The sequence below is a fragment of the Exilibacterium tricleocarpae genome (assembly GCF_007004655.1).
In the GTDB taxonomy this organism is placed as follows: domain Bacteria; phylum Pseudomonadota; class Gammaproteobacteria; order Pseudomonadales; family Cellvibrionaceae; genus Exilibacterium; species Exilibacterium tricleocarpae.
The window spans coordinates 230,546-288,216 of sequence record NZ_ML660092.1 but is presented as its reverse complement, the minus strand read 5'-3'; the positions used below and the strand labels follow the sequence as shown (position 1 = coordinate 288,216).

Below are 57,671 nucleotides of genomic sequence, written 5' to 3'. Positions count from 1 at the left end.
GCTGTAATCGGGCCAGCAGTCGATTGAATTATCGGGCTATAATTGGGATCGAGATAAATTGTATCTGCTCCCGGACTAGTGTAAGCATTATTCTTTATAGTCAAGTCGATATTAAAATCCTTCTTGAAAAACCAAAGAAAACGACGGGATTCAAGCTGAGTTAACATTTGCTTTCCTCTAGGAGTACCAAATATATCCCCCAGATCTGACTGGACTCTGGCCCTGTCCGCTGCCGTACCACCTATGGCAACAAAGTTTTTATCGCCAATAGTGAATTCAGATCGTCCGACAGCAGGTGCCGAACCACTCGAACAACCTGCCAAGAAACACTGCAGCCCCTTTCGCGCAGCAGCCCTGTTCTCAATCTCACTATTACCATTAAATATTTGCCCAAAGGCCGCCGTTATTGCACCATTGGCAAACTTGCCGCCTGTGGCATCCGAAAGGGTGCCCCCAACAATAGCCGCGCCGACAGCCCTTACCGTATCGGCATAAGTTGTCGCATCATTTGGCATCACATTATTTATATTCGCCAGCTTGGATAAGCCCGCACTTAAAAACCCATAACTAAACTTACTGCCTTGCAGGTCGTTCAGCACGCCCCCCGTTATCGCATGGGCTAACGCTTTACCGCCGATGTCCATATAGGAACTGCCAATTGCGCCGAATATACCATTGGCCAAACCACCGTACAAGGCAGCATCAAACCCCGCCCTAAGTGATTCGGACCCGCCCGCCCCGCTAAAAACAGCGGAGGAAACACCCGCGACAAATCCGGCCGCGGCACCACCAATAGCACCCGCTATCAACGTCGATGCAGTCATGGAGCAGCCTATGGAAGTTCCCGCAAGCGCGCCCGCCGCCCAGGTTGAAGCGGCACCATAGGTGACTACGGAGATAACAACTGCGGAAAATATCTTAAATGCGCTTTTAAAACTAAAGTAACCACTGGGATCGGTATATACCAAAGGACCGTTCAATACATAGCTATAACGGTTGTAACTCTGGGTGCTATCGGGAAACTGGACAAACGGGTCCGCCTGTAGAAAACGCCCCAACCTGGCATCGTAGACCCGGCCATTCATATGAATTAACCCGACTTCATCCAGCATTTCATGGCCGGTAAATCCCCGGGTCGTAATGCTGTGATCAAAACTCAGCAGACCGGCGATATCCAGGGACTGCCAGTTAACGACATCACGGCGCTGGCCCCAGGCATCGAAGGACATCTCTTGCTCTACCACACCCGCGGCATCAGTAATCACATCAATTGAACCGAGATGATCCTTGTACAGATATTGAGTTTTTGCGCCCGTTTCGTTGCTTTGACTATCCAATTCGAGGGTAATCAAAACACCACCTTGTAAATAGCGCTTAACCTGTTGTGTGCCGTTGGGTAGGGTGATTTTTTCTACATTGCCAATATAGCGCGTGGTCTTGACGCGGTTGTCCCTATCTGTATCGATGCGTACATAGCGGGCACGATCGGGACCGTATTGAAATTCGGTCTTATGGTCCCCTTTGGTAATCTCATAGGGCTTATCAAAGGTGGTGTATTTCAACACCCGCCCGCCAATGTCACCCACAGCGGTATCACTAACCATATTGCCATTGGCATCATAGCTGTAGTGGACGCCATCGCTGGTGGCAGTCACCGCATGCGGCCCCGCACCACTGGAGGAGCCGTCGCCGTAGGTGTAGTCGCCCACGCCGGTCTTGGACATGATATTGCCCAGACTGTTATAAACAACCGTTTGTGTCTCTCCACCCACCACCTTGGATTCAATCAGGCGGTCCAGGGCATCGTAGCTAAAGTCCTCCACCAGGTTCTTATTGCCACTACGATTTTCGCGGCGGGTGAGGTTACCAATATCATCCCAGACATAGTGGTGGTCCTGTACGCGATCAACACCGGCCATCAGCGCGCTGCGCACATCCTTTAGCCGCCCGGTATCAGGCGTGTAATAGCGCTCCGTAGTAACGCCATTGCCACGTTGAGAGCGTGTCACATTGCCGCGCAAATCCATGGCCTGCACTTGATAATAGACATCACTGCCAAACGCATCGACTACTGCCCGCAGGTAACCGTGGTCGTTGTACTGGTGCTCTATGGCATGGCCGGTCCAACTGCCATCGCCGGCGGCGTCGAAGAGCTTGCCGGTGCGTCCCAAACTATCATAGCTTACACGCTCGTAATGTACGCCCAATGTGCCCGGCAATTGAGTGCTGATGGTGCTGCGGCGGCCGATGGCGTCGTAGGAGTAAGCGCGAATATAACCCGATACAGTGTCTTCAACACTAACCAACTGCCCGACACTGTTAGCCGCGGTGTCATAATTCCACACCACATTGCTTTCGACAGTGCCATCCGCTCGCTGATCGATGCGCGTTTTCATTCTACCCAATTTGTCATAGGTCATTAGGCGTGTTTGACCCTTGGCATCGGTTTGCCGGATTAGCTCGCCAAAGACATTGTATCCATAGGTCCACACGCCCTTATCGGGATCATTCACCTCTATCTTGCGTCCCAGGTAATCGTTTTTTATCGCCACCACGACATGTTGCGGGTCCGACCTGGTGCCATGCTGCGTAGTACCGATCAAATTGCCATACATATCGTAGTCATAGGTGATACGGCTGCCGTTGTAATCGACTACCTCGACCAAATCACCCAGCGCATTTTCCCGCTCACTCTTAAAGTAGCCACGTTGATTCCTGGTGATAGCCGCCAACCCCGAATAATTGATACGAACCGGCTCGGCGACACCCGGCAATCGGACGACGACCTGCCGGCCAAGGACATCGTATTCATACTCAGTCCAGTGTTGTGCGCTGCCTGCGTGGGGCTCCGACGTGCGTTTTACTCTACTTAAGCTATCGTATTCGGTATCGACATGGATGGCCGTACCATCAAACCCGACACCGCTGTTGCGGATCTCCCGATTCAGCATGTCCATATAAGTGGCGCGCCAACCACCACCAGACAGTGTTTCCCTGATACGTATTTTCCCACCAACAGGACAGTTCACTGTGGCACAGGAACTGTATTCCTTTCGCACCCAGGCGCCGGTGTTATCACCGCGGTAGACTTCCCGGCCCAGCACGTCGTACTCTCTGGTAGCAACCGCCCCATTCAAGCCCTTGATCGTTAAGGGCGCGCCCAAGGCGTTGCGCTCAACAACGTCCTCAATTTTGTGCTCCAGGCTGTTAAAGGTTTGATTGATATAACGCCCCAGGCTATCGTACTCATAGCGGGTATATCTTGATTCAACATCCCTGCCACTTTGGGTGACACGAGTTTTATTGCCGAGGGCATCATACTGGTAGGTCGTCGTCAGCTTGTACTCGGGGCGCAACTGGTCGGAGACGCTTGTATGTAACAAACCTTTTAACGGACCGTGCTGATAGTAGGTATACTCTGAGGAACGCGCTTGACCCACACCGTTTCGAACAGTCAGCACGCTACTTAGCGATAAACGCCCCTTTTCTCTTTCCCAGAGACTGGTACCGTAGGCATTGCCGGTGGTTTTTATTTCAACGACAGTGCCATCGCCATTTTGGGTTTGCACTTCGCTGCCGGTCAGGTTGCCAAAGCTATCATAGGTATTGTTTGTCACGACACGCTGTATCAACGACGAACCAATCCCAAAACCATAGGTGTCTTTGCTGTTCGTGGCTAAGTACGGCCGATAGGGTGCAACCGGGCTGCCATCATTCCAGTTTTCCATCTTCCAGATATTACGTGAATCGCTTAGTACAACCCCATTGTTTGTGCGCACCACACTGCGCAGTAAACGGCCGGTAAAAGGGAAGTCCTGGCGGTAGTGATTACTGCTTTCAACACCGGTTCGCCCATCAACGGAGCTGATAGTGCGGAACCCCAGCATTCCCCTTCCACCAGCTTGTACTAAGGCCTCGCCATAGTGATAGGTGACAGTGCTTTTAGCAAGCTGGTCAGTATTGCCAGCTACCGCGCCCGCGCTTGGTGTGGAGGTACTGAACTCACCCACCACAAAAATGGGTGCCAGCAATTCTTTAACCGGACTGGTTTTGCCCAAAGTATGACTGTCGCCGGGCAAATCCCAGGGGCCATTAAGCCGTTGATAAATTGTCGGCGCAGAGATCTGCGTGTAATAATCGGTATCGGTCAAAGGTTTGTAGCTAATGGTCGTTTCAGCGCCTAAACCCCTGGTTATTGTTTGAATGGCATTGCGTGGCGTTTTACTCGCGTTGATACCCGGGTAAATATGCAGTCTGTCGTTCTCAAACATGAGGTGATCCAGGGTACCATCGCCATCGATATCCAAGAACTGCCGCGAGGCGTACAGACCACCGTCGACATTGCCCAGTGTGACTGCTTCGGCAAAATCACTACCGGTGCCCAGCTTGACATACATAAAGTTCGGACGGCCGGCAAATTGCGATGTATCGATAATATCCAGCAGGCCGTCCCCATTGTAGTCAACCACGCTTGGGCTGGTGTGCCACGTTGACCGTGTTGGCGGGTTGAACTCAATACCATTGCTGATGTAAAGACTGGCATCGGTCAACCTCGGGCCCGGCAGCGTATTACCCGTTGTTACACCCGCACGCTGAAACGCATCCGACAGGCCGTCGCCATTGAAGTCCGCCACGATAATATCGCTGCCCGTAAGACCGTAATTTACACTCTGGTCGATGGCGCCCAGAAAGGAAAAACTGGCGAAACCGTTATCGGTGCTGACCAGGGCCCAGTAGTGGCGCTCGGTCCAGCTCTCACTTTTGTTGTCGATACGCTGGAACCGCTCCACGGTGCGGTAGGCGACCAGGTCAACGCGACCATCACCATTAAAGTCAGGCGTGCCCGCCCCCTGGAAAAGATGCGCCTCTTTATACACTGTACGATTGAAATAATTCACCCGATCGGGTGGCTTGGGCACCGAGCTTTCCAGGGAGTAACTTAGCTGCTGATTATAGCCGTAGGCTCTATTGGAACTGTCCGGTACACCGGGCCTTCTCTGTAGCAACAAGATGCGGTCGCCGGTCACCGCATCCGCCAGGCCATCGCCGTTAATATCGGCAAAATAAACCTCTTTCTCCCCGAGCGAAGTACTGTAAGCGTTGCGTGACAGTGCCCAGGCCCCGTCAATAAACTGCGAGACAAAAACCCGCCATTGACCATCGTAATAGATAGCCAAGTCGGCACGACCATCCGCGTTATGATCAATCATATGCCAGGGAAACGGCTCGCTGCCATTCTGGCCGTTGCTGTATACCAGCCGCGGCGTCCCATAATTGCCTCGCCTGTCCCCCAAGGCATAATACCAATGCTGGTCCTGAAATTGCGTTTCACCGATATCCCAGTCCGGCTCCAGCCAGACAATATCTTGCACGCCGTCACCATTGATATCCGCGGGAATATATTTGGCCGTGGTCCTGTCTTTTTGCCGGCTCAAGCGTACGGAACTGCCCGCGCTGGCAAAACCCGTTTCATCATTGGTCCAGCTAAAACGGGTTTCCGCCAGGCAAGCTGTGTCTACACATTCCTGAATATACGCGAGCTTACTGATAGTGTTCTGGAGCGCCGCGCCGTCAACGGGTAGGTAGCCGATATTGTAGCGGCGAACTTCATGGCCATCGTTAACGACGGTAATATGACTCAACCGTTTGTTGAGTATAAAGGGATGGCCGCCAATATAGGCAGTGCGGGCATCGGGCCGAATGCCCGCCTGATAATAAAAATTAATTACAGCGTTAGTAAAGTCACCGCTGCCGTAGGCGTAATTTATCGACGTGATACGGTGGCCACCCGCTATGTCATAGTCAAAAGTCATTTTATTGCCGACACTATCGGCAAACTGGCTGGTCGACCACGCGAAAACATGACCGCTATAGCCCGGGACCTTTGATGCCGCTGTACTGCCATAATGACTGACGGAGCCGTCCTTGCGCTCAACTGTAAAGTAAGCGGGATGTCCAGCTGTGCCGCCGACGGCAGTTACGGTGACATAGCTGTCGATCTCTGTTTTATAACGTGAACCGGGACTGCCATAGCTGCCCGATATCAGCGTCAAGCGCTGGCCGTCCAGGCAGAAACGATCATCGTTGTTCCAACCAATAGCCCTAGCCCGCCCGTCCTGTACACGAGTTTGGCGACAGCGCGTGATGGTCGATAAGCCACCAATAGACCAACCTTGCCCCAACAGGCCATTGCCCTGTTGGCTGGAATAATTCAGGGATATCTGCGGCGTGACCCCCGCCGTCCCCACCGGTGCAGCAACAGCCATGCTATAAGTGGCCGCACCCGATTCGTCAACACGAAACTGTCCAGCGGTAGTGGCACCTACCAGATCAGCAGGTGCAGAAGTAGTGGCAGCGGCTGTTAAAGCGTCTATTTCTTCAGCTTTTACTGTGCCAGAAACCACAGCACCTACTGCAAGAAAAACTTGGCTAACAAGCATCCCCAAAACCAAACGTTGGACTTTCATATATCCCTCCCCAAGGATATTGGTGAGATCAGAAATCAGCTAAATATTTTATCGTGCTCGTACAACTGCAACAGGATTTTCTAATCCATGTTTTCTATCGACAGAAAAGAGAATCTTAAACCCACTGAAATTATCTATTTTCCGTATGTAATTTTCACTGATCCACTGAATAAAATAGGTATCGCCAATTACTATTTTATTTAGCTTAGCCAGGGCCTTTCACACGAAGGATTCTACATCACGGATAATTTATGTGAAATAAAAAATCTATTATTGGAAATAATATATTCGATATTTTCAAAATAATAATTTTTTTGATCAATACCTTTTTAAATAAAAAGAAAGAAAAAGTAATACTCGGGCATTAAACCGTAACGACGATTACAAGCCTAACAAGACCTGATTCGATTGATAATTTTCAAATAACAACTGTAATAACGATTACAATTTTAGTGGTGGTAAGAGTTACAACAGGGAATCTCCATTTCCCCTCAAGATACAGAAAAACATATCATAGAAATTAGGCTTCGTCTTATTGAAAACGCAAAAAAATAACGGCTTTCCCGTCTTCATTACACAACTTTTATGCTTTGCCGACCTTTCGCACTCAAGCAGGTTATATCCGTCATCACCCGCTGTCGTACCTCGGGATATTCTGGAGCCTTTAGAAGCGAATACCTACTCAAAGCCCTACGGCGGCCAGGAAGACCTGGACATCTCCGATACCGTGGATCGATTGAGACAGGAACCTATTTCGCTGTCTGGGCGGTTGCACGAAATCGAACCAGCCTGGAAGGCATATCTCTCAGCGCAAGCAGACTACGCCCAACTACCGGAAAACAACGGCAATGAGCGGATGGCGACAATTACCCAAAGAGTCCAAGACTGCTCAAACACCATAGACAAGCTCAAGCAAACCCAACGTACCTGGTCTAAGTATCGCGCCGATGAACCCTTGGGATATGCCTTATTCGTCTGGCTTTCGCCCGTTCGGCGCAAGCGCGAGCGTCTTGCGCTCCTGTTTACTCATGCTAGCCGTTTGCCTTAGCAGAGCCACCATCTGAAAAAAGCTGTCAACCGCGATCCTTACGGAAAGTTCAGCACCGGCCGCCTACCCGATCACTCCTGTGCCCAAAAACTGTTCTACACGCCTCGAAATCCTGCATTACGCACCTGCAACCGTTTGCAGCAGGCACTGTAAACTGGCATGAATCCCCGCGTCTTATCATTATGTGCCGATAGCCATCGGCTTGACAGAGTGTCGAGGGGCCGGCGCATCCCTCGCCCTAGTCCAATCGGCAACCGCCCAAAACAAGTGATCTTGACGGAACTTAAAGTAAGAACTTACCACCTGTCTAAGATATCCCTCTTTTTAACACCCCACAATTACTTTAGAGATATAACAAAATGCAAAGAAGTGCACAGAAATTAGAATTAAAAAGTCTGGAGAAATTGAAAAGATCGCTGTTAGCTTTGTCCATAGCGGCTCTTAGTACGCCATCTATGGCACAAAGTACTGACGCCGAGACCGATATGATAGATGAGATTGTGGTCTACGGCGTGAAAAAGAGCCTGCAGCGTGCGCAGGACATTAAGCGCTACGCCGACACGGTAAAAGATGTTATCACCGCATCCGACATCGGTGCGCTACCGGATAAAAGTGTCACTGAAGCCCTACAGCGAGTACCCGGGGTTACCATCGAACGCTTTGCGTCCTCGACCGACCCCAATCACTTCGCCGCTGAGGGGCGCGGTGTCGTAGTGCGAGGTCTCGATAAAGTCCGTAGTGAGTTTAATGGCAGGGAGACTTTCAGTGCCAACACCAGTGGCGGACTGAACTATGAAGATGTTTCACCAGAGCTTTTGGGCTCCGTTGAAGTGATAAAAAACCAGACAGCAGATATGATTGCCGGCGGTGTCTCCGGAACGATTAACCTCATTACGTTAAAACCTTTTGATAATAATGAAAGGGTAATGGCATTCACCGGCCGCGGTAGCTATGGTGATATGGTCAAGGAAGTAACCCCTTCGTTTTCGGGGCTGTTCAGCGATCGCTTTGAAACGGATATAGGTGAATTCGGTGTCTTGTTCAGCGCCGCGGACAAGCGTTTTACGGCACATGGTGACGGTGTCAACATCGAAAATTTTTACGAGCGCAGTGCAACACAGACAGAGATGCCCGGCGGTTCTACCGCACTAACCGCAGATTTTTATGCCGATGGTGTAACGCCCTTTGATTCTACAGCCACCTACCATACACCGCTCGGTGGCGGGATTTCATCGGGCAGCTCCGAAAGAGACCGAACAGGCTTGACGACCTCACTGCAGTGGCAAAACCCGGAAGAGAATATGGTTGCCACACTAGAGTATATCCGTTCGGACTCATCTGAGACGCTACGCGAGCACGTACTAGCTCCCGGCTTTCAAGGTTTTAACGCCGATGTTAACTCGGTAACCTTGCTCGATATCGATCCAAGTACGCCGGAAATCGAAACGGATGCTGTATTCGATGCAAACGGCCGTTTTCAAAGTGGCAGTTTACACTTTGACTTGCCCTATTATGCGTCGGTGCGCAGCCATCAGGTTGATAATACCATTGAAGACTTAAGCCTCGGTTTGGAGTTTTCTCCGACTGATAGGCTGCATATTGAGTTGTATGCGCAAAACCTCGACGCCACAGCAAAGGTCCGCAACAATACTATTGCCAATGGCTTTGCCAACAGCAATATGCATCTGGATGTAACCGGAAGCACACCATCGATCCGCTACTTGCAAGATACAAGGGCATTGGATGCTGACAATCCGCAAACTTACTACCAAGCGTTTATCTTAGACACCCATGTTGATGCCGAGGGTGATTTGCAATCCTATTCTGCCGATGTGGAGTTCGATATCGACTCCGGATGGATGAGATCTGTTTCAAGCGGGCTCTATTTCTCTGAAAGAGAGCAGCGTATACAGGATGATGACTACGCAAACTGGGGCGGCGTTTCTGCAACTTGGGCAAGCGATGGTCTCAAATCCGCACTTGTCGACCACCCTGAGCTTTACAATGCATTCACTTACGGATCAGACTTTTTCGGACGTAACTTACTATCCGGTGAAAACCGCACGTTTTTGTTCCCACATATGTCGAACACCTTTAATGTCCCTGCCTATGATGCTTATCTGGAAGCCGCAGGTATCAGCAATGTTCAGCGTGTAAACCGCTATCTACGTGATATCGATGGCGATGGTATCCCGGATACGAATGCTTTAGGCTACCTGCCTTACGAATCCAGTGTCACTAAGGAGGCACGGACTGAAGCGTATATACGAGTAGACCTCGAATCGGATACGACTATTCCCATTTCTGCCAATCTCGGGTTGCGCTATGTCAATTATGACGTGGAATCCACAGGCTCTTCCCGCTTTATCGAAATTATCCCGCCTACTAACACAGGGTTTTATCCTTTTTACGAGGCTGATTATCCAGAGCTTGTTGAATTCCTTGACGGTACCGGCACTATTGCGCGAACCGTCGATGCAGACTCCTTCGATACCTTTTTGCCGAGTGTTAACATAAATTTTGGTGTTAGAGATGACGTGGTGGTGCGCGTGGCAGCTTCGAAAGCGCTGTTTTTTCCAGACCTGCGGAGGTTGCGCAACACGGGCGCATACCGCGGTTCTTACACTGAGCACTGGCTGTATGACGACCTGGAGCCAGCTACCTGGAGCTGCGATTGGACTGTGACGCCACCACGTTGCAACGAACCTTCCGGTATTTCAGACGTTGGGATTGCCGGTTTCCGCGAAAATCCCGAACTCGAACCGGAGAAGGCAGTACAGTTTGACGTGACTACCGAATGGTATTTTGCTGAAGTCGGTTCTTTGACTTTTGCCCTGTTCCATAAGAAAATCAAAGACCTTATTCGCCAGAAAAATGTCACCGAGACTGTCGAAAACCCCGGTTCGGGCACCGAGATGACGATGAGTGTGCGGTTGCCTGTCAATGAGGGTGAAGGTACTATCAAGGGTTTCGAAATTGCCTACCAGCAGTTCTACACTTTTCTACCCGGGGCCTGGTCAGGTTTAGGTCTACAGTTAAACTATACTTACATTGACCAGAACGACCTGAACGATAGCCGCGGCGATCTGGGAGCACCGAATGATCTATCGGCCTATGGTGATAGCCGGAATACTTTTCGCAATTTCACAAATTTAGGGCTTCCCGGTTTATCTGAGGACACCTTCAATACCGCACTAATGTATGAATACAATGGTATTTCAGCGAGGATTGCCTACAATTGGCGCTCTGATTACCTCTTGGCCCGCCGGGATGCCAATTCGTACTCTGCCATTCATGCCGACAGCTATGGCACTATGGATGCCTCTCTCTGGTATACCATTAATGACTCCTTGAAGGTAGGGCTGGAAGGTGTAAATCTGACGGCGGACCCCGTAAAAACAAGCACGCAGTTAAACCAGGAAGGCAGCCTTACACCGAAGTCACGATTTGTAACTGACAAAAGGTATGCTGTTTCCCTGCGAGCGAGATTCTAACGCTCACTGGAAATGGAGAATAAGAAAAAGTCGACCCGGCCCAATGTCGGGTCGACTCTTCTGCGATCAGCATTCTGGTATAGAGCATTGATCCGGTAATATAGTCGTCAGCGCGCAAGGCCGAGGTTATTCGCGACTGAATTCCATCATATGTTCGGTTGCAGTAACCACAGTGTTGCCCCCTTGTGCGATAGCCGTATTAAGCGCTTTGGTCGCACGCGCGATAAAGCTTGAAGGTAATTCATCGAGTCTTTCGGCGACACCAAAGCTGACTGTTGTCTGCAGGTTTTCCGGCCATTCGATTTCTTGGATCAATACGTGCAGCCTTTCGGCCACTTGCGAAGCGTATACTAATTCGGTGTAAGGGCAAATCAGGACGAAGTCCCTCTCACCCCAACGCGCCACTATATCAGAACTGCGGATACTTTTGGCTAAGACTTGTGAGACGGTGATCAGTACTTCATCGGTTACCTTGCCATCATGCCGTTTTTGCAAGGCGGTAAAGTTATCTATGCTGATAAACATCAAAGAGAGTTGACCGGGAATCTCCGAGCGCTCTGTACTTTTAAACCAATCGAGAATGCTTTCTTTATCCAAAGCGCCAGTCTCCGGATTTCGCGATAAAGTGTGGCGTAACTCTTCAGTCTTTTCATCTAACAGTTTACTTAGTGCTTCAAACTCTTTTTCTTGTCCGTCTTTTTGACTTTTTATGGAAAAAAGGATGCTGAGCAAATAAAGTAGACCCACCGAACCCCAGATCAACAGTAGGACAAAGTAGAGGTTTTGCGCACTGATGAGTTCACCGGCGATTTCTATGCGCTCGACGATAAAGGTGCGATCTCCAGGACCCACCACATAACCTGTTCCCACCACCAGTGAAAGCACATTGCTGAAATCGGCAGCGCCATCTTCATGGGATAATTCCGCCCACACCAGCCACCAGGTCGGTACCTGAAACTGTCTGAATGGGACAACCAGGGGATAACTGGAGGATTTTTCGTAGAATTCGATCGTATTGTATTTTAGAGACTCATCAACGTCTAAGCTGGAATAGGCGGGATCGAAGTGACGTGCGTTGAATCGAATAGAAGAGCCTTGCGGGGTTTCGTATTTGATCCAGAGCTTGAAATAGGCGTAACTCGACAGGTCCAGGCCATTTACACCTTCGCCCAGACGAAATGCGAGATTACAAAAAGGCCATTCATAACTGGATTGCACAATTTCACAGTGTACTATAAATTTATTGTCGCTAATCTCTAAGGTTGCAACAGATTTGCCTCCCAATGTCCGGTCATCCAATACCGTGAAAGACAAATCAGTACTGGGGTCAATGACAATACGCTTTTCAATCCCAATTGCCTGAAATATCACGGCCAGTGTGGTCATTAAAACCAGAATCCCCACAATTCCGGCTTTTTTGTGGCTTTCTTGCAACGGCATCAGCTTCATTTAGCACACCAAATATTTGTCACAATACCAACATCGTTATAAAGTAGCTGTATGTTGCTTAAATAAAGTGCTTACTCCCTGGAGCCGCCAAGATGATAGACTGAAGGTTTGTCTTCGCGCTTTGGGCTCTTTTTTTTGTCGAGATTTTCTTTGGTCGGCACACGAATTAAAATCTTTGTTCCACGCGTTGCCGATGTATGCACAGAGAATTCCGCACCAATGAAATCCGCCCGCTCCTGCATGCCCATCAGTCCAAAACTTGTGTTGTGTAAAAGACTTATGTCGTCCGGCACATCAAAACCTTTTCCATTGTCGTTAACACTCAGATCGACAGTTTCAGCCATAAAGTCTATTTTGAGCTCTATCCTGTCTCCACCGGAATGGCGGATAGCATTGGAGACTGAGGATTGCGCAATGCGGTAAAGTGCCAACTCTACTTGGTTGTCGAGACGTAGCGGTTCACCACTGCTTTCAAACAGGATTTGAATGCCGGCGTCTGAATTTTTATCCGATTGCACGACCAGTTCTCTTAGCGCGGAGACTAAACCGAGCTTCTCCAGATACGTTGGCCGCAGTTGTTTGATAAACGAGCGGATACTCTGAATAGATTCGTTAACTAGGTTTTCAATATTAGTCAACTCTTCATTTTCTCCATCTATGTTTAGGTCCATGCTCACCAATTGAACGCTTTGTCCGATGATAATAAGGCGCTGTATCGTATCATCATGCAGCTCCTGTGCCAGCCGCTTCTTTTCCTGTTCCTGGCCCTTAATGATGGCTTCGGCAAAGTGTTTGTAACGGATGGACTGCTCTTTATGGTGGGTCAGGTCTTGCGTTAATATGTGCTTATCACGTAATAATTGCGTCTTAGAGTGCAAAGGGAAGCGATAGATAAACAAGGTAACCACAGTAGCTACCGCAAGTGGCGCCAGAACAACTATTACTTTCTGGTTGAGAAGACTGCCTATACTAATACCGATCAAGGTTGAACCGAAGCACATGTAAAAAATTGCATCAATCGATAGCTGTTGCCTTTTAAACTCCATCTGAGCTTTCCAGGTCTAAAAGCTTAAGCGACGCGGCTTTGGTCACCGCTTCTGTGCGAGTATTAACTTCAAGTTTACTGAAGGCTTTGCTCAAATGCCCTTGCACGGTTCGACTGCTGATATGCAGTTTTTTGCCGATATCATTATTTGTATATCCTTTCGCCACCAAAGCTAGAATTTCCAATTCTCGCTTCGACGGTAACTGCTCAGGTGAATTTCCCGGTTTGTTTGGGCTTGTAAGCAAATGAACAATTTTTTCTGTGATATCCGGGTCGAATGAGGAGTGATCGGCAACCACTTCTTCTATCGTGTGTATGATCTGTTTCGGTGTCGAGTTCTTGAGCAGATATCCATTCGCGCCTGCACGCAAAGTGGCGCGAATATACGCATCATCATCATAAGATGACAAAATAATAATCTTGATGTGCGGATGATTTTGGTGTAGCCAGACAGAAAAATCGATACCTCCCATAACCGGCATTTCAATATCCACCAGTACTACATCCGGTTTTAAGTCTATTACGACAGGTATCGCGTCATAACCATTGTCGCTTTCGCCCACCACCTTGATATGCTCGGCTCGTTCTATGATATTGCGGATGCCGGCCCTTATTAAAGGGTGATCGTCGATTAATACGACCCGGATAATGGAGCCCGACTGACTATTGGAATCTGATGACTTTTCTACCATCGTATAAACCTATGTGATTGGCAATTTGTAAACGCCATTGGTGGCGCCTGCCTGATTCAGAAAATGGTTCTGTAAAAACAGTCGTATTATGGAAAAAGCGGGGTTAAGCCTTTAATTTACTACGTTTTAAACAGCGATTTGGCTAGGTGTATCATCAAGCCGGACATCCAAAAACTTCCCTTTTTATCTATCAAACGATAAAAATAGTACTAACAGTTATCAGCTTTTATATAGCTTGACTCAGCATGGCAAAGAGGTGCGGTTATCATAAACTCTTTTGTGGTTGTGTTCGACAATACTATCTGGAAATCGGTGCAGGCCCAAATCACAGGCTTTCGGTATCCGCAGCAGCTTTCAAGAATTTTAGGTTTAAAATTAATTTTAATATTTGCTTGGACTTTTTTATTTGTATCTGTTCACAATATTTGCGCGGCATTGGTAACTTCAACTTCTATTAAAACTTAGCTTGGACGATTTTGAGTGCAAAGGTAGTAATTTTGATGCCATATGTTTTGCTGTTTTTACAAGTGAGTATTGACAATTCTGTAATTTCTGTCTTCAAGGTTAGCACTGTCCGCGTCCACTTTTATTTATGTATGGGGCTAAATAAGCGATAAGACGGATATGAGCAGGGTGCAAGGCGTTCAAAAAGAATTCAGGACAAAGGTCAATATCCAACTATATTGATGATGTCGAATTTGAACGCTCAGCCCTTCCGTGTCGTGACCGGACTACTTTGGATTCGATGTAATAACAAGGATTAATATCTCATTTTCCTCAATCTTGAAAAACAAACAGGTGACAGCCATTGGGATAAAATAGCAAAAATCATATAGGATTTAGACGATCATCGACTCTCTCTTTTGTAATGCGAATTAATGAAAACCGCACCGGCTAACCATCAATGAGTAGCGCCGGCCCGGGTTGATGTAATGGAGAATGTAGAACTTAGCTAAAAAATCCATTTGTGTTGGTGGGGCCGATGACAGGCTGTTGTCGCTCTCTATGCTCCGATCTACGGCGATCATACAGCGGTTTCTGCCCAACAACATAGCCGAGGAGCCTTAGACAGGGGCAGACACAGTTATGCTGTCGTCAATGAGTAAAGTGGCCAGTGCCTTACCTCCATGCATAAACGCCCAGGTACCCATTCCGTCGGGACCCTCCTCAGAGCGTACCCAGTCACCGTTTTGAGCAAAACTATATTTGCGCAGTTCCACGGAGTCACCCCTTGAGCCATGTATGCTAAGGGTATCGCCACTGCTATCACTTAGGTTGAACACATCGCTCAGGTTGAAGATTAGATGGCTATTTCCACCGTCAGCGCGTAAGTCGATTTTTTCCACGCCGGTGATCCAATTGTCGCTGAACCTGGTGAAATTCAGCCTGAGCGGGGTGTCAAAGCGCAGGGTATCGATACCGTTGCCGCCGTCCAGACTCCTAAACAAGAGATCATGGATGGCAATTATGTCGTCACCGGCACCACCGCGTAGCACATCGCCGCCGCCGTTACCCATCAGGATATCGTTGCCTTGTCCGGCGATAATCTGATCGGCATGGCTACTGCCTTCCAGAACGTCATCGTCTGACGTACCGACTAAGGCATGGGTACTGACGTTCTGGCCACCATAGATCACATAGGTCAAGCCAGGGGTGGGGGTGGGGGTGGGGGTGGGGTTGGCATCCCCAGGATCGAGTGGAGAAGAGCCAATAACCAGATCATCAAAACCATCGCCATTGACATCACCGGCATGACTTACGTCAATGGCATGTCCCCCAACAGCATTGGGGGCCCTGATGACAAAGCCGCCGATACCCTGTGCAATATCAGCGAGTTCAACGGCATCTGTATCAGTCTTGCCATAAACCACATAATGATCTACAGACTTGGCTTCTTGGCTACTGCCGAATTCGCTGTTGGCTATAACCAAGTCTCCCAGACCGTCGCCGTTAATGTCACCGACACTTCTGATATTCTTGCCACTGCGATCGTCCTCACTGGCGCCATAGATGGCAAATCCGCCGCTACCCCTTTCAACCTCATCGATCTCAATGTCCGAGAGATTGTTTTCGCTGGCACCAAAGATCACATAGGCTATGCCACTTTTGTCACCGTTATGAGTGTTGGCCTGCCCCTCGGAAATGAACAGATCATCATAGCCATCACCGTTGACATCACCGGCGGAGTCAAGTCGTGCGCTCTCTAAACCTTTGATTACAAAGCCGCCGTTGCCGGCAGCGATCTCAGAGAGCTTGACGTCGGAGAGATTTTTACCACCAAAGACCACATGCATGTCTTGGACTAACTTGCCTTCAACTACCTCACGTTCAGAAATAGCCATATCATCAATGCCGTCACCATTGAGATCGCCGACAAAAAAGGCAACCCTACCATTGATAAAGGCGCTGATGTCTGTAACGGTAAACTCCTCCCCTTGGATCGGGTGGTCTTCAACGGTATACACCCCTTGGATCGCAATGCCATTAGCGCCATTGCTTTCGATAGCAGAGGCCCTAGTGTTGACAAGATTGCTCCCACCATAGAGCACATAGCTCACAGGACTATGCGAGCCACCGATATATAAGTCGTCAAAGCCATCGCCATTGATATCCCCTCCCCCATTAATCTTAGAGCCAGCCCATTCGAGGTAGTCTCTGCTGTCCCCCGCAACCACGAAGCCCAAATCACTCTGGACTTTAGGGTCGCCAAAGTTGTCAAAGTTGCCAACGTTGGCAAAGTCGCCCTGGATCTCGGAGAGATCGATGTCCGAGAGCTCGCTACCGCCATAGACCACATAAGCTACAGCAGGAACATGCGGTCCTGGAGTCGTTGAGCCAATAATGATGTCATCATAACCATCGCCATTGACATCGCCGGCACTGCTGACGTTAAGGATATTGAACTGACGAGTCTCGTCATTACTGATCACAAAACCAAGATCAGTGTTATCCCATTGAACTTCGGAGAGCACTATCATCTCATGCGCGTCGGCCACACCAATGGTGACGTCCTGGCTTGTACTAAGTTCATTGCTGTCTGTAGCGGTGATGGTTATGTCATAGACATTATTACCATCTGTATCACCCGGGTTTTCATAATCGGGTCCGTTCCTAAAAGACACCACACCCGTGTTTTCGTCAATGTTAAATAATGATGCGTCAATGCCGCTCAGACTGTAGGTTAACGCGGCACCACCATGATCCGCGACCTCAGCGGTGTAGGCGGCCGTCTGGTTTTCGTTGACCGTCACCTCGCTGCCCGAAGTGAAGACCGGCCCCCCGTTCACATTGCTCACGCTAATGGTGACGTCCTGGCTTGCGCTAAGGCCATCGCTATCCTCGGCGGTGATGATTATGTTATAGGGATGGTTACTCCCGATACAGTTATAGGGCAGATACAGTTATGCTGTCGTCAATGAGTAAAGTGGCCAGTACCTCGTTTCCAGACATAAACACCCAGGTTTCGTGACTTTCCTTTGACCAGTCACCACTTCTTTGAGCAAAACCATAATTGCGCAGCTCCACGGAGTCACCACTTGAGCCATGTATGCTAAGGGTATCGCGACTGTTATCACCTAGGTTGAACACATTAGCCAGGTTCAGGATTAGATGGCTATTTCCACCGTCAGCGCGTAAGTCGATTTTTTCCACACCGGTGATCTGATTGTTGCTGAGCCCGGCGAAATTCAGTTTGAGCGCGGTGTCAAAGCGCAGGGTATCGATACCGTTGCCGCCGTCCAGACTTGCAAAAGCGGTATCACGGATGGCAAGTATGTCGTCACCGGCACCGCCGCGTAGCACATCGGCGCCGCCGTTACCAATCAGGGTATCGTTGCCTTGTCCGGCGATAATCTGATCGTCATGGCTACTGCCTTCCAGAATTTCATCGGCTGAAGTCCCGACTAAGGCATTGGCACTGACGTTCTGGCCACCATAGATCACATAGGTGATGCCGGGGATGGGGGTGGGGTTGGCATCCCCAGGATCGAGAGGAGTAGAGCCAATAACCAGATCATCAAAACCATCGCCATTGACATCACCGGCATGACTTACGTCCATGCCATGTCCCCCACCAAAATTGGGGGCATTGATCACAAAGCCGCCGACACCCTGTGCAATATCAGTGAGTTCAACGGTATCGGTATCGGTCTTGCCATAAATCACATAATGATCTATAGACTTAGCTGGTTTGCTACTGCCGTGTTCGCTGTTGGCTAAAATCAGGTCTCCCAGACCGTCGCCATTAATGTCACCGATACTTCTGACTTGTCTGCCACTGCGATCGTTCTCACCGGCGCCATAGATGGCAAATCCGCCGATACCCCGTTCAATATGATCGAGATCCATGTTCGAGAGATTGCGGCCACCAAAGACCACATAGCTTACGCCACTTTGGTAACCGTTAGGCGTATTGGCTCTTTCCTCGGAAATGATCAGATCATCAAAGCCATCACCGTTGACATCGCCGGCAGCGTCAAATCTTGCGGAGCGTAAATGGTTGATTGCAAAGCCTTGTTTGTTCTCGGTGGTTCGATGAGGGATCTCAGAGAGATCGATGTCGGAGAGATTTTTGTGACCATAGACCACATGGATGTCTCGGATGAGCTTGCCTTGAAACGCCCTAGCTTCAGAAAAAGCCATATCATCAAGGCCGTCACCATTGATGTCGCCGACAATATTGCCAGACCTATTATTGTCATTGGGACCACGGACCACAATGCCATTATTGCCGCTTACAATCTCAGAGATGTCAATGTTGGGAAGATCTCTCCCGCCAAAGACCACATAGCTGTTGGTATTATGCGAGGTACTAATATATAGGTCATCAAAACCATCGCCATTGACATCCCCTCCCCCCCTAATATGACGGGCAGCAAATTCATCTGAGGTGGTCCCTTTGACCACAAAGCCCAAATCTTTTCTTGAGCCGTCCTCGATCTTGGAGACATCGATGTCAGAGAGGCCGCTACCGCCATAGATCACATAACCTACACCGGGAACACCCTGTGTTGCAGTACTTGAGCCAATAAGTATGTCATCAATACCATCGCCATTGACATCGCCGGCATTGCTGACTGATGCGCCACCGGCCTGGTTGTTATGTAGGAAGCCATCGATATCAATGCCTAGACTGTTGTTGTCATTGTTTTCAATGCCAGACACAGACAGGTCGACGATCCCGCCATCGGCTTTGCCAAAGATCACATGGGCGGCGCCGTTAGTCTGTTTTCCATTGTTGGAGGCTAAAGGTGTGCCAATAATCAGGTCATCGAGGCCATCGCCATTGAAATCACCGGCATTACTGAGGTTAAGGATTCTGAACTTACGACTACCTTCATCCCTGATCACAAAACCAAGATCATTGTTATCCAATTGAAGTTCGGAGAGCGCTATCGCTTCGTTCGTGTCGTTCACACTAATAGTGACACCCTGGCTTGTACTAAGGTCATTGCTGTCTGTAGCGGTTACGGCTATTTCATAGACATTATTACCATTTGCATCATCTGGGTTTTCATAATCAGGCACGTTCTTAAAAGACACCACACCCGTGTTTTCGTCAATGTTAAATAATGATGCGTCAGTGCCGCTCAGACTGTAGGTCAGCATGGCACCATCAGGATCCGCGACCTCAGCGGTGTAGGCGGCCGTCTGGTTTTCGTTAACAGTGGCCGTTGTCCCCGATGTAAAGACCGGAACCGGCCCCTCGTTTACATCATTCACGCTAATAGTGATGTCCTGACTCGCGCTAAGGCCATCGTTATCCGTGGCGGTGATGCTTATGTTGTAGGGATGGTTACTCCCGAGGTTCTCAAAATCAGGGGCATTGATAAAGGTCAGCTCACCGGTATTCGCATCCAGGTTAAACAGCCCGGCATCGGCCCCACCTAGCGTGTAGGTCAATGCGCCACCGTCGGGATCCGTAGCCACAGCCGTGTAAGCGGCCGTCTGGTTTTCGTTAACAGCAGCCGTTGTGTCCGAGGTAAAGGCCGGCGCCTCGTTAACATTGCTCACGCTAATGATGACGTCCTGGTTTGCGCTAAGGCCATCGTTATCCCTAGCGGTGATGCTTATATCATAAGTATGGTTAATCCCGAGGCTCTCATAGTCAGGGGCATCTTTAAAAGTGAGCTCACCGGTATTCGCATCCAGGTTAAACAGCCCGGCATCGGCCCCACCTAGCGTGTAGGTCAATGCGCCACCGTCGGGATCCGTAGCCACAGCCGTGTAAGCGGCCGTCTGGTTTTCGTTAACAGCGGCCGTTGTGTCCGAGGTAAAGGCCGGCGCCTCGTTCACATCACTCACGCTAATGATGACGTCCTGGTTTGCACTAAGGCCATCTCTATCCCTAGCGGTGATGCTTATATCATAAGTATGGTTAATCCCGAGGCTCTCATAGTCGGGGGCCTCTTTAAAGGTGAGTTCACCGGTATTCGCATCCAGGTTAAAGAGCGCTGCATCGGTGCCGCTTAGACTGTAAGTGAGGATATCACTATCCGCATCCGTGGCCTCGGCCCTATAGACGGCTACCTCGCCCTCGTCGACGCTAATCTCAACCATCGCTTCGCCCGAGCCCGACGTAAAGACAGGCGCCTCTTTATTACGTGGCTCCGTAGGTGACGCAGGAGAATCTCCCCCTGATGACGCCGAAGCGGCAATCAAACCCAGCCCTGCTCCCGCTAAGCTCATCATGCCTAAGGCGCTTATACCCCCAGCTTCACCCTGAGGGATACCGTCAATGGTATCGTCTACCGTTGACAGCGCCAGTGGCGTTGGCTGGTCTTGTGGCTCATGAACAAAACCGGCCCCCAACAGGTCAAGCAATACGATGCCTTCCAACGAGCCATGACTGTACACAATCGTATTGTCGCCTGAGAAAGGCGTGTTGGCCTCTTCGTTCGCACTCAGCGGCTTACCCTCTTCGGAGAGGCTGATGCCACAAAAGTTGTTGCGACACACCACATAGTAATCGTCGATAATCAGGTTAACGCCGTTATCCAGGCGAACCTCAAGATCCGCATCTGTTCGGACGGCCACGACGTTATCGGGGCGCTCCCCATGACTGGACACCACGCGGTATTGCTCCCCAGCCCTGGCTTGCACGACCAAGGTCTTAGACGAACTGAGCTCATACCGCACGCTGGCTTCCCCAGCAGACGTTTCTAAGTAATAGTTCATAACCGGTACCTTAGTTTAAACATGAGTAAAAAATGAACCTAATACGTTCATACTGCAGGGCTATTCGCTCCCCTTTAATTGCGCCAGTTCGCGTCTGGACTGGAGAACATCCAGGCGATTAATATCATCCTTCAAACGGGGTATTTTATTGATGGCGAGCATTTCGTCGGCGATGGCAATGTATTCATCACAAACCTGTTCCTTCCTCATAGAACCGAGAAACTTGCCGCCCTTGTCGTGATTAATGACTTTTGGCGTCTTTGATTTATAGATAATGCGGTTAATACTAAGTAGGCGGGTTGATTCGGTAAACCTGCACATTGCACCATTTGTATTCTCTTTCAACAAAGCACAACAATTGTTTATTAACGTACGCCCTCAGCCAACTGTTTAAGGTACAAATGAAGTGATTTAATGTGAATGGACACCCGTTGAATATGAAAATAGCGTTAGCGAGGTGTTACAGGACTGTACAAAAAAGACGCAAATAGACGGATGAGTTCAAGCAGGATGCGGTGAAACTGGTGAATGAGCAATGAGATCGAGGAGGAGATCGAGGGACACCGATTCTTTAATAACCTGAATCCGTGATTCCGACTGCCAGTGTTTCAAGCTACAAGCACTATTAACAGGTATTTTTGATAAAATTGTGGTTGTATAGAATTCACTAAGAGGGTGATTTATGCAGCGTTTAAAATTTTCACAATCTAGATCAGAAATAACGGGACATTCCGGCTTGGCTCTGGTTGGCCAAGCGATTCATCGTTACACCAAACTTACTCAGGAAGTCGATGCGCAGATTCCACTTCGACATGGTATCGAACACTCTGACTTGATCAAGAGTTATATATGGATGTTGTGTTGTCCTTTAATGAGCAGCACCTCAAGATTGAGCCGGTCGATTTCATTATAAAATGGAACCCTCGCCAACAAGACAAACAGTGGTGGCTAGACTATGCCGAGCAGCATGGCTGTTGGGAAGAAGAGCGACCCTGGCAAGGTTATGATTACAGTATACGTCGAGCCATGCAGGTGACAGTGCGAACCATGGATTATCGAGGTCAACGCCCATTGACACTCGAGATCGATATTGATGGCTGGTGGACGAGTTTAACGTTGGCAGAACATGAGGTGATTCGGCTTTATGCCGATCGCGGTGTATCCGAGCAGTTTCATAGTGAGTTTAAAACGGATCTGGACATTGAGCGGTTGCCGATCGAGGCGCAGGCAAAGCACTTGACGGCTGAACAACGATTACAGGTTCGACAAGAGGAAAGCGTACCGCTGTGGCAGACGTTTAAGGCGTGGCCGGAAAAAACACAGGCCGAAGGTGTCGCGCATTCAGGTACCCGCAATGCCATCAGCTATATGCTCGGCAACTGGGCGGCATTGGTGCGTTATTGTGAGGACGGGCGTTTACCGATATCGAATATTCTATCGGAGCATGTGGCGAAAACGATTGCATTGGCCAGGAAAAACTTCTTGTTTGCCGATACGCCGGCAGGCGCTAAATCGAGTGCGATGATTTACTCGTTGCTGGAGACCGCCAAAGCCAATCACCAAAACCCCTATCACTATTTAACGTTGCTGCTAAACGAGCTACCCAACGCCCGGTCGGCAGGGGCTATTGAAAAGCTCCTGCCGTGGAATAAAACTCCGGCGCAAGTCAGGCAACGGTTTGATCGCTATCCGCGTCCCTGCCCAGCCTATCTATGGCTTGGTGGCTAACCTGTGGATTTTGCACCGTTTACTTACTAACCGTAGGAAAATATATCAAATATATTGTTATGTAAAAAAGCGTCACCCTTGCCTTTAACAACAATCACCCTCCCAAAAATCGCGAATGCCCGCAATTCCCTGCGCCCCGCAATCAAAACTTTGCTTAAGTTTTTCGGCATCCACACCACCCAATGCAAACACCGGCACCTTCGCCTGACTGACCCACTCCTGAAACTGCGACCAACCCAGAGGCTCCACCTCGGGATGAGTGGTCGTTTTAAACACCGGAGAAAGCGTAACAAAATCAACGCCCAAGGCTTCCGCTTTGCGCAGTTGCTCGGGCGAGTGACAGGAAGCGCTAAACCACGCCTGCTGTGAAACGGGTCGCTCAGATAAGCCCTTCAAACGCTCACTGGTAACATGCAACCCATGACAGCCGGTCTGCTGATAAAGCCCTGGCACTGTGTTGGCAATAGCAACAACACCGCGCCGGCGACACAAGGCCGCAACAGCCTTTGCCACCTCCACATAAGTTGCATCATCCAACTGATGCGCGCGCACCTGAACGATCGTTGCGCCGCGATCTATTGCGCGGCCGACCTTTTCTACATAGTCTTCGACACTTGCCGCCGCACCGGTAATCGCCATCCTGTCGGACAATCTCGCGGCCGCCACAATCGGCACATTGGCGGCGGGAAACGCAAAGTCCAATAACTGATCGGCGCCAACCCAAGCCACCGGCTGCCCCTCATTACCCTGGGGCTCTCCGCTAAACCCCGTCACCTTCCACACATCAAGCAACACCGATTTATCGGCATAGTCGTGACGAATACAAATCAACGGACGACTGTGAGTCACCTCAATGGCCAACTCTTCTAAAAGCTCCCGCGCCAGCGCCGCCGGCACGGACTCCCCCGCCTCCACCTTACCGCCGGGAAATTCCCACAAACCACCCTGGTGCGTATGGTCGGGACGCTTTGCAATCAGCACTTCGCCGCGCCCATTGACAATCACACCGGCAGCGACATGAACGACTTTCATCAGGTGCGGTACTCGGCATTGATGGTGACGTAGTCGTGGGACAAGTCCGTGGTCCACACCCGCTCGGCACTGCTGCCGCGGCCGAGGTCGATGCGAATGGTAATCGCATCGCGCGCCATCACCTGCTGCCCCTGCTCTTCGGTATAGCTGTCGGCACGGCCGCCGCGTTCGACGATCAATACATCCCCCAGATAAACCTTGACACGGTTAACATCCAGTTCCTCGATACCGGCTCGGCCGATCGCCATCACGGTGCGCCCCCAATTGGGATCGGAGGCAAACAGCGCAGTTTTTACCAGCGGCGACTCAGCCACCGTATAGGCCACAGCCAGACATTCACGCCGGTTCGCACCACCTTCCACAGCCACAGTCACAAATTTGGTTGCCCCTTCGCCATCGGTGATCACCGCCTGCGCCAACTGAATATGCACCGCCACCACAGCGTTGTATAACTTGGCATAGAGCACGCCGCTGGGCTCGATAATCTCAGGCAAAGGCGCCCGGCCGGTGGCGGCCAACATACAGGCATCGTTAGTGGAAGTATCACCATCTACAGTAATACGATTGAAAGAACGCTCGACCGCGCTGCGCAACAGTTTATCAAGCAGCGGCTGGGCCACCTTGGCATCGGTCATCACATAGGCGAGCATGGTCGCCATATCCGGTTTGATCATGCCGGAACCCTTGGCCATACCGTTAACGGTTACAGTGACACCCTCGTGTTCAAACTGCACCGTGGCCGCCTTGGGCCGCGTATCGGTGGTCATTATGGCTCGGGCCGCCGCTTCCCAACTGCCGTCGGCCAGATCGCCGAACGCCTGCGGCAAGACGGCCAACATTTTGTCGACCGGCAGACTCTCGCCGATCACACCGGTGGAAAACGGCAACACCTGGGTCGGACTGACGCCCGCCAGGCGCGCAACCTCGGCACAGGTGGAACGCGCATCGTCCATACCGCGCTCGCCGGTACAGGCATTGGCGTTGCCGGCGTTGATCAGCCAGTAGTGCTTGCTGCCGCTGGCAAAGGTACTGCGTAAATGTTCTTTCGCGATAACCACCGGCGCCGCACAATAGGCATTGCGGGTGAACACACCGGCGACGCTACTGCCTTCGGCCAGCTCCAGCAACACCAGGTCGTTGCGATCGGTAGATTTGATGCCGGCACAGGCCGCGGCCAAACGCACACCGCCGACCGCCGGCATCTTGGGAAACGGAAAATGCCCTACTGCCATAGAATTGTCATAGACCCTGTGAACTTTATTTTCTTAGTTTTTCTTCAACCGAGCTTGCCGTGGCACTGCTTGTATTTCTTCCCCGAGCCGCAGGGGCAGGGTTCATTGCGCCCGACCTTGCGCTCCTCCCGTACAAAGGGCGTGTGCTGTTCCTCCGCGGCCGGTGCCGGCTCGCCGCCGTCCTCACCGCCTCCCGCCATGGCGGATACCTGCTCGTGTTGCAGTTGCATTTTCTGCCGTTCCTGGGCCTCGATGCGCCGGCGCTCCATCTCCTGCATTTGTTCTTCGGTGACCGGCTCCACCCGGTACAAAATACGCACCACCTCATGCTTGATATTGCCCAGCATTTCCTGGAACAACTGGAAAGACTCGCGCTTGTACTCCTGCTTGGGATTGCGCTGGGCGTAGGCGCGCAAGCCGATGCCCTGGCGCAGGTGGTCCATATTGGCGAGGTGCTCTTTCCACAACATATCCAACACCTGCAGCATGATCTGCTTTTCAATATCCTGCATTACCGCACCGATCCGCTCTTGTTTTTCCTCGTAAGCGGTTTGCAGCTCGGCGGCAATTTTTTCGCGCAGGGTCTCTTCATGCAATTGATCGTCGGCATCCAGCCATTGCTGCACCGGCAATTTGACGCCGAACTCCGATTCTATATGCTGCTCGAGACCGGGAATATCCCACTGCTCGTCCAGACTCTGGGGCGGCACGAAGGTGCTGATCATATCGTTGGCAACGTCTTTGCGAATGGCGGTCACCGTATCGCTGATGGTCGTCGCCTCCAGCAGTTCGTTGCGCTGCCCGTACACTACCCGGCGCTGGTCATTGGCGACGTCGTCATACTCCAGCAACTGCTTGCGGATATCAAAGTTGCGGCCCTCCACTTTGCGCTGCGCCTTCTCGATGGCGTTGCTCACCATACGGTGCTCAATGGCCTCGCCCTTTTCCATGCCCAGCGCCTGCATAAAGTTGCGCACCCGCTCGGAGGCGAAAATGCGCATCAGGTTATCCTGCAGCGACAGGTAGAAACGCGATACGCCGGGGTCGCCCTGGCGACCGGAGCGACCCCGCAACTGGTTGTCGATACGGCGAGACTCGTGGCGCTCGGTGCCGATAATATGCAGGCCGCCGGCCTCGATCACCTGTTCGTGACGTTTTTTCCAGTCTGCTTTGACCGCCTCGACCTGCGCGGCATCGGGATTATCCAGCGCGGCAATCTCCGCTTCCCAGTTGCCGCCGAGCACGATGTCGGTGCCGCGCCCCGCCATGTTGGTGGCGATAGTCACGGTGCCGGGCCGGCCGGCCTGGGCAATAATTTCGGCTTCTTTCTCGTGAAACTTGGCGTTGAGCACCTGGTGCTTGATCTTGGCTTTGTCGAGGCGGCGCGACATTTCCTCAGAGGACTCAATCGAGGCGGTACCCACCAGCACCGGTGCGCGTTTTTCCTGACACTCCTTGATATCTTCCACCACGGCATCGTACTTTTCTTCCACCGACAGGTATACCAGGTCGTTGAGGTCCTCCCTCGCCACCGCCACATTGGTGGGAATCACCACCACATCGAGATTGTAAATCTGGTGAAATTCATAGGCCTCGGTATCGGCCGTGCCAGTCATACCCGCCAGTTTCGGGTAGAGACGGAAATAATTCTGGAAGGTAGTGGAGGCCAGTGTCTGGCTCTCACTCTGGATATTGACCCCCTCCTTGGCCTCCAGCGCCTGGTGCAATCCCTCCGACAAACGCCGCCCGGCCATGGTGCGGCCGGTGTGTTCGTCGATCAACACCACCTGGCGGTTCTGCACGATGTAATCCACATCGCGGTTAAACAGGGTGTGGGCCTTGAGCGCGGCGTGGGTGTGGTGCAGCAGGTTGAGATTGCCGGCCGAGTAGAGGCTGTCGTTTTCGTCCAACAACCCCTCTTTGATCAACAGTTCCTCCACCAACTGGTGGCCGGCTTCAGTCAGCTCCACCTGGCGGGTTTTCTCATCCACAACATAGTGGCCGGTTTCGGTCTCGGTCTTCGGCTCCAGTTTTGGAATCAACTGGTTCATGCGCCGGTACAGTGCCGAACTGTCCTCGGCGGCGCCGGAGATAATCAGCGGCGTGCGCGCCTCGTCGATGAGGATGGAATCCACCTCATCCACAACGGCAAAATTCAGCGGCCGCTGTACCCGGTCCTCCCGGCGCAGGGCCATATTGTCGCGCAGGAAATCAAAACCGAATTCGTTGTTGGTGCCGTAGGTGATATCGGCGCCGTAGGCGTCGCGCTTGGCCTGCGGGTCCTGCATGGACTGGATCACGCCGACGCTCAAACCCAGCGCTTCATAAAGCGGCCCCATCCAGCGCGCGTCGCGGCTGGCCAGGTAATCGTTAACGGTGACAATATGCACACCTTTGCCGGACAGGGCGTTGAGATACACCGCCAGGGTGGCCACCAGGGTCTTGCCCTCGCCGGTGCGCATCTCGGCGATACGGCCCTCGTGAAGGGTAATGCCACCGATCATCTGCACATCGAAATGGCGCATATCAAGGGCCCGCTGTCCGGCTTCGCGCACCAGCGCAAAGGCTTCGGGCAGCAACTGGTCGAGGGTGTCGCCGTCCTGATAGCGCTGTTTGAGAGTCTCGGTCTTGGCTTTGAGCTGGTCATCACTGAGGGCGGACATTTCGGCTTCGAGCTCATTGATCTGCCGCACCAATTTGCCCATACGCTTAAGTTCCCGGTCATTTTTTGAACCGAAAACCGATTTCATCAGTTTGCCAATCATGTGAGTTACCGTTATGTGTTCAGAACCATAGACCCTGCACCGCCGCAGGTCAGAAAAACGAGGTGCAAGTAAACCGAAAGGCGCCTGCAGAAGCAAGCACAAAGGCGGGATTAACGGTGAGTTCGGTGAATATAGCTGGCGGGATCGACGGCGCGGCCGTGTTTAAAGACTTCAAAATGCACATGGGGGCCGGTGGAGCGGCCGCTGGAACCCATTTTGGCAATGACCTGACCTTTTTTGACCACATCACCCACCGCCACCAGGTTGTCCTGGTTGTGGGCGTAGCGGGTGGAGAAACCACTGCCGTGATTGACCTCCACCATCTGGCCATAACCGTGGCGCTTGCCGGACCAGGTGACCACCCCGGCGGCCACGGAGATGATCTCTGCGCCTCTCTTACCGGCGAAATCCACTCCGTTATGCCAGGCTACGCGGCCGTTGAAGGGATCGGTGCGACGCCCGAACCGAGAGGACATCCAGCCCTTCTTCACCGGGCGCCCGGCAATAAAGATATCACTTTGAATCTTGCGCTTGGCCAGCAGCGCTTCGAGGGTATCCAATTGCTGCTCGCGGTTGTCGATCTGGTCGGCAAGGCTGCCGATAACGGCGAGAAAATCCGGTGCCTGGTAGGCTTCACCCAGTGCCACGGTTTCCGGTCCGCCCACCGGCGGCGGCTGGCTGAAGTCGAATTCACCCCGATCCAGCTTGGCCATGGTGGTCAGGCGTTCGCCAAGGGCGTCGAGGCGCACCAGGCGGGCCTGCAATTCGGCCATTCTGAGGGTCAGCGCGGCCAACTGCTCTTCGGCGTGGCGTTTGGTCTCGGCCACTTCGCGCCTTTGTTTGGCCAGCGCATCGTTCCAGGCCCGGGTAGAGTCACCGGTAAACAGATCGCTGCCTTCGTCTTGCAACAACTGGTGGGCAACGCCCCCCAGTACTACCGGCACGCCGAGCAGGCACACTGACAGAACAGCGCGAGTCCACCCACCCAGCTTGAAGCTGCGGGTACGCCCGTGACCTTTGCTGACAAGAATGACTTTCATACTGAGTCTGAGTCGGTATTTTGGAGTCTTTTATCGGGTAACCGCTACCGGCACCCGCTGTGTTAGTACCAGTTTATGTCTTACTTCTACGTACTGCTCAAAGCCTTACTGCAAAAAAAACCGCCCACTGGCGGCCCGATCCCTGCTTATCCACGAGACAGGGAGTAAAAATATGGCATAGAAAACAAGGAATTACCAATAGTTATTGAGGTAACACGACAATAAATACCCAGAACCTGGACTGCGTCACCTTTCACACTTTTGTCTTGCCCCGTTGCGCAGCCCCCGAATAATGCGGGCTGCGGCGCCATTACGGCGCTTAAAACAACGTTTCTTACAGCGCCAGCACAGGCTTCATATAAGATATCGGCGCTTTGGTTTCATCCTCGAACGTCACCACTTCCCAGGCGTCTTTATCGGCGATCAACTGGCGCAAGGACTTATTGTTCAAAGCATGGCCGGATTTGTGGGCCTTGAATTCGCCGATCAGGCTGTTACCCAACAGATAAAGGTCGCCGATGGCGTCCAGGATCTTGTGCTTGACGAACTCATCTTCGTAGCGCAGACCGTCTTCGTTCATAATGCGGTAGTCATCCACCACGATAGCGTTATCGGGGCTGCCGCCTTTGGCCAGACCCTTGGAGCGCAGGTATTCGAACTCGTGGGTGAAACCGAAGGTGCGCGCGCGGCTCACCTCTTTCACAAACGAAGTGCTGGAGAAGTCGATCGAGGCCCTGGCGGGACGATCGCGAAACACCGGATGATCGAATTCAATCGAAAAGGACACTTTAAATCCGTCAAACGGCAGGAAGCTTGCCACCTTGTCGCCCATTTCAACGGTAACCGGCTTTTTGATGCGAATAAACCTTTTCGGCGCTTCCTGTTCGACGATACCCGCCGACTGGATCAGGAACACGAAAGGACCGGCACTGCCGTCCATAATAGGCACTTCGGGGGCACTGACTTCAACGATGGCGTTGTCGATACCAAGCCCGGCCATGGCCGACAGCAGGTGCTCGACGGTGGACACTTTGACATTGTCCCGCATCAGGGTGGTGGAAAGGGTGGTGTCACCGACATTCTCCGCCTTGGCCGGAATGTCCACGGCCGGCGAGAGATCGACGCGCCGGAATACGATGCCGGTATCTGCCGGCGCCGGCAACAGCGTCAGGTAAACTTTTTGCGCGGTATGCAAACCGACGCCGGTGGCGCGAATTGCATTTTTTAAAGTCCGTTGTTTTATCATTACACAACCTTGAGCGTTAAACTTGTATAGCCTGAAGCGTGAATCTTGTATAGCCTTAGGCGTCGATTAAAAAGCCCTGCGCACCGGTAATAAACACCTTAGCGCCAATCAACAAAGCCTCGTCAACCAAAGCTTTATAAGTCCCCATGCGTCAATTAAACCAAGCCCTCAGCATCAATTTATTAAAACCCTAAGTCTCAATCATCAAAAATATTCGGCTGTAGATAGCGAAGCTTTTTCGCTCTATATCTCAGCCTTTCGTTCTAAGTATCGCCACAATAACCAACCCCTTCAGCCCCTGGTAAGAAGCAGCGAAGGTTATTGACAAAAATCTTTGCCCGCATACCTCGAGCTTTATAACTTAGCAATCCTGAACGTTAACTTAACCAGCCAGACTGTTGCCTTAAATAACCTGGCCCTGGACGTTAACCAACCCGAACTCGGGCCTTCAGTTCAGTGCTCACCAACCCCGCCACAGGGGTTGACCGATGCGGTCTGGAGCGCCGACAAACGCGCTTCCGGGCGTTCACCCCAGCAGCGCGATCACTCTCTCAACCTTGAGCTTGTAACCCTTGAGCTTGTAACCCTTGAGTTTATAAACCTAGAGTTTATAAACCTCGAGTTTATAAACTTTGAGCTTATAAACCTGGCACCTTGAACCGTATTCTCTCAAACAGCCTGGAGCGACACACAAACTTACCCCTGGGCCTGGTCAATACAGCCCGGCAAGTGGAAAACAGCCTTGGAACGGTTCCTATCTGGCAGGCGGGACGCATAAGCCGCGAATACTAACAGAGTTGCCCGCTTTAAACCAATATCAGTTCCCAAACAGACACTTAGGTCCCGCCGCGCGCCGCCGCAGGGGCTCGCTTCTGGTCCGCCGGCATCCGGTTCAGCCATCACATCCACAATCTCCACGGCGATCGGCGCGACCAAGGGATGCCCGACGCCATTTCGCGACTGGCGCATCAATCCGCCTGGCGTCGCAGAAAGGCCGGGATATCCAGATACTCCATATCGCGGTCTTCGGGCGGTGCCTCCGCTGCCGGTGGATTGGCGGTTTTATTGGCACGCATTACTGTGGGGCGATCGAGCTGACTGTAATCCGGTTGCCCATTGGCGCGACGGGTATTGTCCACCACCATTTTGGTGGCGGCCGCTTTGGTCTCCGCCACCGGACAGCCGAGTCCGGTCGCCACCACCGTCACGCGCAACTCCTCAGACATCTCCGGGTCGATAACAGTTCCAACCACCACCGTGGCGTCGTTGGAAGCAAATTCCTCCACGGTATCGCCCACTTCGGAAAACTCGCCCAGCGACAAATCCATACCGGCGGTGATATTGACCAGAATACCGCGCGCGCCCTGCAGATTGATATCCTCCAGCAGCGGACTGCGAATAGCCGCCTCGGCCGCATCCCGCGCCCGGGTTTCGCCGGTGGAATGGCCGGTGCCCATCATCGCCATGCCCATCTCCGACATCACGGTGCGCACATCGGCGAAGTCCACGTTGATCATACCGGGGCGGATAATCAGATCGGCGATACCCTGCACCGCGCCCAGGAGCACATCGTTGGCCGCCTTGAAAGCATCCAGCAGGCTGGTGCTTTTACCCAGCACCGACAGCAGCTTTTCATTGGGAATGGTAATCAGGGAGTCGACCCGCTCGGTCAACTCCTTGATACCGGCTTCGGCGATCGACATGCGCTTGCGGCCCTCGAACGGAAACGGTCGCGTCACCACGGCCACGGTGAGAATACCGAGTTCGCGCGCGACCTCCGCCACCACGGGTGCGCCACCGGTGCCGGTGCCGCCGCCCATACCGGCGGTGATAAAAACCATATCGGCACCGGTCAACACCTCGGCGAGGCGTTCGCGGTCTTCAATGGCCGCCTGCCGGCCGATTTCCGGGTTGGCGCCCGCGCCCAGCCCCTTGGTGATGTTGTTGCCGAGTTTCAACACGGTGCGGGCGTCGATACCGCGCAACGCCTGGGCATCGGTGTTGGCGCAGATAAAATCAACACCCTCGACTTCGTTGGCGATCATATGCTTCACGGCGTTACCGCCGCCACCGCCAACCCCTATTACTTTGATCACTGCACTTTGCGGTACACTATCGACGAGTTCGAACATAGTAATTCCCCTCTATCTCCCTACACTGAAATAACACACTAGAATCAAAACCATTCGGAAACCGGGTTTCCGAGCCACGTTTCTAAACACTGTAAAAAAACGGTTAACCATTGTTAAAAACCGTTTTTAAAACTACTGTTAAAAACCATTGCTAAAAACTGCCCTGAAACCAGGCTTTCACCTTGTCCCACCAGGAGTTTTTGTTGTCTCTACTGTACTGGGTAGCACGCGGATCGCTCTGCTGTCCCATGCCGTACTGCAACAAGCCGACCCCGGTGGAGTAAATCGGGTTGTTGACGATATCCTTTAAACCGCGCACGCCCTGGGGCACGCCGAGCCGCACCGGCATATGAAAAATTTCCTCCGCCAGTTCCACCACGCCCTCCATTTTCGAGGTACCGCCGGTCAATACCACGCCGGCGGCAATCAGGTCTTCAAAACCGCTGCGGCGCAGTTCCGCCTGCACCAGCGTGAACAATTCGTCGTAGCGCGGCTCCACCACCTCCGCCAGCGCCTGGCGCGACAGGTCCCGCGGCGGGCGGTCGCCGACGCTCGGCACCTTGATGGTTTCGTCGACGCCGGTCAGCTTCGCCAGCGCACAGGCGTAGCGGATTTTTATCTCCTCGGCGTGGGGCGTGGGCGTGCGCAGCGCCATGGCGATATCGTTGGTGACCTGGTCGCCGGCGATGGGAATCACGCCTGTGTGCCGAATCGCGCCCTCGGTAAAAATGGCGATATCGGTGGTGCCGCCGCCGATATCCACCAGGCAGACGCCCAATTCTTTTTCGTCTTCAGTCAGCACCGAGTAGCTGGAGGCGAGTTGTTCCAAAATAACGTCTTCGACCTCCAGGCCGCAGCGGCGGATACACTTCTCGATATTCTGCGCGGCATTGACCGCGCAGGTCACCAGGTGCACCTTGGCTTCGAGCCGCACGCCGGACATACCGAGCGGCTCCTTCACCCCCTCCTGTTCGTCGATCAGGTATTCCTGCGGCAGGATATGCAGAATTTTCTGGTCCGCCGGGATCGCCACCGCCTGCGCGGCATCGATAACCCGATCCAGGTCCTGGGCAAACACCTCGCGGTCTTTGATCGCCACTATGCCGTGGGAGTTGAGGCTGCGAATATGGCTGCCGGCGATACCGGCGTACACCGAGTGTATCTGGCAGCCGGCCATCAACTCCGCCTCCTCCACCGCCCGCTGGATCGACTGCACGGTGGACTCGATATTGACCACCACGCCTTTTTTCAGGCCGGTAGAGCGGTGCGAGCCTATGCCGACGATCTCGAGCTGCCCTTCCGCCGCCACTTCGCCGACAATCGCCACTACCTTAGACGTGCCGATATCCAAGCCGACAATGAGTCTGTTATCGCTTGAACCTGCCATTCAGTTAACCTCGTTATTATGGGCGATCGTTTCACCGATCGATTCGCAACACATAAGGCCCGTGCTCCCTTTCACCGGGCTGACGCCAAGGCGCCCTCCCGCCACTTCACTGCGACGCCATTGTTGTAACGCAAATCTATCGACGCGACGCTGTCGACTTTTGCCTGTAAATCATCGGTGTAAACCGCCAGAAAACGCTGCATCTTTTTCATGATCTGGTCGCGCCCCACCACCAGCCTCAGGTCATTGCTCAATACCAACTCGACCGAATGTACCGGATCGCTGCGCAGCTCCATCACGCTGAGCCCATAGGGCCGCAATAGTTTTGCAATGCCCTGGTAGATCAACATCACCTGTTCCGACTGCGCCCGGTTGCCGGACAACAACGGCAGACCCTGCAGATTGTCGAGCTCCGGGGTGGCGACGATCTGCCCGCGCTGGTTCAAAAAACCGCTGCGGCCCCAGCGGGCGATCGGCTGTTGCTCGACGATGGTCACCACCAGTTGGTCGGGCCAGCGACGTCCCAGTATCGCCCGGTCGATAAACGGTGCCTTTTCTACTTCGGTCTTTATCGCCGCCAGGTCCAGTTGCAGAAATGTCTGGTCGACCAGGGGCTCCAACAACGCCATGACCCGCTCTTTCGAGACCAGTAAAAACTCGCCCTGCACGGCAATACTCGCCACCGGCCGATCAATGGTGTCGGGCAGTGCCGCCCAGCGCGGCAGCCCGAGCACCGCCGCGGCGACTACACAGCCGGCCGCCGCCAGCCAGGCCAGCCACCGCAGCGGCAGTCGCCGCCGCGGCGCGGCGCGGCGACTGGCGCCCTGGGCGCGGCGGTTTTTTTGCGTATCCTGTATTCGCTTCGCTTTCATTTCACATCGGTCGGCTCGCCGCCGGCTCCTTCAAGGTGTCCGCCACAATGGTGAGCACCAGTTGTTCAAATGAGATACCTCGCGCCTGGGCAGCCATGGGGACCAGGCTGTGGCTGGTGAGACCGGGCACGGTGTTGACCTCTAACAGGTAAAAGTTGTCCTCGCTGTCGGCCATAAAGTCCACCCGGCCCCACCCCTCGCAACCGAGGCTGTCAAATGCCTCCAGGGCAATTTCCGCCAGCGCTTGTTCTTTGTCGGCGGCCAGCCCGCAGGGGCAGAAGTAACGGGTATCGTCCGCCAGGTACTTGGCCTCGTAGTCGTAAAACCGGTTGTCGGTTTCCAGCCTGATCGCCGGCAACACCTGGCGGCCGACAATCGACACCGTGTACTCGGCCCCTTTGACGACCCGCTCGGCAAACACGCTGCGATCGAACGGCCGCGCCTCGGCGTAGGCCTGTTGCAGTTGCGCGGCGCTGTCGACTTTTGCCATACCGATGCTCGAGCCCTCACAGGAGGGTTTTACCATGACCTCACCGCCCAGTTGCGCCAGCACCTGCTGCCAGTTGCCGTGCTCGTTCAACACCATAAAATCCGGCGTCGGTAAACCGATCCCGCGCCAAAGCTGTTTGCAGCGCAGCTTGTCCATCGCCAGTGCCGAGGCCTGCACACCGCTACCGGTAAACGGTATATCGAGAAATTCCAGCAGCGCCTGAATGCGGCCGTCTTCGCCGCCGGCCCCGTGCAGGGCGATAAAGACACGATCCGGCTGTATTTCCCGCAGTTGCTCGATCACCTGGCTTTGGGTGTCGATGCCAATCACCTCGACAGCGCTTGCGCGCAGTGCATTGATAACCGCCTGCCCGCTTTGCAGGGACACCTCGCGCTCGGCCGAGGCGCCGCCGTAGAGCACACCGACACGCCCCAACTGTTGCTTCAGGGCATCGCTCGCCGGCGCTGTCACTGTCGCAGTCATAAACGCGCTCTCATTTGCATATCGTTACCACACCGTTTTTTCTACAAGCCTTCACACAACACATTTCTACTACATGCGCTATGCCGACCCCCTTCAAGCCAGTTTCCGTTTTGCCAGCTCCGTCGCCAGCAATCCCACATTGCCGGCGCCCTGGGTAATCACGATATCGCCCGGCTCGACAATATCCTTGATGACTTCGGGCACGCCGTCGATACCCTCGACAAAGATGGGATCGACCTGCCCCCGGTTGCGGATGCTGCGGCACAGGTGGCGGCTGTCGGCACCGGGTATCGGCGTTTCGCCGGCGCTGTACACTTCCAGCAGCACCAGCGCGTCGACACCGGAGAGCACCTCGACGAAATCCTCATACAGGTCGCGGGTGCGGGTATAACGGTGCGGCTGGTAAACCATCAACAGGCGCCGCTCGGGCCAGCCGCGCCGCACCGCCTGAATGGTCGCCTCTACCTCGCGCGGATGGTGACCGTAATCGTCCACCAGCATGGCGCCGCCACCGGCCACGGGAAATTCCCCGTAAACCTGAAACCGTCGCCCGACGCCTTGAAAATTTGCCAGTCCGGTTTGCACGGCACTGTCGGCTACGCCCTCGTCGACAGCCACTGCCACGGTGGCAGTGGCGTTGAGGACATTGTGCAGCCCGGGCATATTGATGCTGAGGTCCAGGGGCTTGCGGCCATCCGGGCACGCCACTTTAAAACGGCTGCACATACCTTCCTGGCGCACCTCGTAGGCGCGAAAGTCGCAGCTCTCGCCAAAACCGTAAGTCAGCACCGGGCGGGAAATCTGCGGAATGATTTCCTGTACCACCGGATCATCGCCACACACCACCGCCAGTCCGTAAAACGGCAAGTTGTGGAGAAACTCGACGAAGGTTTTTTTCAACCGCGAGAAGTCGCCCTCGTAGGTGTCCATATGATCGGCATCGATATTGGTCACCACCGCCACCATCGGCTGCAGATGCAAAAACGACGCATCGCTTTCATCCGCCTCGGCCACCAGGTAGCGGCTGCCGCCGAGTTGCGCGTGACTGCCGGCGCTGTTGAGCAGGCCGCCGATCACAAACGTGGGGTCGCGGTCGCCGGCCGCCAGCACCGACGCAATCAAACTGGTGGTGGTGGTTTTGCCGTGGGTGCCCGCCACCGCTATGCCGTGCCGGTAGCGCATCAACTCGGCCAGCATTTCGGCGCGCCGCACCACCGGAATACGCAGGCGGCGCGCGCCTTTCATCTCGGGGTTGGTCTCAGTGACGGCACTGGAGTTGACAATCACATCGGCACCGACCACGTTGCGGTCGTGGTGACCGATAAAAATAGTCGCTCCCTTGTCGCTCAATTGCCGCGTGGTGCCGCTTTCTTTCAAGTCCGAGCCCGAAATTTCATAACCCTGGTTCAACAGCACCTCGGCAATACCGCTCATGCCCGCACCGCCGATGCCGATAAAGTGAATGCGGCGAATACGGCGCATCTCCGGTATTTCAATAATTCTCGATTTAGCCATTGGCCACCTCCCCGCAAACGTCGGCCACCTGGTTGGCGGCCTCTGGCAGCGCCAGGTCGCGCGCCCGCACCGCCATGTTTTTCAAACGCGGCCGATCGCCCGTCAACTCCTGCAACAACAGGCTCAGGGAGCTGGCGTCCAACTCGTGTTGCGGTTTGACAACCGCGGCGCCCTGCTGTGCCAGCCACTCGGCGTTTTTGGTCTGGTGATCGTCGATGGCAAACGGAAAAGGAACCAGCACCGCCGCCACCCCGGCCGCCGTCAGTTCCGCCACTGTCAGAGCGCCGGCCCGCGCGATCACCAGATCCGCCCAGGCCAGGGCCGCCGCCATATCGTCGATAAAAGGTTCGATATCTGCCTCCACTGCCAACTCCCGATAGCGGGCCTTGGTCTGCTGCAAATGCCTGGCGCCGGTCTGGTGGCGGATATGCGGCCGCGCCGCCGGCGCCAATAAGTTCACTGCCGCCGGCACCAGATCGTTGATCGCCAGCGCTCCCAGGCTGCCGCCCAGCACCAGCAGGTTGCCGCCGGCACCGTTATCAGCGCGGGCATCGTAACGCTGTTGCGGCGGCGCCAGCGCGGCGATCTCGCCGCGAACCGGATTGCCCGTGACCACGCCGCGAGGCAGGCTGCCGGGAAAGGCCTGCAACGTGCGACTGGCGATACGCGCCAGTATTTTATTGGTGGTTCCCGCCACCGCGTTTTGCTCGTGAATCACCAGTGGTTTCCCCAATAGTCGAGCCGCCACACCGCCCGGCCCCGACGCAAAACCGCCGAGCCCGAGCACCACGTGCGGCCGCACCCGCCGCACGATGGCCAGTGCCTGCCCCAGCGCCCGCAACAACCGCCACGGGGCCTGCAACCAGGCCCGCGCACCTTTGCCGCGCAATCCCGCCACGGCGATGTAATGCAGATCGATGCCCGCCTGCGGCACCAACTGCGCCTCGATACCGCGCCGCGTGCCGAGCCAGTCGACCTGCCAGCCGCGGGCGCGCAGCACCGCCGCCACCGCCAGCGCCGGGAACACATGGCCGCCGGTGCCGCCGGCCATGATCAATACCCGCTTGGCGTCACCATCAGCTTGCACGTCGCCTACCTCGCTGTTTTTTCTCGGCGACCGGCGCCGGCCGGCGCAACTCCCAATCCAGGCGCAGCAAAAACGCCATCAACGCACAGCAGACGATCAGACTGCTGCCGCCGTAACTGATAAACGGCAGGGTCAAGCCTTTGGTGGGCAGCAGTCCCGACGCTACACCGATATTGATAAACGTCTGTCCGCCGATCAGAATGGCGATACCGAACGCCGCAAAGCTGGCAAACGCATCGCCGGCCACAATCGCACGCCGGGCGATATCCAGCACTTTGAACACCAATCCCACAAACAGGCCGATCAGCAGCGTACAGCCGATCAGGCCGAACTCCTCCGCCACTATGGCGAAAATAAAATCCGTGTGCGCCTCGGGCAGGTAAAACAGTTTCTGCACACTGTTGCCCAGACCTACACCTAACCATTCACCGCGCCCGAACGCGATCAGCGACTGGGTCAACTGGTAGCCGCTGTTGAACTGGTCCGCCCAGGGGTCCAGAAATGTAATCAGCCGCTGCATCCGATAGGGGGACAGTATGGCGATCAACGCCAGGCCGCAGCCCCCGAGCAGCGTCAGCAAACCAAACTGCCACATCTTCACACCGGCCAGAAACATCATCGCCACCACCGTCGCACAAATCACCACGGCGCTGCCGAAATCCGGCTCCAGCAACAACAAAAACACAATCACCGCCACCAGCAGGGTCGGCTTGACAATACCGCTCCAGCCCCCGCGCAATTCCAGTTGGCGTCGTGCCAGGTAACCGGCAAAGAACACCACGGCGCTAAACTTCGCCACTTCAGACGCCTGCACGGTGATGGGCCCGAAGATCAACCAGCGCTGGCTGCCGTTGACCCGGCGTCCGAGCCCGGGCACCAGCACCAGCACCAGTAGCAGCAGGGCCAGCAACAGCAACACCCAACCGTAATCGCGCCATACGACCGGCGGCACGGCGGCCACCAGCGCACCGCCGAGACCGCCGAGCAACAGGTAGATGGCGTGACGCTTGACAAAAAACCAGGGGTCGCCGTAGACACTGTCGGCAAACCCCACCGAAGCGGACGCCACCATCACTATGCCGATGGTCAAGAGCGCGGCGATGATTGCCACCAACTCAAGGTCCACCCGGGCCACCGTCCCCGCGACCGGCGCATACAGAGAGGTGGGGGCGATTACCGCGCTCATGCCACCCACTCCCGCACCGCGTTCTTAAACTGGTCACCCCGATCCCGATAATCGGCAAACATATCGAAGCTGGCGCAGGCCGGCGACAGCAGCACGGCATCCCCCGCCTGCGCCGCCTGCGCCGCTGCAGCCACCGCCTGCTGCAGCGTCTGTGCGTAAACCCGCGGCGCGGCGCCCGCCACCGCGGCAATTTTCTCGGCGTCGCGTCCGATCAACACCAGGCTGCGCACCTGGGTTTCCAACACCGGCGCCAGCGGACTGAAGTCGGCATCCTTGGCCTCGCCGCCGGCGATCAATACCACCTTGCCGGGCGCTCGCGCCAGGCCGGTAATCGCCGCCAGCGTCGCACCCACATTGGTGCCTTTGGAGTCGTTAAAAAACTCCACGCCGTCTTTCTCGGCAACCCATTCGCAACGATGCGCCAACCCTTTGAAACGGCTGAGGGTTTCGAGCACCGCCGGGCGCGGCAGGTCGATGGCGTGGGCGAGCGCCATGGCCGCCAGTGCGTTGGCGATATTGTGGCGGCCGCGCATGGCCAGGCTTTGCACCGGCATCAGGGCGTCGAGCCCCTGGGCCAACCAGGGTTCGCCGTCGACCTGGCGCAGGCCGAAGTCGCGCAAGTCCGGCTCGCTCAAACCAAAACTGTAAAAACCCACCCCGCCTGCCCGGGGCGCCTGGGTGAGGAGATCGTCGCGGTTGACCACCACATGCTCGGCACCGAAATAGATGCGCTGCTTGGCCGCGTGGTACTCGACCATGGACGCGTAGCGATCGAGATGATCGGCACTGAGATTCAATATGGTCGCCGCCACGGCGTTGACGCTGGCGGTGGTCTCCAATTGAAAACTGGACAACTCCACCACGTAGAGCTGCACCGTCGCATCCAGCAAATCCAGCGCCGGCGGTCCCAGGTTGCCGCCGACGGCGACCTTGAGACCGGCGGCTTGCGCCATCTCACCGACCAGGGTGGTCACTGTGCTCTTGCCGTTGGAGCCGGTGATCGCCACGATCGGCGCGCGCGCAGCCCGCACGAACAGTTCGATATCGCCGAGGACTTCGACTCCCTGCTGCAGGGCCGCCTGCACGGCCTCCTCGGCCAGCGCCACGCCGGGGCTCAATACAATCTTCTCCACCGCGCAGAGCGTGTCGCTGTCGAGGCGGCCCAATTCGCAGTGCACGCCGGGAAAGTCGGCGCGAAAACGCGCCAGGTTCGGTGGCTGCGGGCGCGAGTCCAGCACCACAAAGGGACGCCCCTGGCCGGCCAGATAGCGCGCAACCGACAGCCCCGTCGCCCCGAGGCCGACGATGGCGGTCACACCACTTTGCGCAATTAACTCAGCCATTGACTTTAGCCACCTGTTTAACCACTTACCTTCACTGCTTACCTTACGTACTTACCTTGCCTACCTAATCTGACACCAAACCTTGACAATGCACCTTGACCATAAACCGCAACGACCTGCCCCAGACCTGTAACGCAACCTGTTAACCTGACGCTTTACTCGACCTTGCTGTTCGACGCTTCCGCTTCACACTGCCGTGCAATGCTCTAATTCGGCTCTCTCGACCTATAGGGCGACACAAGCACCGCCCCTGTCACTTGCCGCCGGCCCGCTGCTTGCCACTCAACGCAGCTTGAGCGTCGCCAGGCCAAACAACACCAACATCACGGTGATGATCCAGAAACGCACAATGACCCGCGGTTCGGGCCAGCCCTTCAATTCAAAGTGATGGTGCAGCGGTGCCATACGAAAAATTCGCCGGCCGGTGAGTTTGAATGAACCCACCTGTAAAATGACCGAAATCGTTTCCATCACAAACACGCCGCCCATAATAAAAAATACAATTTCATGGCGCACAATCACGGCGATGATGCCCAGGGCAGCCCCCAGCGCCAGCGCGCCGACATCGCCCATAAACACCTGGGCGGGATAGGTGTTGAACCAGAGAAAGCCGAGCCCGGCACCACCCAGCGCCCCGCAAAACACCACCAGTTCTCCCGTGCCCGGTATATAAGGAACGTGGAGATAACTGGCAAAATTGGCGTTGCCTACCAGGTAGGCGATAACGCCGAGCGCCGTGCCCACCATCACCGTCGGCATAATCGCCAGACCGTCCAGGCCGTCAGTCAGGTTGACGGCGTTGCTCGACCCGACCACCACGAAGTAGGTCAGGGCGATATAAAACAAACCCATATCCACCGCCACCGTTTTGAAAAACGGCACGATCAATTGCGTCTCCGCCGGCAGCGACGACGACTGGTAAAGAAAGACGGCGGCACCGAGGCCGCCGACCGACTGCCAGAAGTATTTCCAGCGCGCCGGCAGGCCGCGGGAGTTGGCCTCCACCACCTTGCGATAGTCGTCGACCCAACCCACCGCGCCGAACAGAGCGGTAACCAGCAACACCACCCACACGTAGCGGTTACTCAAGTCCGACCACAGCAGCGCGCTGATAAAGATCGCCGCCAGAATCAGAGTGCCGCCCATCGTGGGCGTACCGGTTTTACTCAGGTGCGACTGCGGCCCGTCATCGCGCACCGACTGCCCGATCTGCAATCGATTGAGGCGCCGGATCATCCAGGGCCCGAGCACCAGTGAGATCAACAGCGCCGTCAACACCCCCAGGATGCCGCGAAATGTCAGGTATTGAAAAACACTGAAACCACTGACATATTGCTGCAAAAATTCAGCCAGCCACAAAAGCATTATTATTTTTCTCCGCCGGTCGCCAACGCCCGCACCACTGTTCCCATTCGTGAACTGAACGACCCTTTTACCAACAACACCATGTCTCCGTGCAGCAGCGGGCGCAGGTGCGCTACCGCCGCCTCATGGGTTGCAAAGTGCTCTGCTCCGGCGCCGAAGGCGGCGCTGGCCGCCTGGCTCAACTGCCCCACCGTCACCAGTCGCGCCGCACCGCGGCTGCGCGCATAGGCGCCGATCTGGTGATGCTGCTCCCGGGCCTCATCACCGAGTTCGGCCATATCCCCCAACACCAGCACGGTTTCACCACTGCGCGCCACCAGGGTATCAATGGCGGCACGCACCGAACTGGGATTGGCGTTGTAGGAATCATCGATAATCAGGCTGCCGGCGATACCGGCAGTCACCTGCATGCGCCCGGCAATATTCTGAAAGCTCTCCAGACCCGCGCGAATATCCGCCAGCTCCGCCCCCACTGCGAAGCTGCAAGCCGCCGCGGCCAAGGCATTGGCGACATTGTGTTGACCCATCACCCGCAACTGAATCCGCGCTGTGCCCGCGGGGCCCTGCAGTTCGAACCAGACGTTGCCGGCGGCGTCACTGCCGTGCTGCGCCGCGCGGAAATCCGCTGCGTCTTGATCCAGGCTGAAGGTGACGATATTTTTTCCCCGCAACTGTTGCAGATACTGCCCGGAATAATTGTCATCGAGATTCACCACGGCAATACCGCCGGCACCGAGACCCGAGAATATTTCCGATTTCGCCCGCGCCACACCGTCGATGGAACCGAAGCCTTCGAGGTGAGCCGGCATGACGTTGTTAACCAGCGCCACATCCGGCCCGGCGAGACCGGTGAGGTACTCGATTTCACCGGCGCTGTTGGCGCCCATCTCAATCACGGCAAATTCGTGCTCGTCGTTGAGTTCCAACAAGGTCAAGGGCACGCCGATATGGTTATTCAGATTGCCGCGGGTGGCGAGCGTACTGCCGCGCTGGCCGAGGATGCTGGCAGCCATTCCCTTGACACTGGTTTTGCCTGAACTGCCGGTTATGGCCACCAGCCGGCCCCGAAACGCGGCCCGGTTCAGCGCCGCTATCTGCCCCAGCGCCTGAATGGTATCTGCAACCACCAGTTGCGGTGCGGCCAGTTGCGTTTGCCGGGTATCCACCACCACCGCGCAGGCGCCTCGCTTGAGGGCATCGCCCACAAACCGGTGGCCGTCGAAATTATCGCCGCGCAGCGCCACAAAGAGATCCCCCGCCTGCAACGAGCGGGTATCGGTGCTGACGCGGGTGAAACGCCCGTGCACATCGGCGGCGGGCGCCTGCGGTTCGACAAGTGCCTGCGGCTCTATAGGCGCCTGCGGCTCTATAAAAGTCGCCGGCATGATTTCAGTGCTCACCTGTTTCAGGGTTAAAGACCCGATCATAACTATCCCGTATTGTTTCGCTGGTGCAACGCCAGGCGTGCCTGCCCGAGGTCGCTGAACGCCAGGCGACTGTCGCCGATCTGTTGGTACTCTTCATGCCCCTTGCCGGCAATCAATATGCAGGTACCGGCCGGCGCCCGGGCCAGCGCCTCGGCAATCGCAGCCGCCCGATCAGAGACCGATATAACGGCATCTACCTCAGCGACGCCCTGCTCAATGTCCTCGATAATGGCTTCGGGCTGTTCGCCGCGGGGGTTATCGCTGGTGATCACCACCTGATCGGCACCGCGCTCGGCGACCGCGCCCATCAGCGGCCGTTTGTTCCTGTCGCGGTCACCGCCGCAGCCAAACACACACCACAGCGGACCGCCGGTGCAACGACGCAACGACGCCAGCGCGTGTTCGAGCGCGTCTGGGGTGTGGGCGTAATCGACAATCACATCGATATCGCTGTCGACATCGACCCGTTGCATACGGCCCACCACCGACTTGAGCCGCGGCACCAGCGACATCACCTCGGCAAAACTCGCGCCCTGCACGCAGGCCGCGGTAATGACCGCGAGCAAGTTGCTCAGGTTAAACTGCCCCAGCAATGCGCTGCGCAGTTGCCCCTCGCCCCAGGGCGAAATGACCCGCGCCTCAATGCCTCTGGCGGAGTAAGTCGGTTGCAGCGCCTGGACATCGGCGTTCGACCGGCCGATGCCGTAACTCCACAGCCGCGGTCCCTCGACAGCGGCGAGCAGTTGGCGGCCGAAGGCATCGTCGCGGTTGATAACGCCGTGCACCAGACCCGGCAGGGTGAACAGCAGCCGCTTGGCGGCGCCGTAGCTTTCCATATCGCCGTGGTAATCGAGGTGGTCGTGGGTCAGGTTGGTAAAGACGCCCACGTCGATTGCGACACCGGCCACTCGCCCCTGCACCAGGCTGTGGGAGGAGACTTCCATCGCCAGGCTGCGGGCGCCGCGCTGATAGAGTTCCGCCAGCGCCTTTTGCATGGTCACCGCATCCGGCGTGGTCAGCCCGGTATCGGTCAACTCGGCATCGGCGGCCAGACCGTAACCCAGGGTGCCGAGACTGGCACCGTCATTGCCGAGCAGGGTTTCCAGTTGCGCCAGCAGATGCGTACAGGTGGTTTTACCGTTGGTACCGGTGATACCGGTGGTGCGCATATGCTGCGAGGGCTGCCCGTACAGGTGACCCGCCATGGCACTGAGGCTGCGGGACAGCTCCGGCACGGCAATCACCGGCACCGCTTCGACAAAGGACACATCGACAGTGGCGTCCGGCGCCTCCACCAAAACCGCCGCCGCACCCGCCGCCAGGGCCTGGGGAATAAAGTCCCGCCCATCGGTGCGGGCACCGCGCAGCGCCACAAAAACGTCGCCGCGACCCACTGACCTACTGTCGATACACAGCACATGCACCACCACATCGGCAACACTCGGCGGCAGGTCGACACCGGCCAGCAGGTCGCCCATACGCGTGCAAAACTGTTGTGCTACGGCGGCCATCAGGTCAGGGGCTCTCTGTGTTCGACGGCGGCGGTTTGCGCCGCCGGTTTAACCGCGGCGGCCTTGGTGGTGGCGCTGCGACGGGCCAGCCGGCTGCTGTCCTGCGGCGTCACATCCAGCAGGCGCAACGCACCGGCGGCGACTTTGGAAAACAGGGGTGCGGCCACCTGGCCGCCGAAATACTCGCCGCGACTGGGTTCATCGACGACGGTAACAGTCACGATACGGGGCTTTTCCACCGGCGCTATGCCGGCGAACAATGCGATCTTGCGGTCCACTTCATAGCCCTGCGGCCCGACTTTGTGCACGGTGCCGGTTTTGCCGGCGACGGTGTAGGCATCGAGGTGGGCGCGCTTGGCGGTGCCTTTGGGGCCGACCACGGTTTTCATCATCGACAACACCTGGCGGGTGATCTCGGCGTCGACGACATTTTCCGTTACCGGCTCACCGGTAAGTTTTATGAGGGAGACCGGCTTCTTGACACCGTGGTTGGCAATCACACTGTAGGCCTGCGCCAGTTGCAATGCGGTCAGCGTCAAGCCGTAACCGAACGCGAAGTTGGCCTGCTCGATCGGGTGCCAGCGGCTGCGGTTGGGCAGCAGGCCGACACTTTCGCCGGGGAAACCGCTGCCGGTGCTCTGTCCCAGCCCGAGGCGAAAGTACATATCGCGAATCTGCTGCGGATCGAGATCGAGGGCGAGCTTGGTCAACCCCACCTGGCTCGACTTGGTGATAATTTTAGTGACGTCGATGACGCCGTAGTCCCTGGGGTCGAGCAGTGTTTTTCTGCCCACGCGAATATAACCCGGGCTGGTATTGACCAGGGTGTGGGGCGAGTAGCGCCTGGTTTCCAGTGCTGCCATCACCGTCACCGGCTTCATGGTCGAGCCCGGCTCGAACTGGTCGATAATGGCGCGGTTACGAGTGTCGGCCGGCCGCATGCGGCGGCGGTCGTTAGGGTTGTAGGCGGGTTGGTTGGCGATGGCCAGCACTTCGCCGGTGACCGTATCCAACACCACCACCGAGCCGCCCCGCGCCTGGTGCTCGGTAACCGTCGCCTTGAGTTCGCGATAGGCCAGGTACTGCAGGCGCAGGTCGATACTCAGCGTCAGGCCCTTGCCGGGCTGGGCCGCGCGCAGTAATTCCTCTTCCTTGATGACATGGCCTTTAAGGTCCTTGACCACCCGTTTGGCACCCCCGATACCGGTCAGCCACTGATCGTGGGCCAGTTCCATACCCTCCTGGCCGCGATCGTCGATATTGGTAAACCCGACCAGGTGCGAAGTCACTTCGGCGGCGGGATAAAAGCGGCGGTATTCGGTTTGCGCAAAAACGCCGGGGATGGCCTTGGACAGCACCTTGTCCGCATCCTGGGGCGGCAGGTGGCGGCGCAGATAGACAAATTCCTTGTCGCTGTATTTATCCAGTTTGCTCTTTACCGCACTCGCGTTCAGACCCAGCGCTTTGGCGAGCGTCGCTACATTCGATTGGGTGGCCGGCAGCAGGTTCGGGTTGGCCCAAATGGATACCACCGGGGTGCTGACCGCCAGGGGCTCGCCGTAACGGTCGGTAATCACACCGCGGTAGGCGCTGATGGGTTCGGTTCTGACAGTGCGTGCGGCGCCCTGTCCCTGTAGAAATTCAAAGCCCTTGTCTTCGCCCGGGATAACCTGCAGGCCGGCGACGTGCCAAAGCAATACGACGCCCAACAGGCAAAGCGCCGCGCCGGCGCCGTAAAAGCGCCAGCGCGCGATCGACGCCTGTACCTTTGGTTGTTTGGTGCGTTTTGCCATTGTCTCTATGGGCCTTCTTTAATTACGGTCTTGCTCAACTCGGGTCTTGCTCAGTTCAGGTCTTTTTCAGCTCAGGTTTTTCCAATCACTCGTTGACTGTTTCAGTCCACCATCACAATGTCGGCGGTGTCGGGTACGTACATATCCAGCCGGCTGACAGCGAGATGCTCAATGCGGTGGTAGGCCGCCCAGGTACTCTGTTCGAGCAGATACTGGCCCCAGGCCACCTGCTGCTCCGCCGTCTCCTTGCGCGCCAGCTCCAGTTGATGCACCAGCAACCGGCTCTGGTGGGTGGTGTAGACCACGCCCAGGGCCGACCCAAGCACGGCGAGCCACAGCAGCATCAATCCCACCCGGGCGGGACTGAGCCGCGGCAGGGCCGCTGTAAAACCCTGTCCCAGACTCGCCGGCGTTTTGCTGACCGGTATTTTTCTCGCGGGCATTGTTACTTCCTACTTCTTCCGGTAGCCCTGTTGAGGACCTCAATACTTGCTCTGCTAGTCCGGTGTCTTGTCTTTGGACACCCGGATTTACGTACATACTCGGTTAATAAACGCCCTCAAACCAGCTGCCGAGTACTTATTGAATTTTTTCTGCAACACGCATAATAGCGCTTCTCGAGCGTATGTTAGTACTAACTTCATCGCTCTCCGGACGACTGCCCCGACCCAGTCCGCGCAACCGTCGGTTAAGTTGCGCGTCGGTGACTGGCACGCCTTTCGGCAACTTGTCGCCGCGCTCATGGCGCCGGATAAACCGTTTTACCAGGCGGTCTTCGAGGGAGTGAAAACTGATCACCACCAGTCGTCCGCCCACTTTCAGGGCTTCCAGCGCCTGGTCCAATACCGCGCGCAAGTCACCCAACTCATCGTTGATATGGATGCGAATCGCCTGGAACGCCCGCGTCGCCGGATGCTTGCCTTTCTCCCAGGCGGGATTTGCCGCCGCCACTATCTCCGCCAACTGTCCGGTGCGTGCAATCGGCGCCTTCTGGCGCTCGCGCACAATGGCGTTGGCCATGCGTTTGGCGAAGCGCTCCTCGCCGTATTCTTTCAGCACCCGCGCGATGTCCCCGGCGGCCGCGGCGTTGATCCACTGCGCGGCGGTAACCCCGCGGGAGGTGTCCATGCGCATATCGAGCGGGCCGTCCTGGAGAAAACTGAAACCCCGCTCAGCCGTATCCAACTGCGGCGAGGAAACGCCTAGATCCAGCAACACGCCATCGATAGCCCCCTGCAAACCGCGCTCAGCCACGACGGCGGCCAGCTCGGCGAAAGAGCCGTGCACAATCTCAAAACGCTTGTCGTCGCCCAGTAACCGGTGCGCGATGGCCACCGCCTGGGGGTCCTTGTCAAACGCGATCAGGCGACCTGCAGGCGCCAGGTGTTCAAGGATCAAGCGGCTGTGGCCACCGCGGCCAAAGGTGCCGTCGAGGTAGTTGCCCCGTACGTCGACAACCAGGGCCCGAACCGCCTCATCTAGGAGTACAGTCTGGTGGGAGGCGCTGTTCATAACCTCTCCTACAGCGACAGCGACTGCATTTCTTCGGGCATGTCGTCATCCACCGAAGAATCGTCCAACCAGGCTGTCCAGCGGTCCTCACTCCACAACTCCAACCGTTTGCCCTGCCCTACCAGCATGATCTTTTTCTCCAACCCGGCGTAGTCGCGCAGGGTCGGCGGCACCAGGATGCGCCCGTTGGCGTCCATCTCCAGCGGGCAGGCATAGCCGATAAGCAGGCGTTGCGCGCGCCGCGCAACCTTGTTGAAGCTCGGGAGCTGTTCGATCTTGGGCAGGATTTCCTGCCACTGGGGTTCGGGATATACCAGCAGGCAGCGCTCTTCAGTGTGGGCGGTGATGACAATCTGGCCGTCACAGGCAGACGCCAGCGTTTCGCGAGTGCGCGCCGGTATCGCCATACGCCCTTTGGCGTCCATATTAATGGCATGACTACCTAGGAACATTGACCCTCAACCGCCCCTTTTTCCCACTTTACAACTCGGGAACCCACTAAAAACCACATATATCCACTTTTCTCCACCTTTGCACACTATAAGTCGGAGCGCACCAAAGTCAAGCAAGAATCAGGGGATTAGCGGGGATCTGGGGGGTATTTAACGAGAACTGGTTGGCAAATGTTTGAAAGGTAATTTTTGCTTGAAAGTGTTTATAGGTATTAAAAACAGGTGATTACAGGGAAAACTTAAGAAACCACTTTAAGTAGGGATAGAAATTGGACAATGGGTATATTAAAACCAAGTTGATCATCGAACAACCTATGCAGAGTCCGGCATCGACAGATAGCTCCATCTGGCCCCTGGTGGAGGGTCCGGCGTTTTGGCGCCTCTGGAGCCCGGCATTTAGGGCGAGCGCACAGCGCCTCGCACAGAAGGTAGATTAATCCGCCGTAAACAGCGGCAGACAAATAAGTCCAACCACATGGGGAGGGTTTGTGAAGCTCAGGGCCTGACAATGGATTGTAAAAACAGCCTTGGGATTTCCGGTTCCCAAGGCTGTTGTAACACCGGTTATTCAGTCGTAAGGCTCCAGCCTTTAGAAGGTATGTCTGTAACTGATATAAGGCACCCGTCCGGCAACATCATAGATATCCAAAACGATCTCGCTGTTGTAACCGGCGGTGTCATTGATCGACGGGTCTTCATCGGTGAGATTGCGAATACCGAAAGACAGGTCGCCACCCCAGGGAGTCTGCCAGATGGCGCCGATATCCATGCCGTCCCAGGCCGGGTATTCGCTGCCTTCGCTGGCACCGTCGAACGACGCGATATAGCGATAGACGTAGTTGACAATCCACTGATCCATGCTCCAGCGCAGTGTCACATTAGAGCGAAACTCCGGATATCGCTCGGTGCCGGGCCGGTCGATAACTTCTGCAATCGGTGTCGGCTGGTAGTCGTAGGTCAAAATATGCGAGTGCTCAATGGCCGCCATCCAATTGCCTATGTCCGTGGACAGGTCAAACTGGGCACGCAGATCGATTCCCTCGATTTCTTCGGTCGCCAGGTTGGCAAAAACGTTGATGATGCCGCAATCCGGTGGTGTCACGCCACCGCTACATGCGGTGATCGCTCCAGGTATACCGCCAGTTGAATTACCGCGGTTGACAATTACACCAGCGGGTAAAGTACCTTCGCCCTCAAAGGTAAGGACGTCCTGCAAATCCAAGCTATCAATAGAATCCTCGATATCGATAGAAAACCAGTCCAGACTGAGCGTGAGGGTGTCAGTAGGATTTACTATCACACCAAAATTCCAGGACTCTGTGGTTTCCGCATCGAGTTCAGGGTTTCCGCCTGTGTACTCCTCTACCTGTGCTGTGGGGCAAGCGCTGTCAGGTATGCCTTGCGCTCGGCAACGCCGCAGATCAGTCACATTTTCGTTTGATGATGCCAGGGATGATCCGAGGTCAGTCAGGTTTGGCGCTTTAAAACCTTCACCCCAACTTGCCCGCAAGGTCACTACGTCATTTGGCTGATATCGGAAAGCGATCTGCGGTGAAGCTTCCGAGCCGAAATCATCATAGTCGTCGTACCGTACAGCGATATTGGTGGAGAAACCGGTAAACAGAGGCACCTCAACCTCAGCAAATGCCGCCCAACGTGAACGCGAACCCGACGCTGTATTGCCAGCCGAACCAATAACATTATTGGCTTCCCTAAAGCTGTCGTATTGGTCTTTATAGGTTTCAGAAGCGACCTCAAACCCTGAAGCCCAACCAATTTGACCGGTACCGAATCCCTCGAAAGCGCCATCCAGAGAAAGCCCAGCACTGGTGTTTTCGGTCGAGATATCGCGAAACAGTGTCGCTGACGACAATGCTACTGCAGCCAGATGATCCGGGTCCTGCGATAGGGGGTTGCGAAAATCGTATTGTCCAGCGTCTATCAATTGCGTTAGCACCGAGCTCAAAACATAAGTATCACCTTCGTTTTGCGACACATATTCGTAATGGCGTGCATAGAAATCATAATTGATATCGGTGTTATTGATCTCGCCCTTGATACCCACAATCGTATCGTATTCATTGCTATTAAAAGCGTCATCCCGATTGCCGTGGCCGACAAAACGGTGCGCGACATCAATATCTTCCCCTAATCCCGGGCCTCCCATTGCATCATCACCGCGCGGGTTGAGAGGGTTTGCCGCGGAAACTCGAATAAAACCGACGGCTGGTGCAAAACGACCAAAACTCTCTATACGGCTATACCTATTCTCTATATATAGCTCATGATCTTCATCTATTTCATAAGTCCCTTTCAGGTAAGTGCTGGCGCGCTCTATACCACCTGTTTGCATGGATAAATTGGCAAATGCATAACCACAACCCTCACCATCTATGCCGCGGGGATTAGCGATAGGTACATAGACAGATGAGTCACAAGAGGAAACCTGAAAGGCCTCATCGCGGTTGAGAGTATAGCCGGTATTGCCTCCATCAGACACACCCACCGTATCAATGGCGTGGCGGGGCAGGCCACCGCCGGGGCCCGGCCTGACGGATGCTCTGCTGTAATCCCTATCAGCATCAAATATAGGATTTCTCTTTAACCACTCACCGGCAAATAAAATACTGGTCTTATCACCTGACGCCCCAAAGGCAAACTTAAAGCTGTCACTGTCACCGCCGTCCCGGGTGGGTTCCTCCGTACCTATCTCGAACTCCGCACCTTCAAAATCGTCATCGTAGATAATGTTGATAACACCGCCGATAGCGTCCGCACCGTACACGGCCGAGGCACTGTCGGTCAGTATCTCGATACGATCGAGACCCACCATCGGAATGGAATTGAGGTCTACGGCTGATGTTCCCGTCAAGGGATTACCGGGCACACGGCGACCATTGATCAACACCGCCGTGCGGTCCTCGCCGAGGCCGCGCAAGTTGGCCAGGGCGATCTGCCCAAAAGAGCTGCCGGATTGTTCGCGGTATGAGCCGAAGGAGTTAAACGCGGTGTTTCTCAGCACTTCGGCAACACTCTTAACGCCCGTAACTTCTATATCCAGACCGCCAATAACGGTTACCGGTCTTGTCGAATCGGACACTGTCGAGCGGATGCGGGAGCCGGTAACGATAACCTCTTCTATACTCTCACCTTCCTCACCCGCATCCGTCTGCGCGGTAACAGGTAGCGTTAATGTGCTTGCCCCCACTAAAACTGCGCTTATTGCCAACGATAAAGGGTTTTTGACATTCATTCTCCTCTCCTTAAAAGCTTATATACATCTAGGTACCAACACTTTGATAAAGTGAGGCCTGGCTTGATTCAGAGGATGAGACGAATTAAAAAAAAAGTTCCCTAAAAATTTACTGTCTAAAACTACGAGCCAATGACATTTTTTTCAAAAAACAGAGTATCCATTTTTATTTATTACATGAAACATGTCTTCCTTATATCCTCCCTTTAACCGCAGGTGTTAGTAGGCCATAACTCCACAGCCCTCTAAAAATAGAACTCTAATACTCGACGCAACAATTTGTTTTGAAACCACAGATCAACTTAACCATGATAAAAATCAACTACATATTTTTACAAAATAGGCTTCCGTATTATTGTAAAAAAAAGAAAAAAACATTACATGATTTTACAACCGCATAAAAACCCCCACTTTCAGGGCGTGAATTTTATTAACAAGTTTTTCCAAAAGGTCCAACTACTGGAGGAGACCAGTAAACATAAAATCATTGAACGACATCAACAAATAATTTGGCTTGATGTGTCTATCATCGCCGGTGACTGCTAATGCGAACCGCTGCATAATGCAACTATCTAAATGTCGGAGCGGCAGTCACCGCTATCCAGCGGTCTTAATACCGACAGCCACTTGTAAAGAAAGTCAGCCTTCAAAGAGCGAACAAAAAACAGCGAACGTACACTGGATTCCCGCCGCGGCTGGAGATGCCGAAATATTGATAGCGGTGGGTAATTATTGGAATTTTCTCGCGGCGACAGACCAGATAGTTGTCGAGTGACACCACCTCCTCCCTTTGACCATTGGGGCACAACATCACCAATTGCCCCATAAGTATGCTCTATAACCAGGCTGAGCAGATAACTTCGAAAAAAAAGAATATATCAAACCCATCATAAGCGTTTTACATCGTGAAACCCGGGTCATGAGCCTATTTAAACTAGGGTTGCCCTAAGCAATTGTTAGTAAATGCTATGTTATGTATATTTACCCATACAGCATATATAACTGCTATTTACTTCTACATTTTTAAACCGAGGACGTCAACATATGAAGTTTCACCTGCGCTTTTTTACCGTAACGATTTTGAGTCTTATTATCACCAGCCAAGCCTACGCACAGGAGAAACAACCCACTCCTGAAGAGCGTGCTTATACGTTTCGCACCAGTCTATTCCAAACTTTTGCCTGGAAATACGGCCAACTTGTTGGCGCGAAAAAACAAAATGATGAAGCTACTTTCATTAAACATGCCTCTGATCTCGAATATCTTGCCACTATGCTGGAGGAGGGTTTTCAAATTAAAAACAGCTTGCCAGAAGGTACTGCGGCGAAGCCGGAAATCTGGAAAGACTATGATACGTTTAAGAAAAAATCTGAGACCTTAAAATCTGCAGCCAATGACTTAACCAAATCAGGCGCAATGGCAGACTTTGACGCCCGTGATTTTGGCAGCAAAAACTGTGGCGGCTGCCATCGCGACTTTCGAGTAAAAGATGACTAGTGCAGCCAACGGCCTACCGTCAACAATTAATAGTAGTAGTCAACACTTGGCAGTGAATCTGTAAACGCATTTGCCAACCCATAAACCACAGCAATGCAAAGCACCATTATAAACAGTGCCAGCAACAGTTTGGAGTCAGCTATCCCTTTGTCATCAAGACTGGTAGCTGACTTTTTCCCTGTTATCATGGCGGCAACAAGTTTTTCCTTTTTATACAATCTGTAAAAAATGATCGCCAGTATGTGCAGCCCCACAAGCACCTCCACCACATTAAAGTTTAGGTGATGTATTTCCGTTATCGTTGCCGACAGGCCTTTACCGACCAAACCACTTAGCGGCCCAAAGAAATAATCATCATTGCTGAACAGCCCCGTTACCGCCTGAAGACTTAACACGGTAAGCATGCCTAATGCAGCAAGACTGCCGAGTGGATTGTGTCCGAGGTAGTGCCGTTTGGGCATCGACGGCTGCGACCGCTTTTTCGGCAGTGTTTTGGCATAATCGACTATTTCCCCAACCCGAAAGAAAAAGCGGCTGAAACGGGCATAGTCGCTACCAACAAAGCCCCAGGTAAGTCTGAACAACAACAATGTCAGCACCGTGTAGCCGGCCCAAAAGTGCTGTTCCATGTCCTCCAATATTTCCACAGAAAACCATGCATAAACAACGCCGACCGCTAACAGCCAGTGGCATACCCGGGTAGGTATATCCCAAATCAAAATCTGTTGTTTCATCAATAGATCCTTTCGTCTCAGAGCCCGGTCAGATGGTAAAGATGATTTTATTATGGAAATAATCTCTCACGTCCAAAGGATGCCAATCGCCTACACGCAGTAACCACCGGCAAATCGGTGACCTATGCCGTAACTACGCGCAGGGAATACAGGGAAAAGTCAGAGCCGGCCTGTAAGCCGGGTTCTGTCGTGGACAGTCATTCATCTGGGATGCGCGTCTCCGCGCACCTCTAGCAACCTACCCGAATCCAGCGCGGGCCGCGCCAATGGATTCCTATTTGGTCTTGCTCCGGACGGGGTTTACCATCGCCACGGACTGTTACCAGCCGCGCGGTGCGCTCTTACCGCACCTTTTCACCCTTACCCGGCCACTTACAAAAAGCGGTCGGGCGGTATCCTTTCTGTTGCACTTTCCGTAGGCTCACACCCCCCAGGGGTTACCTGGCGCCCTGCCCTATGGAGCCCGGACTTTCCTCCCCGGCGCGCCCCGCCACACTTGCAGAATGGCCGAGCTGACGCCGGAGCGACTGTCCGGCCGACTCTGACCCGGCCACCTTAGCGCCTGCGTCTGAAAACTGCAAATCGATCCCAACAACCGACGTTGACCCTTTGCCCTAGTCCGAGGATCTGCACCCGTCACGATCAGCTTCGTCAAACCACACGTTCTGGACTACTTTTCTAATACACGATAAAGTCCAGCCCCGCCCAACCATCAGGAGTGCGCTGAATGAAGCTTTCCTATCGTCAGGCTGCCGTGCCCCTGATCGCCGCCCTGGCGGTACAGGCTGCCGCCGAGCCCCGCCCGCTTGAAGAGATTGTGGTAACTGCGCAAAAGCGCGAGCAAGGCATCCAGGATGTCCCTATTTCGGTCAATGCCGTTTCCGGGGAGAAAATCGCGGCGGCAGGCATTACCAACCTCGAGGCAATGACCGCCTATGTACCCAACCTCACCATGAACCAAACCGGCATCGGCACCGTGGTGGCGATCCGCGGTATCAGCTCCGGCGTCAACCAGGGCTTCGAGCAATCAGTGGGTCAGTATGTGGACGGCATTTATTTCGGCCGCGCACAGTTAGCGCGGGCGCCGTTTATGGATCTGGAGCGAGTCGAGGTGCTGCGCGGACCGCAGGGCATACTGTTTGGTAAAAACAGTATCGCCGGGGCCATCAGTATGACCACGGCAAAGCCCACGGCGGCGTTTGAGGGCTCCCTCAGCGCCCTCTACGAACCCGACCACGGTGAACAGGACCTGCGCCTGGTGGTGTCGGGCCCCCTGAACGACAACCTCTGGGGCCGGCTGGCGGTAATGGACAGAACCATCGATGGCTATTTCGACAATACGGTCCTGAACCGGGACGAATCCGACGAACAGGAGCGAGTGATTCGGGGCAGCCTGAGGTGGCAGCCCCATGACGACTGGCGCCTGGACCTGAAAATAGAGACCGCCGAGTTCGACACCCGCGGGCGCTTTATGGAAACCGTTATGGCCACCGAATTGCCCGGCGGCACTCCCTACAGCACGGTGTTGAATGCGTTGTCCGGCGGCCGTTTCAGCCTTGACACCGACCAGGATTTCCGCCGCCAGTCCAACGGCGATACCAGTGACAATGAGACCGAAAACCTCACTCTGATCATTGACTACCAACTCGGCGACAACACCCTGACCCTGACTTCCGGCTACAACGCCTATGAATACACGGAGTTATGTGACTGTGATTTTATCGGCGCGACCATCTTCAATGCCGACACCATGGAGGATTTTGAGCAGTTCAGTCAGGAAGTCCGGTTTACCTCGCCGGAGGGTGCGACCCTCGACTACATCGCCGGTTTTTTCTACCAGACCGGCGACCTGATGTTTGAAGACGCCATCAATGTACCCGCCGACAGCCTGTTGCCCACCGCTCTGCTCGGGGCCACCGGCGGCGCCTCGACAGCCCTGGCGGGTACGGCCACGGCGCGGGAATTTGAGCAGGACAGCGATCTGTGGGCGCTGTTTGCCCAACTCACCTGGAACCTCGACGAGCGCAACCGCGTAGTGGTGGGCGGGCGCTTTACCCGCGAGCAAAAAGAGGCATCCAGACGCCAGTTCCACCTCGATGCCGGCGGCAACGAAGTACCGCTCGGGTCTCCCGCGGACACGCTCAATGTTCTTTACGGCCTGTTTAAAATCGAGCCCTACGAAACACTGGCTGACGACCGCGATGAAACCGCGTTTACCCCCCTGCTCACTTACCAGCACACGCTCGGCGGCACAGCCCTACCCGCTTGGGTGGACGAGGGCATGCTTTATGCCACCTACACCACCGGCTTCAAGTCCGGCGGCTTTGACGTGCGCTCCAACGCCCATCCGGACCCGGCGGTGGTGCGCGCGGTACAAAACACCGATGCCGGCCCCGTCAATCTGACGGGTGTGTTCGAATACGAAGAGGAGGAGGCCCAAAGCTTTGAGGTGGGCGGCAAATTTACGTTCGCAGAAGGTGCGGCGGAACTCAACCTGGCACTGTATTTCACAGAGTTTGAAGACTTGCAAACCAGCCAGTTCGACGGCACCCTGGGGTTTAACGTCACCAATGCCAGCAATGCAACAGTGCGAGGCCTGGAACTGGACGGCCGCTGGCGGGCCGCCGACAGGCTGACCCTGAGCGGTGCTTTTGCCTACCTGGACTTCGAGTACGACAGCTTCCCCAACGCCCAGTGTTACTTCGGCCAGACACCCGACAGTACTGATTTCCCCGGCCTGTGCGATATCAGCGGCCGGACGCGGGAACTTGCCCCCGAGTTCCAGGCCAGCCTCAGCGCCGATTTTCATACTCCCGTGGGCGACAATCTGGCGTTCAGCGCGGTGTTGGACCTGATTTACAGCGACGATTACCTGGTATCCCCCACCCTCGATCCGCGCCTGCAACAGACAGCTTATACCAAGGTCAATGCGCGGGTGGCGCTGGCCGCCGACGGCGGCGAGTGGGAGGTTGCACTGGTGGGCAGAAACCTGACGGATGAAGCGGTGATCAATTTTGGCAACGCCGCCCCGGTGTCGGCATTCTTGACCGGTGGCGGCGGCACTGTTTACTACGCGTTTTTTGATCGCCCCCGCAGCCTGGCCCTGCAGGCAACCTTGAGATTTTGAGAGAAAGATCGGGCTTTACCGAAGGGGTCGGGGGGGGGGGGGGGGGGTTGGGTGGGGGGGGGGGGGGGGGAAGGAAAAGACCCCCACCCCC

Annotated in this window: 34 protein-coding genes, 1 other RNA gene and 1 pseudogene (1 of these 36 cut by a window edge); 6 read left to right on the top strand and 30 right to left on the bottom strand. The window is 54.7% G+C overall.

The window, feature by feature from the left end; genetic code table 11:
* Positions 1-6,440, bottom strand: the 5' portion of a protein-coding gene (locus FKG94_RS11280; protein ID WP_281284232.1) for an FG-GAP-like repeat-containing protein. The gene continues 151 nt to the left of window position 1, outside the view; the window shows 6,440 of its 6,591 coding nt (coding positions 1-6,440); it begins with the start codon at positions 6,438-6,440; its stop codon lies beyond the left edge, outside the window.
* A gap of 562 nt (positions 6,441-7,002) precedes the next feature.
* On the opposite strand from FKG94_RS11280, the gene FKG94_RS11275 reads away from it, so the two are divergent.
* Both FKG94_RS11275 and FKG94_RS11270 read left to right on the top strand, forming a co-directional pair.
* On the top strand, positions 7,003-7,515 hold the full coding sequence (locus FKG94_RS11275; protein ID WP_142904333.1) for a hypothetical protein: 513 nt from the start codon (positions 7,003-7,005) through the stop codon (positions 7,513-7,515).
* Between the two features lie 359 nt (positions 7,516-7,874).
* Positions 7,875-11,009, top strand: coding sequence for a TonB-dependent receptor (locus FKG94_RS11270; RefSeq protein WP_142904332.1), 3,135 nt, complete (start codon positions 7,875-7,877; stop codon positions 11,007-11,009).
* A 126-nt stretch (positions 11,010-11,135) separates the two neighbouring features.
* Here the strand turns inward: FKG94_RS11270 and FKG94_RS11265 are convergent, their stop codons facing one another.
* The 6 genes from FKG94_RS11265 to FKG94_RS11240 all read right to left on the bottom strand — a co-directional run bounded on the left by FKG94_RS11265 (position 11,136) and on the right by FKG94_RS11240 (position 21,716).
* Entirely contained in the window at positions 11,136-12,458 is a 1,323-nt protein-coding gene (locus FKG94_RS11265) for a GGDEF domain-containing protein (RefSeq protein ID WP_142904331.1), read from the bottom strand.
* Positions 12,459-12,529: 71 nt separating this feature from the next.
* Positions 12,530-13,504 carry a sensor histidine kinase gene (locus FKG94_RS11260; RefSeq protein ID WP_142904330.1) on the bottom strand — a complete coding sequence of 325 codons (975 nt, stop codon included), beginning with the start codon at positions 13,502-13,504 and terminating at the stop codon, positions 12,530-12,532.
* Positions 13,494-14,195 carry a response regulator transcription factor gene (locus FKG94_RS11255; protein ID WP_142904329.1) on the bottom strand — a complete coding sequence of 234 codons (702 nt, stop codon included), beginning with the start codon at positions 14,193-14,195 and terminating at the stop codon, positions 13,494-13,496. Before FKG94_RS11255 ends, FKG94_RS11260 begins: the two co-directional genes overlap by 11 nt.
* A gap of 1,064 nt (positions 14,196-15,259) precedes the next feature.
* The gene (locus FKG94_RS11250; protein ID WP_142904328.1) at positions 15,260-17,491 is read right to left on the bottom strand and encodes a cadherin repeat domain-containing protein; all 2,232 of its coding nucleotides are present in this window, start codon (positions 17,489-17,491) and stop codon (positions 15,260-15,262) included.
* 88 nt (positions 17,492-17,579) lie between these two features.
* On the bottom strand, positions 17,580-21,371 hold the full coding sequence (locus tag FKG94_RS11245; RefSeq protein WP_142904327.1) for a cadherin domain-containing protein: 3,792 nt from the start codon (positions 21,369-21,371) through the stop codon (positions 17,580-17,582).
* A gap of 60 nt (positions 21,372-21,431) precedes the next feature.
* Positions 21,432-21,716 (bottom strand): hypothetical protein, encoded by a 285-nt coding sequence (locus FKG94_RS11240; protein WP_142904326.1) that lies wholly within the window; start codon positions 21,714-21,716, stop codon positions 21,432-21,434.
* 705 nt (positions 21,717-22,421) lie between these two features.
* On the opposite strand from FKG94_RS11240, the pseudogene FKG94_RS29525 reads away from it, so the two are divergent.
* Both FKG94_RS29525 and FKG94_RS29520 read left to right on the top strand, forming a co-directional pair.
* A pseudogene (locus FKG94_RS29525) lies at positions 22,422-22,586 on the top strand (IS1380 family transposase); the annotation flags it as partial.
* Positions 22,581-23,099, top strand: coding sequence for an IS66 family transposase (locus tag FKG94_RS29520; RefSeq protein WP_425460044.1), 519 nt, complete (start codon positions 22,581-22,583; stop codon positions 23,097-23,099). The pseudogene FKG94_RS29525 and the gene FKG94_RS29520, both read left to right, overlap by 6 nt.
* Before the next feature lie 84 nt (positions 23,100-23,183).
* Here FKG94_RS29520 and FKG94_RS11230 read toward each other — a convergent pair whose 3' ends face one another.
* The 21 genes from FKG94_RS11230 to FKG94_RS11130 form a co-directional block, all read right to left on the bottom strand.
* Positions 23,184-24,131 carry a Nudix family hydrolase gene (locus tag FKG94_RS11230; RefSeq protein WP_142904324.1) on the bottom strand — a complete coding sequence of 316 codons (948 nt, stop codon included), beginning with the start codon at positions 24,129-24,131 and terminating at the stop codon, positions 23,184-23,186.
* On the bottom strand, positions 24,131-25,363 hold the full coding sequence (argJ, locus tag FKG94_RS11225; protein ID WP_142904323.1) for a bifunctional glutamate N-acetyltransferase/amino-acid acetyltransferase ArgJ: 1,233 nt from the start codon (positions 25,361-25,363) through the stop codon (positions 24,131-24,133). Before argJ ends, FKG94_RS11230 begins: the two co-directional genes overlap by 1 nt.
* A 44-nt stretch (positions 25,364-25,407) precedes the next feature.
* Complete coding sequence (secA, locus tag FKG94_RS11220; protein WP_142904322.1) at positions 25,408-28,128, bottom strand: preprotein translocase subunit SecA; 2,721 nt, start codon at positions 28,126-28,128, stop codon at positions 25,408-25,410.
* 110 nt (positions 28,129-28,238) lie between these two features.
* The gene (locus tag FKG94_RS11215; RefSeq protein WP_142904321.1) at positions 28,239-29,168 is read right to left on the bottom strand and encodes a M23 family metallopeptidase; all 930 of its coding nucleotides are present in this window, start codon (positions 29,166-29,168) and stop codon (positions 28,239-28,241) included.
* A 334-nt stretch (positions 29,169-29,502) separates the two neighbouring features.
* The gene (gene lpxC / locus FKG94_RS11210) at positions 29,503-30,414 is read right to left on the bottom strand and encodes a UDP-3-O-acyl-N-acetylglucosamine deacetylase (protein ID WP_142904320.1); all 912 of its coding nucleotides are present in this window, start codon (positions 30,412-30,414) and stop codon (positions 29,503-29,505) included.
* A gap of 968 nt (positions 30,415-31,382) precedes the next feature.
* On the bottom strand, positions 31,383-32,546 hold the full coding sequence (gene ftsZ, locus FKG94_RS11205) for a cell division protein FtsZ (protein WP_142904319.1): 1,164 nt from the start codon (positions 32,544-32,546) through the stop codon (positions 31,383-31,385).
* A gap of 151 nt (positions 32,547-32,697) precedes the next feature.
* The gene (gene ftsA, locus FKG94_RS11200; RefSeq protein ID WP_142904318.1) at positions 32,698-33,933 is read right to left on the bottom strand and encodes a cell division protein FtsA; all 1,236 of its coding nucleotides are present in this window, start codon (positions 33,931-33,933) and stop codon (positions 32,698-32,700) included.
* A 71-nt stretch (positions 33,934-34,004) separates the two neighbouring features.
* Positions 34,005-34,805, bottom strand: a complete 801-nt coding sequence (locus FKG94_RS11195; RefSeq protein ID WP_142904317.1) for a cell division protein FtsQ/DivIB — start codon at positions 34,803-34,805, stop codon at positions 34,005-34,007.
* A 1-nt stretch (position 34,806) separates the two neighbouring features.
* The gene (locus FKG94_RS11190) at positions 34,807-35,778 is read right to left on the bottom strand and encodes a D-alanine--D-alanine ligase (RefSeq protein WP_142904316.1); all 972 of its coding nucleotides are present in this window, start codon (positions 35,776-35,778) and stop codon (positions 34,807-34,809) included.
* Positions 35,779-35,871: 93 nt separating this feature from the next.
* A complete protein-coding gene (gene murC, locus FKG94_RS11185; protein ID WP_142904315.1) occupies positions 35,872-37,293 on the bottom strand; it encodes a UDP-N-acetylmuramate--L-alanine ligase in 1,422 nt (473 codons plus the stop codon).
* Positions 37,286-38,380 (bottom strand): undecaprenyldiphospho-muramoylpentapeptide beta-N-acetylglucosaminyltransferase, encoded by a 1,095-nt coding sequence (gene murG / locus FKG94_RS11180; RefSeq protein ID WP_246125084.1) that lies wholly within the window; start codon positions 38,378-38,380, stop codon positions 37,286-37,288. The genes murC and murG overlap by 8 nt, the downstream gene beginning before the upstream one ends.
* On the bottom strand, positions 38,370-39,566 hold the full coding sequence (gene ftsW, locus FKG94_RS11175; protein ID WP_142904314.1) for a putative lipid II flippase FtsW: 1,197 nt from the start codon (positions 39,564-39,566) through the stop codon (positions 38,370-38,372). The genes murG and ftsW overlap by 11 nt, the downstream gene beginning before the upstream one ends.
* Positions 39,563-40,909, bottom strand: a complete 1,347-nt coding sequence (gene murD / locus FKG94_RS11170) for a UDP-N-acetylmuramoyl-L-alanine--D-glutamate ligase (protein WP_142904313.1) — start codon at positions 40,907-40,909, stop codon at positions 39,563-39,565. Before murD ends, ftsW begins: the two co-directional genes overlap by 4 nt.
* A 282-nt stretch (positions 40,910-41,191) precedes the next feature.
* Positions 41,192-42,274, bottom strand: coding sequence for a phospho-N-acetylmuramoyl-pentapeptide-transferase (gene mraY / locus FKG94_RS11165; protein WP_142904312.1), 1,083 nt, complete (start codon positions 42,272-42,274; stop codon positions 41,192-41,194).
* A 2-nt stretch (positions 42,275-42,276) separates the two neighbouring features.
* A complete protein-coding gene (locus FKG94_RS11160; protein WP_142904311.1) occupies positions 42,277-43,701 on the bottom strand; it encodes a UDP-N-acetylmuramoyl-tripeptide--D-alanyl-D-alanine ligase in 1,425 nt (474 codons plus the stop codon).
* A gap of 2 nt (positions 43,702-43,703) precedes the next feature.
* On the bottom strand, positions 43,704-45,212 hold the full coding sequence (locus FKG94_RS11155) for a UDP-N-acetylmuramoyl-L-alanyl-D-glutamate--2,6-diaminopimelate ligase (RefSeq protein ID WP_218943502.1): 1,509 nt from the start codon (positions 45,210-45,212) through the stop codon (positions 43,704-43,706).
* Positions 45,212-47,005, bottom strand: a complete 1,794-nt coding sequence (locus FKG94_RS11150) for a peptidoglycan D,D-transpeptidase FtsI family protein (RefSeq protein ID WP_142904310.1) — start codon at positions 47,003-47,005, stop codon at positions 45,212-45,214. Before FKG94_RS11150 ends, FKG94_RS11155 begins: the two co-directional genes overlap by 1 nt.
* A gap of 101 nt (positions 47,006-47,106) precedes the next feature.
* The gene (ftsL, locus tag FKG94_RS11145; protein ID WP_142904309.1) at positions 47,107-47,448 is read right to left on the bottom strand and encodes a cell division protein FtsL; all 342 of its coding nucleotides are present in this window, start codon (positions 47,446-47,448) and stop codon (positions 47,107-47,109) included.
* Positions 47,449-47,584: 136 nt separating this feature from the next.
* On the bottom strand, positions 47,585-48,517 hold the full coding sequence (gene rsmH / locus FKG94_RS11140) for a 16S rRNA (cytosine(1402)-N(4))-methyltransferase RsmH (protein WP_142904308.1): 933 nt from the start codon (positions 48,515-48,517) through the stop codon (positions 47,585-47,587).
* 8 nt (positions 48,518-48,525) lie between these two features.
* A complete protein-coding gene (gene mraZ / locus FKG94_RS11135; protein WP_142904307.1) occupies positions 48,526-48,969 on the bottom strand; it encodes a division/cell wall cluster transcriptional repressor MraZ in 444 nt (147 codons plus the stop codon).
* Between the two features lie 589 nt (positions 48,970-49,558).
* Complete coding sequence (locus tag FKG94_RS11130) at positions 49,559-52,222, bottom strand: TonB-dependent receptor plug domain-containing protein (RefSeq protein WP_142904306.1); 2,664 nt, start codon at positions 52,220-52,222, stop codon at positions 49,559-49,561.
* Between the two features lie 1,044 nt (positions 52,223-53,266).
* On the opposite strand from FKG94_RS11130, the gene FKG94_RS11125 reads away from it, so the two are divergent.
* Positions 53,267-53,719: a c-type cytochrome gene (locus FKG94_RS11125; RefSeq protein WP_142904305.1), complete on the top strand. Its 453-nt coding sequence runs from the start codon at positions 53,267-53,269 to the stop codon at positions 53,717-53,719.
* A 26-nt stretch (positions 53,720-53,745) separates the two neighbouring features.
* On the opposite strand, the gene FKG94_RS11120 is transcribed toward FKG94_RS11125, so the two are convergent.
* Positions 53,746-54,453, bottom strand: coding sequence for a cytochrome b/b6 domain-containing protein (locus FKG94_RS11120; protein ID WP_142904304.1), 708 nt, complete (start codon positions 54,451-54,453; stop codon positions 53,746-53,748).
* 157 nt (positions 54,454-54,610) lie between these two features.
* An RNA gene (gene rnpB / locus FKG94_RS11115) (RNase P RNA component class A) lies at positions 54,611-54,996 on the bottom strand.
* A gap of 184 nt (positions 54,997-55,180) precedes the next feature.
* Here rnpB and FKG94_RS11110 point away from each other — a divergent pair.
* A complete protein-coding gene (locus tag FKG94_RS11110) occupies positions 55,181-57,580 on the top strand; it encodes a TonB-dependent receptor (RefSeq protein ID WP_142904303.1) in 2,400 nt (799 codons plus the stop codon).
* The last annotated feature ends 91 nt before the right edge of the window (positions 57,581-57,671 follow it).

What these genes read in the sequence shown, in the direction of transcription:
- murC (WP_142904315.1), bottom strand. Translation starts at nt 37,293, where the DNA reads ATGGCTAAATCGAGAATTATTGAAATACCGGAGATGCGCCGTATTCGC.
- lpxC (WP_142904320.1), bottom strand. Translation starts at nt 30,414, where the DNA reads ATGATAAAACAACGGACTTTAAAAAATGCAATTCGCGCCACCGGCGTC.
- FKG94_RS11150 (WP_142904310.1), bottom strand. Translation starts at nt 47,005, where the DNA reads ATGGCAAAACGCACCAAACAACCAAAGGTACAGGCGTCGATCGCGCGC.
- FKG94_RS11190 (WP_142904316.1), bottom strand. Translation starts at nt 35,778, where the DNA reads ATGACTGCGACAGTGACAGCGCCGGCGAGCGATGCCCTGAAGCAACAG.
- ftsA (WP_142904318.1), bottom strand. Translation starts at nt 33,933, where the DNA reads ATGGCAGGTTCAAGCGATAACAGACTCATTGTCGGCTTGGATATCGGC.
- FKG94_RS11110 (WP_142904303.1), top strand. Translation starts at nt 55,181, where the DNA reads ATGAAGCTTTCCTATCGTCAGGCTGCCGTGCCCCTGATCGCCGCCCTG.
- FKG94_RS11120 (WP_142904304.1), bottom strand. Translation starts at nt 54,453, where the DNA reads ATGAAACAACAGATTTTGATTTGGGATATACCTACCCGGGTATGCCAC.
- FKG94_RS11270 (WP_142904332.1), top strand. Translation starts at nt 7,875, where the DNA reads ATGCAAAGAAGTGCACAGAAATTAGAATTAAAAAGTCTGGAGAAATTG.
- rsmH (WP_142904308.1), bottom strand. Translation starts at nt 48,517, where the DNA reads ATGAACAGCGCCTCCCACCAGACTGTACTCCTAGATGAGGCGGTTCGG.
- secA (WP_142904322.1), bottom strand. Translation starts at nt 28,128, where the DNA reads ATGATTGGCAAACTGATGAAATCGGTTTTCGGTTCAAAAAATGACCGG.
- FKG94_RS11265 (WP_142904331.1), bottom strand. Translation starts at nt 12,458, where the DNA reads ATGAAGCTGATGCCGTTGCAAGAAAGCCACAAAAAAGCCGGAATTGTG.
- murD (WP_142904313.1), bottom strand. Translation starts at nt 40,909, where the DNA reads ATGGCTGAGTTAATTGCGCAAAGTGGTGTGACCGCCATCGTCGGCCTC.
- FKG94_RS11245 (WP_142904327.1), bottom strand. Translation starts at nt 21,371, where the DNA reads ATGAACTATTACTTAGAAACGTCTGCTGGGGAAGCCAGCGTGCGGTAT.
- ftsL (WP_142904309.1), bottom strand. Translation starts at nt 47,448, where the DNA reads ATGCCCGCGAGAAAAATACCGGTCAGCAAAACGCCGGCGAGTCTGGGA.
- FKG94_RS11230 (WP_142904324.1), bottom strand. Translation starts at nt 24,131, where the DNA reads ATGAAAGTCGTTCATGTCGCTGCCGGTGTGATTGTCAATGGGCGCGGC.
- FKG94_RS11155 (WP_218943502.1), bottom strand. Translation starts at nt 45,212, where the DNA reads ATGGCCGCCGTAGCACAACAGTTTTGCACGCGTATGGGCGACCTGCTG.
- FKG94_RS11195 (WP_142904317.1), bottom strand. Translation starts at nt 34,805, where the DNA reads ATGAAAGCGAAGCGAATACAGGATACGCAAAAAAACCGCCGCGCCCAG.
- argJ (WP_142904323.1), bottom strand. Translation starts at nt 25,363, where the DNA reads ATGGCAGTAGGGCATTTTCCGTTTCCCAAGATGCCGGCGGTCGGCGGT.
- FKG94_RS11255 (WP_142904329.1), bottom strand. Translation starts at nt 14,195, where the DNA reads ATGGTAGAAAAGTCATCAGATTCCAATAGTCAGTCGGGCTCCATTATC.
- FKG94_RS11160 (WP_142904311.1), bottom strand. Translation starts at nt 43,701, where the DNA reads ATGATCGGGTCTTTAACCCTGAAACAGGTGAGCACTGAAATCATGCCG.
- ftsZ (WP_142904319.1), bottom strand. Translation starts at nt 32,546, where the DNA reads ATGTTCGAACTCGTCGATAGTGTACCGCAAAGTGCAGTGATCAAAGTA.
- FKG94_RS11125 (WP_142904305.1), top strand. Translation starts at nt 53,267, where the DNA reads ATGAAGTTTCACCTGCGCTTTTTTACCGTAACGATTTTGAGTCTTATT.
- FKG94_RS11260 (WP_142904330.1), bottom strand. Translation starts at nt 13,504, where the DNA reads ATGGAGTTTAAAAGGCAACAGCTATCGATTGATGCAATTTTTTACATG.
- FKG94_RS11130 (WP_142904306.1), bottom strand. Translation starts at nt 52,222, where the DNA reads ATGAATGTCAAAAACCCTTTATCGTTGGCAATAAGCGCAGTTTTAGTG.
- mraZ (WP_142904307.1), bottom strand. Translation starts at nt 48,969, where the DNA reads ATGTTCCTAGGTAGTCATGCCATTAATATGGACGCCAAAGGGCGTATG.
- mraY (WP_142904312.1), bottom strand. Translation starts at nt 42,274, where the DNA reads ATGCTTTTGTGGCTGGCTGAATTTTTGCAGCAATATGTCAGTGGTTTC.
- FKG94_RS11215 (WP_142904321.1), bottom strand. Translation starts at nt 29,168, where the DNA reads ATGAAAGTCATTCTTGTCAGCAAAGGTCACGGGCGTACCCGCAGCTTC.
- ftsW (WP_142904314.1), bottom strand. Translation starts at nt 39,566, where the DNA reads ATGAGCGCGGTAATCGCCCCCACCTCTCTGTATGCGCCGGTCGCGGGG.